Below are 57671 nucleotides of genomic sequence, written 5' to 3'. Positions count from 1 at the left end.
CGACAAGGGTGTGTTCACCCAGTCGACTGCTCGCCAGTACCTCAAGCAAAAACTCGGCGAGTGGGTCGGGAAGCGGCAGGAGTTGCGCATCCCGAGCGGTGAAGTACCGTCTCCGGACGCGACACTCAGCCGCTCGTAGACCGATTTGCGTCGAAGCAGATGGTGTTTTTCTGGGGCAGAAAGGACTGAGCCCTACCGTAGGCTCGTGATTGGATGCCCGAGAAACCAGACGACGACCCATTCCACGATTGCGAACTAGGTCCCGACGCAGTCCTCGGGACGCGCACCTTCCACGATGTCCTATTCACCGACGATACCGAGACACCGGTGAACGTGCTCACCGGCGAGACGCCCGCACATTCGCAGGCGACCGTCGAGGAAGCGAAGGCGTTCGCTGCGAGTATCGACACGGACACACCACAAATCGCTCTCCCGGCCTCTGTCGAGACGCAGGTCGAAACCCAGAGCAAGCCCTACACCTCAGCTGCGTTCTTCCACTTCAAGGCGACCGGATCGCTCGAACTGCACCGTGCCTACCACGCCGCCTACGACTCCGACGCGTTCAGCGTCGACTTCGAGGCCGACTACGAGTCGGGCGACCTGACGATCACCGTCGAGCGGACACGCGACTCCTGAACCCGGTCGCTCAAAGCGAGTTTTTTCGAGCGCCGGCGATGGGTGCCGGCGCACCGAGCAGACAAAGCCGAGCAGTGTCCGGTGAGTCGGCGCTCCGAGGTGAACAAAGATGCATATGGTCATCTACGCGTTAGTCGAGGCACCGACACGGCACGACGCCCTGGTCGAAGGGAAAGCAGTCTTCGACCGTCTCGTCGGGGCGAACCCCCACGGCTGCGCCGTGTTTGACTACTACTGTACCTTCGACGAAGAGGATACGACGGTCGCCGGGAAGGCTCGCTGGGGAGACCTACCGACGGCAGCACCCATCAATTCAGAGGAGGGGGGTGAACTGCTCGACCGGGCTTGGAAGGCCACGAAAGAGGAGTTTCAGCGGAATCTCGACCGCGCGAAGGAGGCACTCGACGAGCTCAGCGACGAGGCGATCATGCGCGACGAGGATCTCGCCCGACACGCCTTCCATCAGGTCGGCGCCTACGAGGGACCATCAATCCCGATGTACGACCAGCACGCGATAGGGATTCGCCACCGCGATCAGCTCGATCGTGTCCTCGAGGAAGAGGAAGACAGCCAGACACTCTGGATTGTCCCCGCAGACGTCCACTTCTGACTGACAATGCCCAGAATCACAAACTGGTCTCGGGAGAGTCGTACACCAACATTCGCGTATCGAAACACCGAGACTGGAGCGCGAGCTGTTCTACACCGGGCTCCGGACTCATACCGGTACAAGTGGCGCGGGGCGATCCTCGTCGACAGCTACCCGATCTGGTCGCGAGGCTTTGAGACGAAGGAGGCGACGCCGTTCCGAGATGCACTTCGGGAGCGGCCAGCGCCCGAACTGAGCTGTCCGGAGTATCCGAACGACGACGTCCTCGTCGGTGAGAAGACAGCTGATGGAGCAAAGGTACAGCGCTGGTACGACTGTCCGGACTGTGGGTACGAAGCCCCCTCGCGCATCGTCTACGGCCCTGAACGCTGAGAACGTACGCACACAGGGTGTTTTTCCGCCGGGGCGGAGAGAGTGACCCGGTCGAACCGGGTCGGCCCAACAATGAGTCTTGAAGTACTCGAGCGACACAGCGAGGCACTGTTCGAGTTCCTCTGGTGCCCCGTCTGCGGGCAGGAAGTGTTCACCCACATTCCCTTCGAGGGAGTGTTCTGCAAGAACTGTAACACGCAGGTCGTCCTCCGAGAGTCCCGAGAAAACCGTGGCTACGAGGAGGCTGTGCTCGCGTGCTTCGACACCGACTCGACGTGGAACCTTCACGTCGACGAGAAGCTCCGTCGCGACCTGCCTGACGGCTCGGCACGGGCAAAAATCCTCGGTGCACCGGGTGCCTATGAGATCGACTGGTGGAGTCCAGCACCTGGGGAGGATTGGGAGCCGGTCGAGCGTGGTGAATTCGACGACGTGGAGGAACCAGACGAGGTGTCACATCTCGCGTAGCGGATTGCAATCCCGCTACGACTGTGTGGTGTTGTTTCAGCGCCGGCGATGGGTGCCGGCGCACACGCGCCGGCGAGTACCGATGTCGACACGGAGCCAACTCCGATTCGTCCAACGAGTCGAACAGACCGGTGAGACAGATGGCAGCTCCGACCGCGTCGCGCAGGTGTACCGGCATTCGGACGGGTACCCCGGGAGCGTCCTCCGGGATCTCGCACAACTGAAAGAGCTGCTCGATGCGACCCGTGCCGAGCGCGGACCGGGTTACACGGCCGCGACGTTCGTGTTCCTCGACAAGCTCTCGACGGTCGACCTCTACCTGGATGGCGACCCAGAGCGAACGATCGACGCGGCTCAGCCAGCGGATCTCCTTGAGCCGTCCAATATGGAGCATCTCGACCAGCCGCTGTTCCTGCTGGGCCACGGCGTCGAGAATCCGGCCGATGGCATCCACGGCGACGAGGAATACCTCTACGTCGTGGAACTCCCGACGGAGAACCCGTTCGACGAGCCGACCGAGTGGACAGTCAAAGTGAGCGGTCACTCCGCGTTCCCCCGCTGGGACGGCCCGACCGACGAGGCCTTCGAGCAGGCGAGCTGGCAATTCCACGGGTCCCTCGAGGACGCGCTCGCAGAACTGGTCCGGGACGAAGCAGTCGTCAAGTAAAATCCCAAATCGTATTTATATAGTTAGGGTTTAGAAAGACCCAGATGATTTCGAAGGCCGGACTTGCCGTGCTTGACGCGCTGAGTACCGGCCGTGAAGCAGCACCGGCGGAACTCGCGACCGAAACCGGATATTCACGAGAACATCTGTACGACGTACTCGACGAATTGCTCGCAGCGGGATTGCTCACAGAAACCCGTGGGTCCAGCAATCAGCGTCGTGTCCGCATCGCGGAACATCCAGTTACCGAAGCGTATCGAACGCTGCAGTCGGAGTTCAGCCACGTAGATTGGACGGAACTGCTCTCCCCAGCCACACTCCGCGTGTGTTGGTATCTCGATAGACCACGACACATCGCTGATATCGCAGACCGGCTCGGAATCACTCGACAAGGTGTCCACAGCGCGTTATCACCGCTCAAGCACCGAGCACTACTCTCCAGATCCGATTCGAAGTACGCCCTTCATGACGAAGTCTCGCCGCTGTTGGCGTTCGCCCGGGCTACCGTAGAGCACGAACATCGAGCACGAGTCCGGGACATCGCTCCCAGTGCCACGATCGCGTGGTGCGATCCGAAGCGAGCACTCGTTCGCCTGCAGACCGACGAGGATACGGACGCACTCCAAGCAGCTCCGGACTGGGAGATGACCGGACTGGGTCGGTTTACAGCGTATGGTCTACAGTTTTTCCTCGCCGGCGAGCCACCGTTCTGGTATGCGCCGGACGAGGAGCTAACGCCTGCTGAAGTCGTGTGTCATACGCTCCTTCTGGATAGCGGATCCCGGCGCGTCAGTTATTCGATGCTGCTGATCGAGGCGGAGGACATCGATCAGGAGACACTCGTCGAGACCGCACGGTGGTACGACCTGGAACCCACTGTGAAAGCGTTGTATCGGCCACTTCAGGGTAACTTCGACAGAACAGATGATCAGCCAGTCATCCTCCCAAAGAAGGACGAATATATGACACTCAAAGAGCAGTACGGTGTCTCGTAACACCAACCCCGCAGTCTGGCGGAAAATTGCGACGGGTTAGATGATGCCGCCGATCACGAGTAGTCCGACGACGAGCAGCAGCGTCGCAACCACGCTCCCGCCAGCAAGCAGCTTGTTCTCCATCGCCTTCTCGTGGATCGGCATCTCGGCGTACTCCTTGCGGAACGCCTCGAGGTTCTCCTCGTCGTAGAAGTACTTCGTCTTCAGCGCGAACCGTTCGGTCACCGCACAGCCGGTACAGACCGGCTCCCCTTCGAGCCGTTCGGTCTTGATGTGGGTGTCGCAGGCGATCGCCCCGCAGTTCGGACAGTAGGTGTACGTCTCGTCGACGCCGCTCGTCTCGCAGTGGACGCAGCGATGGATGCCGTCCTCCAGAGTGACCCGTGAGGGGCCAGCAGCATAGTATTCGTACGGATACGAGTACTCCAGTATCTCTGTCGTCTGCCGAACCTCAGGTAGATACACCGGCTCAATCGATTGCACTGAGATGTCCGAGAGATTCGGCTCACACGTCTTGTTGTACGTAACGTTATTGTCGCCGGTGTAGGTCACCGTTGTCGTGTGGTAATCCTGGAGGCGGTCAACAGCCCACTCCTTGTACTCCGTTTGGGTCTGGCCGAACCGTCGTTCGTCGACGTCGGCGAATACCTCGGTAAACTGCCCGGTATCGAGGGGGACCGTCGCGTGGAAGTTCTCGGTGACCAGCGTCGCGACTTCGTCGTCGGCCACCTTCGGATGGCCGCGCTCAGCGTGGACAACGAACTGTGTGCGGTCGTTAATCTGATGGATGACACCGACTGAGGTTTCGAAGACAGCGTTCGTGTCGGCGGTGATCGCAACCACCGGTCGGAACGTCACTTGCGAGTGCGGCACCGGCAGATCCGCGGTCTCAATGTTCTCGATGTCGCGGAACGCCTCCTGGACAGGTGCGTCGACATCCGCCGCCGGATCGTACGGTCGGAGCGTCTCGTCACAGAGGATCTCGATGCGCCCGTTGTAGAGATCGAGACCGATTTCGTCGGCGATCTCCCGAAGGTCCTCGCCGTCGATCAGCTCGATGGGATAGGGATCGTCGTTCCGCTGGAGCCGGTCAGCGTACTCCTCGGCAGGGTTCGTAAATCGACCAGTGGTGGCGACCATCCCACGCTTTGGACCGTCGAAGTCGAACGTCGCGATGGCCGAGTGCAGCTTCTGGACGACCGGCCGGCCGACCGTCCCGGTGTGCTTACACTCGACGATGATCGCCCGTCGCGTGCCGTCGACGACCTCCTCCATGATGACGTCACGCCCCTCGTCGGCCGTCCGCTCTGCCTGGCGGACGTTTTCGTAGCCGAGGTTGCGGAAGACGTCCTCCATCAAGTCCTCGAACTCGAATCCCGAGAGGTCGTCCAGTACAGCCATCCGAATGTAATTGGATAGTATCTTGCTATAACTAAATACGTTGCCGACGGTGGCGACGAAGTCCCGACGATGTGAGCGCTGGTGTTGTTGTTCGTCCCGCAAGGGGTGCGGGACGACACATTCGTCCCGGATTACCGATGAGTTCTGAGAGCAACAGCGAGATCGCTCCCGACAACTGGTGGTTGCAACGCCGAACAGATGACGACCATTTCGTGTTCGCCTACGAGTTCTCGAAATCCGTCCTTTGCCACGTCCAGCAACCCTCGGACTGGCTGGTCCGGATCGATCGAGCCGATGGGACGATCCTCTTCAGTCAGCACGACCTCCGGTCGCGAGCAGCGGCGTTCGACCTCGCCAAGAGCGTCATGGAGCTCTGTACGATGCTCCATCGGGAGGTCGTCACGGAGCGAAGTCAAGCGCGAAAACCGATGTACGTCGGGCCCCGACCAACCGAGGCCGCGAGTGGGAGCAATCAGGGAGCCGGACGCGGTCCAGATACCGCCCGTCGACCATCGGATTCCCGACCCCGCCAGCGCCCGGAACGACAACGAGGTATGGGCCACTGGGAGGGTGAGTTCCGATGACCGCCGGCCGAGCGTACCGCGGTGAACGCTGTATGGGTGGACAGCTGGTGTACACGCCCGATGGCGACGTACTGGACAAGCACCTCCACGTCTTGCGCCGCGCCCCTGGTGGATTCGACTGGGGACCGGAGGCCGACGAGGCCCGCATTGATCAGCTCGCCATCGCGCTGCTGGCTGACTCCGCAACGAAAAACATCGCGCTCGACCACTACAAGGAATTCGCGCGGTACCTGCGTGAAGAGCTCGAGGGCGACGAGTGGCGACTCCCAACCAGCGACATTTCGGCCGATACCTGGTCGCGGGACATCGATGTCGCTGATGAGACGCCCTCACCGGAAGACATCGATATCACGGCGGTCGATTTCGACGAGATGACCTTCGCGGTCGAGCGAGCGCTCTGCGAGAAACACGACATCAGCGTCCACCAGAGCGCCGACGATCGCCGCGAGGAACTGGAGGAGACCCGCCGGACAGTCCAATCAGAAACTACCGACTCGGAGGAGTCACAGACCGACACCGGCGGCTTCGAGTTCCCCGCAGCTAGCCAGTAGGGACGGCGAGAGCGTTTCCGGATCTGTTTGTAGAACCCCCGAGAGGGGTGCGGGGGTTACCACTCCCGCGACGTACCGATGAACGGGAACACACGACGCCACACGTCGAACGTAGTCCAGACAGAAGCGCTCGCTCACCGTCGCGACGACTCCATCGAATACATCGGCTTTCGCGTCGACGGTCAAGCCGTCGTTCTGAATCTCTCCGAACACCAGCGTCTCACTCCCGATCGGAGTCTCGATCTGGTCAACCACAGTCCGACCGGCTTCGAGTGGGGATACGCTGGAAGCGGGCCCGCACAGCTCGCCTGCGGGCTCCTCCTCGACTACTACAATGATGCCCAGGTCGCGAGAGAACACTACATCGCGTTCCGGAATCGCGTGATCAGCCAGCTCGAGTGTGACGGCCCGGCGGCATGCTGGCACCTTACCGGCGAAGAGATCGACGCCGCGATGGCGACGATCACCGACGACGTCGTCGCCCTTCCCGACGGCGGGGGGCCGTCACCGACGCTCCCTGAGAACTGGCGAACGGTCGCCCGTCCCGACCGGCGGGTCTTCCAGCGCGCTGATCGCGACCACTACATCGTGCTCGGTGAGGGAGCCGACGGGTGGCTGGCCGTCCTCTGCAGTCAGGGCGATCGCGCCTATCCGGCACCCCTGGCAAGCCGGATGGTTTCGGACGATGCCGATGTCGAGGGGGCCATCCGTGCCCTCGTCGACGAGAGCAACGACCTCATCGAGCCACCGGAGGGGGAGTACTGATGGAGAGGCTTCGACTGTCGCGAGCCACCCACCAGCTGCTCGAACGCGGGGTCGAGGCACTCGAGAAAATCGGTCGCGAACTGGAACGGTACAACGATCGGCAAGAGCAGACTGACGGCACCGACTCGTGACTCAGACACATTCTCCCGGCCAGCTGCGGAGTACCGGGTTCCAGTACACGCGCACTCCCGAGGGGTGCTCGTGTCCCATTCATCGCGACGGCCAGCCGGTCACGGCGCCGCTCGGGTTGCGGTTCGCAGAGCGCGTCCATATCGAATCGATCCCGCGGCACGTCGCCGGCGCGATCTACGAAGCCCATCATTCCTATATGGACAGTGTTCCCCGGACGAACCTCGTTCATCACGGGCTCTGTTACCAGGACCAGCTACTGGGTGCGATTACGTGGCGCTATCCGCTGATTCGCTCGCTGGAGTACGACGGGACGCGATACGAGGGTGACGAGATCGTCGAGGCGGCACGGATCTGCATCGGCGTCGACTTCCCGAATCTCGCCTCCGCCGCGCTCGCTCGGTCGATGGAACGGTTCGTGCGTCGGCACGGCCGGCGGCGAGGCATTCGGCTTCTGCTGACGTTCGTGCGAGCTGACTTCGACGGCTCGATGATCAAAGCACTCAGAGACAAGGGCTGGGACTGTGCCGGGAAAACCGAGCCCGGACAGGCAGGTAACCGGCCCGACAAGCAAATCCGAGAGCGGCCGAAGTGGCGGTTTCTCTGTGAAGTCGCAGCTGAGTCGGAACGGGAACAGACCTCACTCGCCCGGTGGTTTGGTTAACCAACGAATTACCCCCACTCTTGGCTCAGTGTTGGTTAACGTGGTGTTGTTGTTGCGCCCGGGAGAGGGGCGCAGGGCGCGAGACGATGCAGGCGGCCGTCGATGAGCGTTCCTGCGTCGAGGTGACTGAGATGAAAGACCTAGAGTCGAGAACCATTTTCGCTGGCGTCGATGGACGTACCAACACCGAACTGCCCGAGTGGTACCGACAGCGTCACGGGGGCGACGACGCCGTGAGCTTCGCCGAGGCGATCCGTGACCTCCCGCAGGCCGTCGAGACGACCGTGGCGTACCAGAACCCCTTCACCGACGAGTGGGTTGAGACGGAGCGGTTCAACGCGCTCGTCGAGCCGAGTCGCGCTCGGAAGCAGGCCCGAGATGGGGACGCGGAGACGGACCCATTGTTCCACGTGCCCACCGACTCGTACGCGATCATCAATCCTGTCGACGTGTACGGCCCGCTGGAGGAGGTCCTCCGCGAGGAGACTATCGATGGGACGCCACTGGGTGACGTAATGTTCGGCGAGATCCGGCGCTACCGGGGCGGCGGCGAGATCCACATGGACATCATGTTCGACGGCCTCGAGGTGCGCCTCCCCGGCCGGTCGGACCCGATCACGATGGGCGTGACGTCGGGCTACGACTTCTTCGGCGAGCACGCCGTCTACGTGGAGGGATTCGCCCAGGACGGGTACTGTTCGAATACAATGCGCTCGCTCACCGACAAGGAGGTCATCAAGCACGTCGGCGACGTGCGGAATTTCCGAACCTGGTGGGAAGAGATTCTCGCACAGGTCGAACTCGTGGCTGACGACCTCTTCGAGTTCATCCGTGACGCCCAGGACATCGAACTCGACTTCTCCGAGCTCCCGTTCACCGTCACGGAGTTCTACAGTCTGCTGGGCTTCCCGGACTACCTGGCCGAGCGCGCTGCGAGCGATGCCGAGGCCAACGCGGCCTCACCCGTCGAGATCGATATGTGGACGCTGCATTCCGGCGCGACGTACGCGCTCACGCACTTCTTCCAGGGCAAGGAAGGCGCGTCGCTGGACGGCTACGTTCGCACGGCCAACGACATCCTGTTCAACCCCGAGGGTACCATCGAGCGGGTCGAGCGAGCCTACGAGGAGGAGCTGGAGGCGGACGGCGACGACGGGTCGCAGGCGTCGCTCGCCGGCGAGCGGGCGCTCGCGAGCATCGAGCGCGTCAGCGACGATCTACAGGAGAAGGTCGACCAGTTCGAGGAGCGTGAGGACGCGCTTCGTGAGCGGTTCCAGGACGCGATGGCCTGACGCCGCGACGGTGACGTAGTCGTCTGTTCTGTCTTTCTCGCCCTTCAGGGGTGGAGGGCGATAGAGATGGAGAAATCCGCGGACAACAGCGGCAATAACGATGAATTCCCACCCGAGAAGCGCCTCGAAGCACCGAACTACCGACTGATCAAGGCCGGGATCGCGACGATCCCCGATATGGAGACACTCCGTGAGTGTGTTGCCTACGAGAACGCCCACCAGAATCGGACGCAGATTCTGCGTCGGCTCCAGTGGAAGGCTGAAGAGTTGCGTGAGGATGAGGAGTAGCGATCAGTCTTAACCAACAATCGGAGTCAGCCAACACCTTGTGTTGGTTAACGTTGAGAGTGTCCCGTTTTTCCGGGCCCCTGAATGGGTGCGGGGCGACCAGCAGCCCCCTCGCGAGTTCAGTCATGTCCCTCGATTTGAGTCCAGACTCCAGCACGGCTAGCGACATCGCTGCCGCCAGACAAGCGGACCATGTGGCGTTCCTCCATCGAGTTCCATTCGTCGCTGATGCGTTGGCCCTCGGATTTCTTCCCGGGTTTCGAGAAGACTGTGGGTATCAGGCAGACCAGTACCTGAACCTCGAGATTCCTGTGGGGATGCTCGATAACGACTTCTGCAATCCCGACCTAGAACGCTTCGTCGATCGCTTCTTCGAGCACGAGCCACAGGTCGGTGTCATCGGCGACATCTACGAACCAGATGCCGTCGACGCCCACGTCGCTGCCGCTCGCGAGATCCAAGCGAGCTACCCCAACGCCGAGCTCATCGTCGTTCCGAAGTCGCGGGCGGTGATCGACGCGATCCCTGAGACCCTCGTCCTCGGATATTCACGGGGATACGCCGACCGTCTGGCCCACGAGTTCTCCGACCCAGCCGATTGGAGAGGGCGACGCGTCCACATCCTCGGCGGGAGTCCGCCCAAGCAGCTCGACGCCATTCGACAGTTGACCCGACCGACACTCACGGATGAGCCACCGGCTGACATTGTCGGCGTCGACTGGAACGGGCTGCACCGTGGCGCACAGTTCGGCGAGTTCTGGACGGCCGACGGCTGGGACGACAGCGGTCGCGACGCCGACCACGTCACCGTCCGAAAGACGGTGCGTCACAGCCTCGCTCGCGTCCGTGAGTTCTGGAGGGCGCACGGAATCTGGCCCGAAACGACACCGCAAGACGAGGGGCTCAACGTCGAGTACGAGGGACCGAGTCCTGCCGATCTCGAGGACGCCGTCTGTACCGAGTGCGGGACGAACGTCTGGCGAACTCGCCGCGGCCCGTACGTGGCCGAATACGATACCGGCGCAATCTGTGGATACTGCAGCTACGAGTGCTACTTCAGCCACCGTCACCGGAACAACTTGGAGGAGATCGCCGGCGAGCAGAGCGTCTACCTCCCGCCGGCGTGACTTTGCGACCTGTTTTTCGTGCCCCAGAGAGGGCGAGGGCTCCTTCGAAAGCCCTCAGAGGTGACTTCCAGTGAGTCAACAACAGCGTCCTAACAACGTCTCGATCGACGAGATCCCGGTCGATATCGACAACACACAATCAGCGGAGGTCGATTCCGCCGATGTCCCCGACGAAATCGAGTCCATCACCCGTGGGCTCGCCGGTGAGCAGCCGCCGACGAATCCGCTGGTCGTGCTGAAAGCGGCCCGGTGGTGGTACATTCACGGCAAGGGCGGCACGGATCCCGCCTTCCAGTGGGCCATCGAGTGGGCACGTCACCTTGCGACCGACACGCCCAGTGACGTCGAGCGGTTCGACGAGTTCCTCGAGTACCTCGTCACGGTCGGCTTCGCGGACGAACGCCACGAGCTCCGCTAACCGACAGACTCGGTTTTTTGGACGCCCCTGAGGGGTGCGGCGCGGTCTGAACAGACGCAGTCGCTGTGAACTTAATTCGGTGAACACAATGGCTACGACCAGAGACTCGTCGGTCTCCTTCGAGCAGACCGACACACGATCCGACGAGATGAACAGTACGATCGAACAGTGGATCGACGAGCTCGTCGCCGGCGTCGACGACGCGCAGGCCAGCGACGAGTTCCAGGAGTGGCTCGACGTACAGAGTCGCTTCCACGACTACTCGTATCGGAACACGCTCCTCATCAAGCGGCAGTGTCCCGAGGCGAGCCGGGTGGCGGGCTACCGGACGTGGCAGGAGGAGTTCGACCGCCACGTCAAGGAGGGTGAGTCGGCCATCTGGATCTGGGCGCCGATCATCACCAAGCAGTGCCCGGAGTGCGAGAATTCGCCGAGCTATCACGAGGATAGCGACTGTGACTACGACGAGACACCGCCTGAAAAGTGGTCGGAGGGCCTCGTCGGGTTCAAGCCTGCCCCGGTGTTCGACGTCTCCCAGACCGAAGGTGAGCCGCTTCCCGACCTGGACACGGAAGCGACCGGGGACCCCGACGACCTCGTCGAACAGTTGACTGCCGCCGCTGATGAACTCGGTGTGACGGTGCGAATCGTTCCAGCCGAGGAGTGGACCCACGGCGAGGCGAAGGGCATCTGCGAGCAGCTGAGTCTCGTCGATATGCAACCGCGGGTCGAGGTACGTGATCGGGAGAACGAGGCCGACCTTGCGCGGACGCTGATCCACGAGTACGCCCACGCCCTGCTCCACTTCGACGTCGACGACGACACCGAGCGGGCGAAACGCGAAGTCGAGGCCGAAGCCGTCGCGTACGTCGTCGGGCGGTACTGTGGGTTGGACACTAGCGGGTCGGCGTTCTACTTGGCCGCGTGGGAGTCGGACGATCCCGAGATCGTTCGCGACCGTCTCGACCGGATCAGTTCCACAGCAGAAGAGCTCATCGACGTGCTCGAAGACGGCGCTTGAATCCTTAACCAACACACGGTTCCACACCCCGATTTCGTTGGTTAAGTCTGCTCGTCTCCGTCGTCCGCGGCAGTCGCAAGGCTAAAGCAGGCCCGTGTTTATACTCTATGTAAGAAACGCAGGTATGACTACCATAGAACAATCGCAGAATATCCGCCAGGGTCTCTCGACTCGAGAAAGTCGACTCCTTGCACGACTCGCTGGCGCGGGTCACCAAATCATCTCCGTCGACGACATCGAGACGACGCTGGAGGTCCCCCCAAACACCGCCCGCGAGATCGCCTCCCGGCTCACCGAGAAGGGCTGGCTCGACCGGCTCTTCCCGGGCACGTATCTCATCATTCCACTCACTGCCGGCGAGGAGGCCGTGTACACCACCCACGAGTACCTCATCGCCGCCCACGTCGCCGAGCCGATGTACATCGGCTACTACAGCGCCCTCAGCCACCACGGGCTGACCGAACAGGTTCCCCGGACGGTGTACGTCGTCACGCCGACCCGAGCGCAAAGCAGGGAGATCCACGGCGTCCCGTACCGCGTCACGACAGTCACCGAGCAGAAATTCTTCGGCTTTGAGCCGACATCGGTCGAGGGTACGACCGTTCAGGTCAGCGACCTGGAGAAGACGCTGGTCGACTGTGCGGACCACCCCGAGTTCTGTGGTGGTCTTCGGGAACTTGCGACCGCGATGCGCACCGCCGACGAACGGGGTTGCGACTGGGACACGGTTGGCGAGTATCTCGAGCGCCTCGACAACGGCGCGGCGACCAAGCGGATCGTCTACCTCGCCGACCAGCTCGGCATCGACCTCCCCGCCCGCGAGGAACTCGTCGCGTCGTTCACGAGTGGCTACTCGTTGCTGGACCCGACGCGGCCCGACACCGGATCGACCGACAGTACGTATCGCCTCCGAATCAACGTCGAGCCAGCCACGCTGGAGCCGACGGAGTCCTGATCGCGATGATCAGTCAGGACCGGCTCCGGATTCTCGCTCGCGAACTGGGCGTTCGGCAAGGGTACGCTGAAAAGAACTACGTCAATTCGTGGCTCCTCTGGGGCATCTTCACGAGCGACTACGGCGACAACCTCCTGTTCAAAGGCGGGACCGCGCTGTCCAAGCTGTATTTTCCGCAGTCGTGGCGGTTCTCGGAAGACCTCGATTTTGGCGTCGAAGGGGAGTACCAGGGGTCCAAACAGGAGCTCCGAGCGGTCCTCGATACGATTGCAGACCGCTCTGGCATCGAATTCGAGATTCGCGAGCACCACGAATCCCAGCAGGACCACTACCCGACCCACTACGTCGACATCAGCATTCAGTACCGCGCCGTCCTCAACCACCCCAACACGACCAGCATCGACGTGATGGTCGACGAGCACGTCGCCTTCGACCCCGTTCAGCACACGCACGCGTACGAAGACGTGCCCGAATTCGACCTCCAAGCGTACAGCGTCGAGGAGATCTTCGCCGAAAAGCTCCGGGCGATCTACCAGCGCGGAGCCGCCCGTGACTACTACGACCTCTATCAGCTGCTCGAAACCGATTCGGTCACGATCAACTTTGCTGACGTGGGGCCCGCCTTCGACGCGAAATGCAAACACGATGGGCTCACCGTTGATCTGAACGACGGACTCCCCGCCGAGCAACAAGAGACGATCCGCCACCAGTGGGAGACCACGCTGCCGGACCTGACCGGTGATCCGCCGGCGTTCGAAATGGTCTGGGAGCAGTTGGACACGGCGATCTCCCAACAGGGATCGCCGTAGGGAACGGCCGATGTCGGTGTCGATAGTTGATGGGTGTCGCATCCGGAGCTCTGGGATTAACCAACAATTCGGGATATTTGGCCGGTGCGTTGGTTAATTTTTGAGCGCCCGCCGAGGGGCGGAGGCGCATTCCAGCCTCATCGAATCATGACAGAGCGACATCTCAGAGCCGTTCTGTCAGAAGCGGAGCGAGTCGCAGAGCAGTACAACCAGGTCGCCCAAGCCACGAACTCCCCTGCACACGAGTACCTCCGGTACGCTGTACTCCGACTCCTCGAAGGCGACGCCAACGCGATCCCCGAAGAAGTCCCGCAGGTCGATGGCGTGACGGTCGGATACGGCCGAGATCAAGCGATGTACGACAGTTGGGGGTCCGACGTCGAGTGGTGGGACACAGTACCGCCACAGGACGACTGTACGCGCTTTCGAGTGTTCTACCCTAAGGACCAAACACCGGTTCCTCGGGTCATCCTCACCGTGATGGCCGCGCTGGGAGCATGGCGAGTCTGGGAAGGGAATGCCGCTGCCTGTGGCTCCTACGATCATCGAGAGCGACGAGAAGTCCACTTTCTCTGGCCGGAGGGGAACCTTGCGGAAGCACTCTTGGAAAACCGGATTCAGGAGATTGGAAGCGCTGTCGCTCCAGACGGCGGACAGGCAGGAGACGTCCGCGACCGAATGCTCGTATCAGACGGCTCCACCTCAGCTGATGATCTCGAGCCCCGCACGAAGCGCGCTGTCGAGGAAGCGATGACCGTCTCCCTACTCGCCAAGGGTGGTCGCTACGAAGTCGAAGCGGCGTCCGGAAATCGATACGAAGTCGATATTATCGGGCAATCCTGTACCTGTCCTGATTGGCAGCAGCGCGCTCCAGACGGGGGCTGCAAACATATGCGTCGCGTCGATCACGAAATCAAACAGGGGCAGGTCCCACGTCCAGATGGTCAGATTCCACCACAGGCGTAAGATCCTGTCTTGCTTCCCAGTCGCTTCTGCGTGGTAGTTTACTCTGAAGTAAACTACTTTGGCGTACTCGATTGAACACACGAATATGGACGATGGCCTTGGGAACGGTGAGAACACGGCACCACGGGAACTCATCCATTTCGTCACTCAGCAGACGCGGTTTACCCTGATCAACAACATCCTCCAGCACCCCGAGCAGCTTCCTTCGATGTACGAACTCGAGGAGCTCAACCCCAGCGTGAGTGACGCCACTGTCTACAAGCACATCCAGAAGCTGATCGATGAGGGCATCGTGAAGGAGGTCGCCCTGGACGACGACCAGCGCCGACAGGGTTACCCCTGGAAGTTCTACGGGCTCACCAAAGAGGGTCGGGAGTTCCTGGAGGAACACAACCTGCTCGCCGCTGAAGAGACGCTTCAGCAGATCTACGAGACCATCTCCGACAAGCCCGAGAAGATGGTCAAGTACGAGAACGCGCCCCGTCCCGACGACATCTAATGGAAATTTCTATTCCGGAATAGTTTGCTATTCATACTCTTCAGCCCGTGACGGGACGAAATCTGATTAACCAACAAATCTATGCCGATGCGGTCTTTGTTGGTTAACACGAGGCGACCGCTGATGTCCTACGAGCCACCGACGCCGCCGGCGGAACTCCCGACAGACCTCGTCAATACGCTCAACGAGTCCTCTTCTGAGCAACTACAGCACGTTGCCCGCTACGCTGAAGAGCTAGCTGAGCACAAAGCTCGCGAGGCACGCCTCGAAGAGGACTCAGATGAGAACGAGATCGAAGAACGCCCTGACGATCTGCCGGACGACGTCCCGGCGAAGGCCACGATCACGATCAAGGAGATTAACGACAATCGCTACTACTACTGGCAGTGGCGGGAAGGCGAAAAAGTTCGTTCCCAGTATAAAGGCCCCGTCAGTCCCGACGAGTAGACGAGAGTGAACTGTGGCCGGGGTGTGTCGAGCGCAATTAGTAGCGTAGCAGAGGACACCCCCCAGAGTGTGAATGGGTTCGATCAGCCCAGACAGGTAAAACACGAAGGGAAGATACCCACCCCACGTTTCCGTCGTAACTGGAGGCCTATGGAGGGAATGCGGCCACAGTTGAGGGGATCACACCCCCCACGTTTCCGTCGTTTCGTCACCCGGTGTAGGTCGATGGTCAGAGGAGTAAATGGCGACCTCGGATCACCCACCCCGTGTTTCCGTCGTTTCTCGATAACGATCTCATTAGTAGTGATAATGGACTTTCAGTCGTAGCAAAAAATACAGTTTGACTGTACGCGTCAACACCCCGTGTGCGAAGTGAATTGGGAGAGGGCTTGGGCCCGATCGTAAAATTCGTGGTCAATTGAATGGTATTGAGAGGAAATACACACCCCTCGTCAAGAGTGAAAACCGCCAGAAAATGCGGGATTGAACAAGCAACAGGGGAGAAGGAATTCTTCGGATATATTGCATTCGCTCCGACCACACCACACCCCTCGTCACGAGTGTATTCGCTGATAAGTTCTAAATCTACATACCCCGTGTTCGAAGTGTAAATATGGTTTATTGTGGCGATTTTCCGCTCTTACGGCGGCTTTGGGGAACTGAAGCACTGCTCCGACAGCTGTGACTAATTATTGAGAGGAGTAAGCGGAAACAGATTGATATTCAATCAGAACAGCCACACAAGTTCATCTGAACTAAGCGGAAGTTCACCTCCGAAGTGAACTAGCAGACTGCGGTGGAATGCCACCCCCCGTGTGCGAAATGAATCCACTCGTCTCCTAAGGGGGACCCCGTGTGAGAGATGAATTGACTGATGAGTCCAAGGGGGGACACCCCGTGTGCGAAATGAAATCTTGCCTACTGTTGTCAGACATATCTAGTCATTCTAACAACACACTTCCCGGAACCACCCCCCGTGTGCGATATGAATTCGGTGGCGGCGTCGGGGACTCTTGGCGTCAGTTCCCTTCGAAGAAATCGTCTATCTGCGCGTTGACAACGGATTTGACGAGATCCTCTTCGTGTTCAGCATCCTCGAGACGGAAGTCAGTCTGGAGGGTCTCGGCGACCACTTCCGGATCGTCAACAAAGGTGTATTCCTTGTGGACACCACTACCGTACCCCCGCCCCCGTTTCTCCGACGTGACGAAATTGTAGGTCTCAGCTTCATTCATATATCGCAGATAGGAGTCGCGCGATTTTTCATCGGCATCCAGGAGATCGGTGAGGTACTGGTACACTCGGTAGGCAACCGTACTGGGGACAGCGTTCAGGTTGCGCTGCGAATAAACGGGGACGATCGCGGTTGCGTAGAGCGAGAGCTTCTTCTGCGTCGAGAGGCCCTGCATCTGGGTCAGCGTCCGGTCCCGTTCGGCTTCTTTCTGGGCGTCGCGTACGTGCTCTTCACGAACCGTATCTTTCCCACCTCGGTCGGCGATTTCACCCGCCTTCCGGAACAGATCGATCGCCTTCCGCGCATCGCCGTGATCTTGGGCAGCGAATGCTGCACTGAGCGGAATAATCCCATCCTCGAGAACGTCGTCTTGGTACGCGTCGCGACGGCGTTCGAGAATCGCCTGCAGTTGATTCGCGTCGTAGTCAGGGAAGACGACGTCCTGCGGATTGAACGAACTCTCCGCCCGGCCGTCGAGGTCTTCCATGAATCGGGGATCGTTCGTGAGCGCGGCGACGGACACGTGGCCCTCGATACGACCGAGCTGGGACGCTCGCGACAGCTGGTAGAGCAGTTTCGAATATGCCGGCTCGTCATTCGGATCGCGTTGCCGACCGACTAGGAGATCGACCTCGTCGAGGATGATGATGACCGAGTCGAAGTTGTTGCTCAAAATCTCGTAGAACCGATCGAGCTTTTGGTCGGTCGAGATCCCACTCTCAGGGACTCCGACGTCGACGCCGGCTTCTTCGGCCGCGTTCTTCACGAGGCGATAGACAGCCCGGTCGTGCGATTTGATCGTCTGGCAGTTGACTTTGATGACGCCAAACCGATCTCCCTGCGAGTTCGCAAGTTCGAGAACCTGCTGGCAGACCGCATTGATAATGAGTGACTTCCCAGTCCCCGACGGGCCGTAGAGGAGCATATTGGGTGGTCGATTTCCCTGTAGTGCCGGTCGTAGGTAGGTGATGATATCGTCCAGCTGGTCATCACGACCGACAATTCGATCCTCGTCGATGACGGCATCCGGGTCGAGAAGTCCCTTATCTCGAAAAACAGAGTTCTGAACGCCCTCCTGAAGACGGCCTTTGATAGATTGTGAGAGGGATTGTTGATCGTCGCCGTCAGCCATATTTGCGAAGTTAGGTCGAAACTATAAATAAATATGGGTACCGTGTGCGAGGTTAAATCAGACGAATTCAGTTGATAGAGAGGGTTTAGGAGGAGGTGGTCGGTGAAATTCCGTAACCGCGGGCGAAATCAATTGGCCGTAATAGCCCCCCGTGTGCGATATGAATTCCCGGGAAGCTCATCGAACAGCCGTCGATGCCGAAGCGGGTCAGAAAACCTCGGCGGAGGCACCCCCCGTGTGCAAGATGAAACATCAGACGTGGTCTCGATCCGGACAGTACCGGGAATATCTCTCGACAATCTCGCATGGAGACGAGATCTTGTCGGTATGTTACCCCCACACCCCGTGTGCGATATGAATTTGACGAGAGGGTAGGCGGGAACGAATCAATCAAGGAAAACGGAATTTGTCCAGAGAGCCTACGAGAAGACGTAAAACAGACGATAACGCCCAACTCACAAGGGAGCAACGCCACGGACGAGTTCAGATATATCACGAAACATACCGTTTCGTTTCGACCGACTCTAGTTCTAGTACGGTTTTAGTTGCCAGAGTAGCTATGTAAAGGTTTCCCTGAAACATAGATCATTCCGATATCGTTATCTCTGCGTTCTCTTCTCCGTGATATTGTGGATTTCAGGTGTCTCGGGCTCTCTCTTCTCGACCACCCCCTCCCGCCGTTTTCCTGATTTCATCTCGCACACGGGGTGTGGGGGTTAGACTTCGTGGGGGCGTGGTTAACCAACAAATCCACTCCAAACGGGTCTTGTGTTGGTTAATCGCTCTCCGTGTTCGCGAACGCCGTCAATTCCGACACCAATCTGTGAGTATTTCTTCAGCAGCTGAATCGGTAGGTAAGTTATCGAAATTGAGCTGAACTAGTCAACTCGGTAGACAGCAAGCGCTTTCAGGAAATTGTTGGCACAGTAGCGAATCCGGCACCGTACGCAGCAGCCTCGATGAAGCTTGTGCGGACCCGGATCGATGAACACGCGTGCATCTTGGACTGGATTACGCGAGTAGACTGCGACGGCTTCTTCTCCACCGTTTTCACTTGCTGGTGTCTGGATGTAAACTTCGATCATCTCTCCACGACTGAAGTACTCACGAAGATCTCGCTCTTGTGCCTCTCGGTGAGCCCGTTCCTTGGATCCTCGGCTGGTATCTGTGGACATAGTTGTGCTATTGGGCGTTAAGGTGACTCTGATAAGCCTGTTCTATGGCCTCGAGATCCTCTTCGAATAGCTCTTGAGCTGACTTTCGGCCAGCCTTGGCCGAGTAGACATCCCGGACTTTACCCTGAACCGCCGAGAGCTTCTTAGCGCTCTGCTCAGCGACTTTTTTCTGCGCGAACTTCCGACGTCGTGATTCCCATCCATCGATTTCGAACGCTAAGTACCACCGGGTAGTTTGCCGGATGTCGGTGAACTCAACTGATGCCTCAACCGGACGAAGGCCGTCAACCTGACTCACAAGTAGTGTTGTCAAGAGGTTCTCGTCTACCGCACGATAGTCTTCTTCGTCCGGTTCGTCCCACGGGTCGAAGTCTACGAGGTCGCCAAGTCCCATATATACCCATTTGACGGGGTGTATAAACAACCCCCATGAGCGGCTTTACGCTTACTAGAGCCATTTCGAATGAAGCTGAGCGAAGAATTTTAATATTATTGCTCTTGCGCCCGACCCCTCCAGCCAAGGTGCCAAAATCTCAAAGTATGAGTCCTTTAGAGAGGAGTCCAACCCGTGATATATTTTTTCGATTATCTACTTCGAATTTGTGTTCGTGTAGGCCGTCAACTCCCGGACCCGCGTCTCCGTGAGTTCTCGACGGATCTCCGTCTGATCCCAGCCAAGCGGTGCCAGCACACTCTCGACAGCTCTGACGAGTTGCGTCTCGTAGTACGACGCATCGTACGACTCTATCTCTTCGTGGGCTAACGCGACCCGCTCTCGCGAGCTCTTCTCGTCGTCGACAACTACGTACTCGATATCTTGTCCCGGGTGGATTGCGAGGTCCTGGTCCCGAGCCCGCTTCAGCGCCGCCACGTTCTGCGTGTTCTGCGTGTACCCTTCCAGCGGCTTGGAGACACGATTCCGTTCGACGAGCTGCTCGACCGGCACCGTCCCAGCGTGGAGGCGCTTGATTGCGTCCTGGAGACAGTCGAGGACGGCGTCCGGAGATCGAGTCGCGTCGAGCCGTTCGAGACAGTCCCGCTGGACGTCCTCGATGAACGGTGGGGTTGAGTGCTGCCGAGCTTCGATACCGCGTATCTTGAAATCGTCGTCGCCGGCGACCTTCCCGAAGTACTTCGTCAACGCGCCGGCGTCGCTCTCGCGCTGCGGCACGAACGCCACCCAGTCGTAGTGAGCTTCGTGTTCGAGCCGGATCTTGACCTCTTCCGTGATTGCCGTCGCGAGCGTCCCGAGGTCCTCGCGGTCCTCGTCGTCGACGTCGGGGTCCGGAGTCACCCAGATGGAGTCGACGATGCCGTGGACGACGCGCCAGCCGCCGGCTTCCAGCCGCTGTTTCGCCGTCAGCAGAATCTCGCGAGCGAACGCGTTGATTGCTTCGTGGCACTCGATGCGGCCGAATTTCGCGTTGCTGAACCCTTGATAGCCGAAGCAGGCGACGAGGATCCACTTCAGCGCTCCCGACCGCCCCTCGAGTTCCGCTAGGTGGTCCTCGTCGGGGTCGTCCCGTTCCTTCTCGCGACGGATGGCCGCCTTGATCTCGTCGCGAGCGTCGATGATCGGCTGTAGCACGTCGACGAGGTAGCCCCGGTCCTCGCAGATCGAGTACCCGAGGCCGGGGACGTCGTCGCGGTCGCTGTGGCAGCTACACCGGATGACGTCCGGCGAGACGTTCCGGGTACAGATGATGTTCGGGTACAACGAGGAGAAGTCGAGTTCGTGGACGTTCTCGTGGAGGCCGACCTCGGGCGCGAAGATGAAGCCGCCGCGGTCGGCGTCGTGGAGCGTCCCCATCGGCTTGTAGAACTCGTGGCGCCAGGAGTTCCACGGGACGAGGATGCCGCGGTCGTGGGCCTCACAGATCTGGATCGCCGTGAGGACGTTCCCGATCGACGCCCACGCGAGCTCCTGGACGGGCTTTTTCGAGCGCGACACGAGGTCGAGGACGCCGTCGAGGTTCGTCTCCCCGTAGAAGAACGTGTTCGACTCGTCGATAATCGCCCGCCCGGGGACGTTGTACCGCGCCGGGGAGTGACCGACGCGGCCGTAGCTCGAGTACGTCGACCGGCTCGCGAGCTGCTGGTAGTCGACGTCCGGCCACCGACTCAACGAGAAGTCGTCGACGCCGGCGTCCGTCGCCATCTCGTACAGGGTCGGGACGATCTCGCTGGTCGAGCAGACCAGGACGTCCGGATCGTGCGCTTCGAGTGCCCCTTGGACGGCGGTCAGGATATCCGTCGGCGAGCCGGTGACGGCGTCGCCTGCGACGGACAGTTTCTCGTAGACGTTGTTGCTCGTTTCGGTCACCGGAACACTAAGCCGGAGCGTCGACAGCTCGCTCGCCGGCGTCGGATCGGCGCCGGTCTCCAGACAGTACCGGAACTCTCGCGAAAAGTCCACGTTGAAACAGGCGAGATCCCCGACTGGATAGGCCGACAGCTGACGCGCTTGCCGGGCGAGTGGAGTGACGCGATCGATGTGGGCAACGTCGACTGCGAGAACGGCCTCCTCGTCTCGTCGAAAGCCCGGCCGTCGCGCAACCATCTCGGTCGCGACGACGTCCGGGTGCTGGTCGTACACCGACTGGAGTGTCGTGAGGTCGAGGTCGGTATCAGGGTCGCGAGCGGCGACGTAGAAGCGTGGGGTGTAGTCATCGCGCTCGGTCGCGACGGCGCCGTCAGCGGTTGCCTCCCACTCCAGAACGCGGCCGTCGTCCAGAAAATCGATACTGAACGGCATCGTCACGGGTTCGCGTCCGGTGGGGCACTCTCCTGGTCATCGCTCGTTGCGACCGCGGCTTCGAGCTCCTCAAGGCGCTCTTCGTGGTCGTCGAGGCGCCCCTCCTGTTCGAGATCGATGCTGAGAAGCGCCGGTAGCAGCGGGTTCTGGTGGTTCAATAGCCCGCTCGCGTCGGCGTGCTCGCGGGCGTACTCGAACAGCTGGTCAAATCGTGGCTGGTCGCGACGCCGCAGTGCCCGGCGGAACTCCGCCCACCGCTCTTCGATGGCCCGGAGCGCATCCCGGTACGTCGGGTTTGTGCGCCCCATCGCTATCGGCCTCCTGTCCCGGTCGCGGTCCACGCATCGAGCAAGGGGTCCGCAGTGGCCGCCACCGTCTCACCGTCAGCTGTGACGCCTGTCCCGACACCCTCCGGAGTCGGCGTCGACGGCGTCGACGTTGTCGGTTCCACGCCGACCTGCGTGGCGCGTGCCGCGAGCAGCTGCCGCCAGTACGCGAACGTCGTCTGGTAGTACGCGCCGTCGTCGACGGGATAGACGAGCGTCTCGAAGTCCTCGCCGACGACCCGTGGCCCCATTCGGGTCTGCTCGCACTCCAGGTGGTGGTCGGCGGCCGTCCCGACTGGCTCGGTGAATTCGTTTCGTTCGTTTCGCGTAACGAGCACCGGGATGTCGTACCCCTCGGCGTAGGTCGCCAACCGGGCGAAAGTTCGGGCTTGGAGGGTTTTTGCGTGGGTCTCGCCAAGGGTATCGTCGGCGCGGTACTGGGCGTCGACGGCCGGCGCGACGATGAGGGCAGGGGTGTGGGGCGACGTGTTCTCGTCACGACTTGGCGCCCCTCGACCGGCCGCCCCGGCATCGGCGGTGGACGTCTGGATCGACTTGTTCACTGCCGTCGGGAGATCACAGACGGCGCCGTAGTGCTGGTAGGCAGTGAATCCGCGTGCCACGTGGATTCGGTTGAGCAACCGTTGACTGGGCGCGATCTGAGCGAGTGTCGTCGTCGTCGCGTGTCCGTTTGCGTCGACCCAGAAGGCGGGCCCGTCGTGCAGGAGGAGATGGTCGAGCACGAGCGACTGCAGGATCGGGACGCCGCGCCCTCCTTCGACGTCGAGCAGGGTAATACCGTCGTCGAGTTGCGGCAGCAGCATTTCGTCCGCAGCCGGATCGGCCTGGTCAGCGAGGGACCGATTACGGTCAGCTCCCCGTGTCGGCTGGTCCACCGCCAATCGATTCGACGTTGAGTGTTCTCCCATACCCGATTAGTTGTCTACGTACCCGATAAGCCGCGGCGTGGCGCTTCCGCGTTTCAGGGAAGGGCTGGAAGGTATGTAGAACCGGACTCAGGCAACGGATTTCTGCCATCGTTCGACCGTTTCCGAGAACGTTTCCAGAGAGGAAGGTGGACAGCATCGTCGGATTAACCAACAGGCCGGGAGATCACAGCTCAATTGTTGGTTAGGCTCTATGAACCCACGATGATATCGCCCTCACGTAATTCTGCTGACGGCCCGTATCTCTCCCGAGCCTACGATCTGATGTGATCGACGATTGTTCTCAGCGCGGTTACATCGTCGTTATTGTACTGTTTGAGTCGATCCCAGTCTGGTTCTTCGCCGTCGAGGAGATATCGTGTGTACTTGCTCCCGACCACAAATCCATCGACGGTCGGGTCTTGATACTCAAAGCCGAGTGCGCTCGCTACGACATCCAATTTATGCTGATTGAAGGGACCGAAGAGTTCCTGTTGGGCAGTAATCCCGAGGTCGTGCGCTCGCTCCAGATGGTCGATCCCCTCAGTAATGCCGTGTTCGTCGAATCTGCGACTGAGACACTGTTCGTCGAAGTAGTTCCCTCCGTAGTAGATGATCGGCTCGGAGCCATGATCATCAAGGTACTCAGACAGCTCCTGAAGGAGAACTGACTCGTCGTCCGGCTCGAAGAATTGTCGGTACGCATCGTTCTGGTAACTGTAGGTGCCGACCAGCCAGATCCGATCCTGCTGAAGATCCGTTTCTATGTCCAAGAGGAGAGGCTCCGTATCGTGAAGGTCGTCGAAGGCGGACTTGTTTAGAATCACGACCTCATCGTTTTCGAAAGCCTGTCGATGAGCAATCCACCGGTCCACGTGCCATGACGAGGCTCCAGGGAGGGCTTCGAGTTCGGCACGCCGTTCTTCGGTAATTTCATCTGGGTTAGTGATCCCTAACTCACTGAACTGCTCCACGCGGTTTCTCCCGACCTGGACGAGATCAGTCAGTCGGCTCCCTAGCAGATGGCGAGTGTCGTAGAATTCGTAGTCAATTGACTCGTTCGAGGCGTCAATAGTAATGAGTGCGTATCTTCCTGGGTCGTCTACTCCGTCATGGGACGCAATATTGATCACCGTGCCGTACTCGAGCGTTTCGGCTCTGCCTCCAAATTGATGGCAATGACCGCAGACGGTGACTGGGGGCTGGATGTCGTCTATGAAGCTCCTGACGGCCTTCGACCCGATATGTTGTTGCCCGAATCGCTTCCCGATATCGAGAATGCCGAAGGGAGGAGTGTGTGTGACAAGAATCGGAGTTCTGTCTTCACAAGCGGTGCGATGTTCGGAAAGGTGCCGTTGGACGTCGTCCTCGGTATAGGTGATAAGACCAGGTCCTTGGGTTGATCCTTCCTGGCCGATGAACACGAGACCCTCGTAGGTGTATGGTGTCCTGTGGAGGTCGGTGGTAAATTCCGAATCGAACTGCGGACCGGTTGACGGGGGGAAGTCGTCGTTTCCTCGGACATAGAGTGATTGTTGGTGCTTCGTGAGGCGAGCAAGTTCTGCAAGATGATCTGTGTCTGTATCGGCGTTTTTGAAGCGTGAGAGGTCGTCGCCGGCATACAGTAGTAGATCTGGAGTTGGTTCAACAGTTTCGAGAATGGTGTAGAGATCGTCAATAGGTTGAGAGCGCCAGTCAGATACGGCGAGTATGTGGGTCATTTTGTATGAGCGTAGTTAGTGTGGCCTCTTCTATCGTTTGTTTAGGTGTACCGTTTGTCATTAGGAGATTCTCCTCCCCGTTGTCGTTAACCAACAACTCAGGCTCATCGGGACGATCTGTTGGTTAACGGTGAGATACCTGTGCGATTACGTTGAAGATGCTTCCCTCCGAACCCCTCGGTATGTGTGGCCGGAACTCGCTCTTCATCGACCAAGCAGACCTCGAGGCCCGCTTCGAAGCCGAGGTCGTCGCGGACGGCGGGTACACACCCCGATACAACATCGCGCCTGGCGACGACCTCCACATCATCACGAACGAGGCTTCCGACGAGATCGACGCCTACCACTGGGGGCTGATTCCGTTCTGGGCGGACGAACCCGAGGAGGGCATCATCAACGCTCGCTCCGAGACTGCCGACGAGAAACGCGTCTTCGAGCGGGCGTGGGAATCACGTCCTTGCCTCGTCCCCTCGTCAGGGTTCTACGAATGGAAATCGCCGAATGGCGGGTCGAAACAGCCCTACCGGATTCACCGCGAGGACGACCCCGCGTTCGCGATGGCCGGGCTCTGGGACGTCTGGGAGGGCGACGACCAGACGATCTCGTGCGTCACGATTCTCACGACGGAACCGAACGACCTGATGAACTCAATCCACGACCGGATGCCGGTCGTCCTCCCAAAGGACGCTGAGTCCGACTGGCTCGCCGCAGATCCGGACACCCGCAAGGAACTGTGCCAGCCGTACCCGAAGGACGATCTGGACGCCTACGAAATCTCGACGCGGGTCAACAACCCCGGCAACGACGATCCCCAGGTCATCGAGCCGCTGGACCACGAGCAATCGGGTCTCGGCGAGTTCAGTTCCTGATCGGTGGCGGCATCACGGTCACTGCATTGGCGACGCCGCTGCCGAATCGACGAGCGAGTATTCTCGGTCCCGACTCGTCCCTTCCGCTTCGAGGAGATTGTACTGCTCCATTTTCGAGAGGTACGTGCGGATAGTCCGCTTCGTCCGTGGGTCATCGACGTCATCTGAATAGCGTTCGTGAATTTCGCTCGGTCCGACTGGGCCGTGCTCGCGAACGATGTCGTAGACGACGCGCTGGTGCGGCGTGAGCGAGTCGAGGCTCTTCTGCTTGATTTGGGCCCGAGCATCCTCGGCAGCGTCCAGGAGAATGTCGTCGGTGATGCGCTCGTGGTTCTCGCGATCGGCCTTCCCGGCGGCCGTTCGAAGGATGCCGATTGCGAGGCGGGCGTCGCCGGCGGCCGCGTCGGCGATCCGGTAGAGCTGGTCGTCGGTGATGACGTCCTCGTCGAGCCCCCACTTCGCCCGCGCACTCAGGATGTCGTACAGCTGCTCGTTATGGTACTTGTCCATCCGGACGTGTTCGCTGGAGCGCAGCCGGCTTACGAGGCGGTCGTCGACGCGGCCGAACAGCTCTTCTTCCTTGTTCGCGATGCAGATAATCGCGAACTGGGGCAGGCTGTGGAGGTCGTAGATGAGGCTGGGGTCTTCGAGCTGGTCGACCTCGTCGAGGATGACGACGGTTCGCGGGCCGTCGTGTTGCTGGAGGCGGTCGACGAGTTCGTCGTGGGGCGTCGACTGCCGGTGGATGTCGATGGTCGCGCCGAGGTCGTCGAGGATCTGGTAGAGCGTCCGAAATCGAGTGTAGTTACGCCAGCAGTTGACGTAGGTGGCCTCGACGTCGAGGACCTCTTCCCGGAGTCGTTCGGTGACGAATTGCGAGATACACGTCTTGCCGGCGCCGCTGGGTCCGGTGACGATGGCCGTGTCTGCGGGTTCACCATTCGTAATAGGCTCGAGAACGCTGGAGAGGTGGTTGACCTCAGCGTCGCGATGCTCAACTTCCCGAGGAACGAACCCGGCCCGGAGAACGCGAGCATCGCGTATCATTTGTTTCTGACAGACTGATTTTGGGTCAGGTCATAAAAGCCTAACCGGGTCGTTTCCGGAAAGACTCCCCTTTGCCCTTATTCTATATTCAGACCCCGCGACGTGATGCGATCTGCTTTATGCGATCTGGGTGTTTCTGAGAAATTCCAGAAACCGATATCTGTAGATCGCCTAGGTGTGGTTCTAAAAACAAACCGATGTTTCGTTGGTGAGAGTCCTCCTAGTTTTTATGATGCGTACCCGATACGAGTAGGATATGGATGCTTCCGAGGGGCGAGCGGAGGTAATCGATAAATACGCTACTTGGTACGAGAAACTCACTTCTGAGGCAGCGACGATCACAACCGGGGCGGGTGATGATGTTGACAAATTAAAAAATAACGGCAATACAGAACGTCTCTTAGCTGAAAATCACACTGGACGTGAACTCCTCGAACTCATTCAAAATGCGCGTGACGAAATCGTCGCCGCCAAAGATCAAACCGATGATTCTCTCGCCGGTGAGATTTACATCGGTGTCCATGATGACGGACTCGTCGTCGCGAATACTGGGGACTCATTCGACCTTCTGGACGACGATGTCGAACGGGCCGTCCGTATGGTTGGCGAGTCGAATAAGACAGATGATGACGAAGAATTAGGACCGACAACGAACACTGTCGGCCACATAGGCGTCGGGCTCAAATCAATACTCTCTATCGGAGATACCTTCGAGGTCTGGTCGAACGTAGACAAGCTGACCGAACCGCTTCGCGTCAGATATAGTCGCTCCTACCTGTCAGCTGCTATCGCCCGCCACTGTGGCCGGTCGGTCGACACGCGAGAGCTAAAATCAAACTTTCACGACTCCTTCCGGGGTAATAGCGACACTGAACTTTTCCCTGCACAGACTACGGTTGAGGAACAGGACGTCCCAGGTGTTGTCGGTGGTATCCCGTTATTTTGGTATCCTGTTGCTCTCGATCCGAAAACAGCAGATAGTGAGCTCGCCAGGCGTTGTCGAAGCCTCGTCTCTAATGGTGAATCCAAGTTCGAGGTGTTCGATGACCCACCCGCAGAATCGTTTACCACGGCGCTGTTCATTGAGTTTCGAGATGACCAATGGCGTGATCTCCTCGATGATTTAGATATCGAGCCCGAGAAAGGCCTTGATGAGAAACCACGGGGAAACCGTCAATCGGTCTGGGAGACACTCTCAATCCACAGCGAAAGGTCGTCGTCACTCGATGTTGAGACGCTGATCCATTTCCAAGGAATCGACGACTTCTACATCGAAAATATCGGGGACGAGGGCGTGGAAGCGGCGGAACACTGGTCAATCCGCCGGGATTCGAGTGAATCTGTCCCTCACGATAAGCTAAGCTATGATCGAGTCTTCGTTGAAGCCCGGATCGAAGGCGAATCAACGACATACCGTTGCTTCGACGAATTTGAACACCAGAATGCCCCGGAAACCCACGTAAGTGTGCTCCTCGATCGGACACCGGAGTTGCCTGTCCTCGCCGACGCTGTGGAGACTCCGTTGTCGAGTGAACCCTCTCCAGATGACGAGCTTGAACGGCGAATTGAGTATCCACTGCATCTATACTATCCAATTGACGCCACTGGCGAAGGGCGGTTTCCGTTTTGTCTCCATGGCCGTTTCCGGGTGGCAACGAACAGGCAGGATTTCAGCGACGACAAAAAGAATCGCCGGGTACTCGAGAAGGGAAGCAATCTCATCCGGTATATTGGCGAGACAACGGCAGAACTGTCTCGGGATAGTCCCTGGTGGGAGGTGTACCCTTGGCTATTACTCCCACCGGACCCACCTGAATCGGAGCCGACATCGGATCCCATCGATGCGCCGGAACTCTTGGCGTATTGTAAGGCCCGGATCTATGACGGACTCTCAGATTCGGCGTGTATCTCCACTGGAGCGTCCCCTGCCTTACCGACGGATGTTTTCATCGGGACATCGGACACGATCAGGAAAGGGGTCGAAGCGGCTGCCGCCATTCGAGCGAATCTCGAATCGCGTCACCAGTCAAATAACCATACAGGCGTGGGGTTAGAGACGAAAGCTCTGCCAACGCGAACATCGTTACGGGCGCTGACGCAGGCACTCGATAGCGTCCCCGATTGGAACAAGCGTATTGGGGAACTGCTGGGCCATCCCGCACCGGAGTCAGAGTTCGAAGCGTGGGTAGACTGGCTCGCTGAGCATCTTGACTCAGAACGGTGGGGTGACGATGTCGTGACCGTCACTGCTTCGAACGCACAGCGGTTGTTCTATGGGACGATTCGTATCTTGGAGGACTATCGGGAGGAGACCGACAAGGATATCGAGGCAATTCTGCGCAATGACGAGAACGAACAGCGCCTCGACGGCGTATACCTCCTCCCGTGCCTGGCTGAAAGCGACGAAAATTCACAGCTCGTCGCCACAGAATCCCGTCGCAAGGGAGAGGGAGGTACCTGGGAGAGTGGCCGCCGATCCTCCCGGACGGTCATTTGGGATTACGAGACCGAATCTCGTGACTACAGTTTCCCGCCCGAGTACGGCGACTTCGACGTTTATTTCCTGAATCCGGAGTGCACCAACGGGGATACCCGTAACACGCTAGCAAACGCCGGTCAGGCTTGGGGCGTGCGGAAGGGTGATAGCCCCGCAGAACTGTACAAATCTCTTTTGGAACCACTACCCGATCGGGAGAATGCATGTGTCGGTGAAGCGGAACTAGCCGGCCTTTCCCATCTAGTGACTTGCTACAATGAGAACCGTGCGGAGACACTGAATACAGGCGAACTGGCCTTTCTCGATACTGACAATCTTTTTGAGAAAATCCGAAGCGGTGGACAAGACAGGCGTGACGAACGATTGCGAACGAACCTCCGTGGACTAGATCTCAAGATTGACGGCGAGAACGAATATGTGGCCGACATCGCCCTCTCGCCAGCTTGGGCTGCAATACGAGAACGAGCGCGTGTTACGGACGATGATGCTACTGATGCCCATCCTGTACCTGAGGACTATACAACCTCTTCGACGGACTACTGGCTTCCTGACCCCGATACGCTTGCGAATGGGGAGATAGACACTTTACTAGCCGATTCCGACGTGCCTGTCGGGAACGTCGCTAGAGTCCTTTCTTTACTTGGTTCAAGTCGCCTGCCTGGACTTCGGTACGGCTGGTTGTTGGATCGTCGCCTCCACCCGGATCCCGATATGGATTACGATACGACCGGTGATACCGGTGAGAATCCCCATTGGTGGCCCACCAAATGGGAGCGGGAGAAGATTCCGACAGACGTTGGCCGAGAGCTTCACGAGACACTAGCTACGGCTCTTGAAGGGCGTGATGAGTACAAGGATTGGATTACAAGCGCTCAATACCAGACAAGTGCCGTCATCGATCACAACAAGACCTGTAATGTCGATCCGGTCTCTACGGCAGGCACCAGCGGCTCGTACGTCGCCACATGGGTCTGGTTCACTGATAGTGGACTCAAATGGATGGCTTCCCATACGGACGCGGTACTCGACGCACTATTGAATCACCCCGAAGCATATCGGGCGGGGCTTCTGCGGACGTACTGGTACTGTCAGGGCGGAAAGGGATGCTCCCATCAAAAGGAACGCACGCTTCCGACACTTGCTAACTGGCAGCTCCGAACCCTGCCGATCTGGAGCGAGATCCTCCAGCTGTCAGACTCTGCGAACTCTGTGAATAGCGGCTGGGATAGTGATACTCTCAATAACGCCATTATCAAGGGGGCAGACCAAGCACTAGGCTGGCGGCTCTTCCCGTATATCGATCCCGACGGCGATCGTGTTCCCGACGAAGGATTATTGGAAGATCTTGGAGTGAAACGGCTGGGACAGCTGAATGCCGCTCAGGCGGCACAGAAGCTCCAGCAAGTACAGGAAGCATTCGCCGACGACCCGGCTGGACTTGGCGACGATTCGACCACACAATTGGACATCCCGAATCAGAGATACTGGGATAGTGCTCGGACAAAACTGTTTGAACCGATCCTCGAATATGTCGACGATCACTCCGACGCTGATTCCTGGGAGGATGTCGACCTCCCTATGCTCACTCATCTTCCACTCCGTCGGGGAACGACGTGGTTCAGTGCACCGATCAACTGGATCACGAGTGACGACCGCGATGACTTGGTCAAGTATCTCTCGTCGACTCCGACGCCTTGGGAAAAACGCGCTCTAACTGATCCAGACAGTGACGTGTACTCAAAGCGGGTATACGAACTCAGACGCCAGGAACACAGAGGCTTCGACAAGTTCACGACGATCCTCGGTGTCGAGTTAGTTGAGGCACCGGACCCCACTCTCAATGCCGACCAGTTCAAGACACGACAGTGCGACGCAGAGGGACTCAATACAAGTCTGCGGAATATCCGTCGTGAACTTCAGAACCGGCTGGATTTACTGATCGCGATTCAGGAACTCGAAACGCAGGATTCGATTGATGAGAGTCGAGCGGAACTCGAGATAGCGATCGAAAATCTTGCTGTCGTTGAGTCACTCCCGGATGAGACGACCAACCCCCTCTCGAAAACCGGCTCGGGAACGTACTACTTGCAGGAGGGAGGAGACAGCGAGGAGGCTAAAGGGCTCGTACTGAATCTGGGGGGCATCGACGAAGTCTCCTCTGCTGATGATCTGAGCGAACTATCGTGGCCTGAGTTGAGACGATGTGGTATCGTCCCTGAACTGGGAATGGGGTTCGCACTCGTGACCGAGAATTATCGCGCACGTAACGACTTCGAGTCTATTCTTGACCTCACGGAGGACAAAACGGACCTGATCAATCGGCTCAAGAAGGATACCTTCCCCATCGAAGAAGTCCGGAGTCACTTAGAGAGTGATTTCGAACACTCGGTCCGACAGCGGGTGCGAGCATCGAGTGACCTCGTCGAAAACATCGCGCCTGGAGATCTATCACCCCCAGATCTCGAGACTATCATTCAGGCACTAGAGGGCCGAGAGAGTGATGCACGAATCGTAGGTGGACTTGAAGCAGTGTTCAACATCAACGACTCCGGTAATAACCCCGAACCGATCGTTGAATACGTTCGGACTATCCAGAGCCTACCGGACCCCTATCGAAGACTGATTGAAGGGCTATACGTAGATACGTCGGACCGCGACTGGCGGACGCTTTTACAGCGATTTGAGCGAGACCGAGCCGGACGTGTCATCGAATGGTGGGTCACCAACGAACGATTCCTCCCGGCGGATCTCACTGCCGATGTCAATCGGACTACAGCTCGACGGTTGGTCGAAGTCTCAAATGTCAATGATTCCCTCTCTATTGCTTCTGCGGATCCGATCGACTGGAAGACGGAGCTAGATTCAGTCACTGCTAATGTTCGGTGGCAGGACGTGGTGCCGGCCGAACTCCAAACTGATTCCAGTACTGAAACCCGATGGCTAGAGCTCAGTTCGGCTAGCTTCGAAGATGGACTATCGTCATGGCTAGATCGAATCCAGAGTGAAGCCAATAATGATGATCTCCCCGCGTTTTTGGAGGAGTATATCCGAACGGGGTCACTCCAAACCAAAACCGATCGTGAGTTCCGAGCAGATTCGATGAGTCGTGCTGGCGACGTATCGAAAGACGCAGAGCGTGACTTCTCAATCCTTCAGACGTCGTCTTCGTCTGGCGGGTCCTCACGGAAGTCGTCGATTCAGGAGAAGGGCCAAAATGTGTCGGGGAGTGTGCATCAAGATAGCGGCGGCTATCCGACTAAGGGTCGTGGCGAAGACGCTGAAATTGCGACAGCGATAAAGATCCTCGACGATCTGACTGAGTGGATTAAACGTGACCCAGAAACGCATTACGACAGGTTCGTCGAGCATATGTACAGTCTTCACGACGAGCAAACCGAACGCAAATACGCTTGGCACAAGGTCGATGTCTGGGAGGAACAGATTCTCGATCTGTTAGAGTCTGGCTTGACCGCTGATGATATTGAAGCACGGTTCTTGAGTTGGCGTACCGACCTCAAACAGGGGTCTCTTGACGATTCTCCCCTTTTCCAAATGCTCGATGTGTCCCAGGAGGACGGACCCGGATTCGATATGATCGACCCACTGGGCCCAACGCTACAGGACGATACGGCCGGCCGCGAGCTCGCCTCCTCCCCGATTGAAGTCAAGGCTGTTGGACGTGATCCTCCCTACAGTATTCGGCTTACCACCAACGAGTACCAACAATGCCTGAAATTCGTCACGGCACCCGACCGGGATTATGTCCTCCGATTGGTCTACGTCCCTGATTCGGACAACCGTGTGGCTAATGCGACGCTACAGCAGGATATTGTTCTAGAGTCAAAAGCCGACCTTCGGGAGTTGATCCCCCTACACGAGTTCGAACGGAACGTTCGGCAGGGAACGATCAGCCTTGATATCGAATGACTTCACAGCCGTGAGTACCTGATAGCTGCCGGAATTAGCAGACACTTTGGATGCTAAGAGTCAGCCAAAACCGGTTTGCAAACCCCGAAAGAGTTGCTAAACGACATATCCATCGCTGTCTCCTGTAGTCCTCTGTGTGTTTTATAATTGGATCTCGGGGAGTCTTTTGAGGGCTTCGTTCAGAATGTATGTCTCAATAAGCTTGGTGGGCAATTTCATCACCCACTCTTTGGCCATCTCCGCTGAATCGAAGGCCAGATTAATTGTTCGCCAAAGGTATGGGTGATGAGTCCGAAGAAACCATCCCCAGATGACCGCTGTGAGAGCATCTTGATGTTCCTGGGTTAGCTCCAATTTGTCGACGTTGATGGTGGCCATCTAGTACGAAATCATACGCGCTAGGCGTGTAAATAACTTGACTCTGCGCACATTTAGCAGACGAGGTCTTCTTGTTCCTCTCGACTACACAATATCCGAATTTCAGTGAATCACTGATTCATTGATCATCGTCTTCGCTTGCCAGCTCACGAATCTTCTCTTTCGTTTCTTCTCGGTGTTCGCCGAACGCCACTTCGAAAATCCCTCGGTAGAAGTGCTTGTTCTTCTCGAGTGTGATGTCCTCCCGCTTCAACTGTTTTTTCAGCCGCGTGAATGTAACCTCGATATCCTCGCTCTGTTCCGGTTCAACGTATATCGTGGCCGAGTCCCAATCCTCCCGGATGTTCAACGGCTCATCATCCGTTTCCGTTGTCTCCTCAGTGGAGGATTTAGTATCCGCCGAGTCAGCACTCCTCTGCTGACCTGATTGCTCTCCTGTGGCGGCTGCAGATTCGCGGTCTTGTCTCTCTGTTTCCGTCGTCGCCTCTGCCGTCTCGTCGTCGTCTGCGACTTCTTCGTCTTCTGCTTCCTCTGATGGGTCCTCAAATCGCTCGTCCATTCCTCGGGGCATAGTTACACCTCCACCTGCGTTTTGTCGAACGCCCGTTCCATCGTCTCAGCAACCTCCAGGAAGAGGTCGCGCTCGACTTGCTGGTCGTTGGCGTCCTCCCATTCGAAAATATCGCAGCCGTTGTCCCACGCGCGCTGTATCGCTACTCGCATTGGAAGCTTGAAGATCGGCGCTAGTGACGCATATGACTCGTCAAATGCTTCCAGGAACTTCTGTGACTGACCATCGTCTCTGTACATGTTTGCCAGCAGTCCCACGATCGCAATCTCGATCTGTTGATTGTCCTCGATAGATTCCAGCTGGTCCCAGAGATCGTCTAGGGCATCTCGTGATGTGGCTTGTGTTTGTGCGGCCAGGAACACGTTCTGCGCCGCGATGAACGCTGCATCCGTCAGGACCGAGAGATCAGGGGGGCAGTCGATCAAAATAAAATCGTAGTCGTAGCCGTCGTCCACCAACTCTTCGAGAGCAACTTTCAACGAGAGACGAGCGCCTGCGTCGTCCATCCAATCCCGGGCAAGCCCCATGTCCTTGTGGCTCGGTACGAGATCGAAATTCAGGTGTTCGTAATCGTCGCTGTGGATCATAATTTCTGAAAGAGTCGTGTCGTCCGTGCGCGGATTGTCGACGAGGACGTCGAGAAGATTTGCATCATCCGTGGCGAGCGTATTTGGAAGGTCGTTCTTCGGGCTTGATGGATCGTTGTCGTCGCCCGGGCCGAGTCCCAGGCCTTTCGTCATATCGGCCTGTGGATCCATATCGATCGCGAGGACATCGTGTTCTCGCGAGGCTAGTGCCGCTGCACTGTTTATCGTCGCCGTTGTTTTGCCAGTCCCGCCCTTCTGATTGCCGAAGGCGATCGTGGGAATACCGGTCGATGGTGTGACGCCCCAGCCACGAGGTGACTCGGTCATAGTACGATCATTGATTCAATGACTCATAAATCCACGTCAGACATCTATTCCTGCTCTGGGAATGATAAAGTGCCGTATTCAGCGGTATAAACCGCTAACAGGCGCTTATGGCGTTGTACTTGGTGAAAATCAAAGAATCACTGATTCATTGAGTCAACGCATTCTGGAATCCTTGCTTGTTGATTCCTTGGGGATCGGAGCTTGCTACTGGCAGTTACTGAATCAGTGACTCTGTACTTCTCGTGGTAGGTGATTCATTGAATCTTTATCTCTTTGATTCACTGATTCATTGATTTAGTGCTTCAGATATTCTCAGCACCCCTCTATGATTCACTGAATCCTAAAATCAATCACTCAATAACTCTTTGATTCACTGGTTCACTGATTCTGTGACTCACTGAGATATGGAACTCAAGCATTCACCGATAACGGACACGGATGAGACCACTCTGGCGTACAGTCAATCCTCTTCGAAGGCGACAGCTAGCTGGTCCCGCATATACTCTCGACGAAGCTTTCGGGCCCGTGAATCTGAGAGATAATTCTGCAAGACGACGTCGGCACTCGCGCTTCCTTGTTCGGCCGCAATCTCGTCAAGGCTTCCGAGGACGACGTCGAGTGACGAGGAATAGGCGTCATACCAAAACCGTCGCCCCATCTTTGGCGAGGGTGATACACCACCAATCTCGTCAGGAAGGCTCGCTTGCTCAGCGAGCTGAGTGAAGCGGTTCCAGACTGTCCACCGGGAAATCGAGCCGCCTGAGGCGTGTGGCGACGGAAACAGATAGCCATCCCAATCCTCGGAATCAGCGAACATTGCGAGGCGGTCCTCGAGCACCTCTTTACCGTAGAGGAGTGACACCTCGCCAGGCCCGTTCTTCCGCTCCTCGAACGTAATATACGGAATTTCATCGGTAGAGACGTCAAGGACGAATTGACGCGCTCGTAGGCTAGCCACCTCATTCGGACGAAGACCCCATGCACATAGGGCGAGTACCAGAAGGCGGTCCTCCTGGTCGTCTGCCGCCTTGTAGAGTGCGCGAACGTGCTCGGTGGCGAGACATGGTGTATCCGTATCATCGTCATTGCCGTTCGACCAGTCAAACTCGTCGTCGAGGCCGTCAGCGGGGTTCACCGCGGCCCATTTCCGACGCACCAGATGTGCATACCAGTTCGAAACCGCGAGATGAATCCGGCGTTTGGTTTGCCCACCGTCGAGATCCGCGTGCAGGCGGTCGAACGCTGCCCAACACGCATCGACTGCTTTGTAGGCTGGGATATCACCATCCCGAGCAACGGGGGTCACGAGGTCATCGGTGTCATTTTCCTCGCAGTAGGCGACGACATAGCGGTTCAATCGGTAGCGGAGGGTATCAATTGACGAGTCTGCAAGGCCCTTGCGCTCTCGCCGTGACGTGAGAAAGGACTCGAGTGCCTCGATCGTCCGTTCGTGATTGGTTGCCCAGTCGTAGCCCGATTCTACGGCGTCGAGTTCGAGGTCCTCGCGCCAAAACTCCGCGAGGGTCCTGTCGTGATACTCCCGTAGGGCGTAAAGGAGCGGTCGGAAGCCATGGTCGCGGAGCCAGCTGTGTGTCGGTTTCTCTCGTTTTGGATCGAGCCCGTCTGTCTCCATCGCTGGAGCGACGACAGCCCAGTACGCGTCGACGAGCTCCGCGAGTTCGAGGAGGGTCCACGAGATGTCGTCGACGTCCTCCCAGTCCCGATCGATTTCTGGTGTCGTTGCGTCGCTCACTGTGTTGGCCTCCACGGTGTCCGCTGTTCGAGGCTATGACTCGGCGAGAGAACCCTCACTGAGTCAGTTCTCAATTCTAAGCCCGGCATTTTTGGTTGGTAGCGCGTTTCTCACAGATAGGATATAGGTTTTGGGGACAAACAGACTGTTGGAGTCTGTGTGAACACCGAAAATAGATGCTGTATTGTTTCAGTATTGGATATATCATATGTCGCTATACAAAGACAGATGGGGATTAGCGGCCTACAGTTCCGGAGGATTCTGGTGTTATTAGCTCTCCGCAGATCAACGTGACACTCACCGGCTGTTAGGATCGGTGTATAGTCCATATCGCGGTCTACGCCCGCCTTCAACAGAATGTCGGTTAGTCGCGGATATTATTCGATATCACAGCGAATACGAAGTAGAACAGCCGGACACTGTAATCATTTGAGGATTAAGGACGCCTTCGTCAGCAGGTCCCAACAGTAGCTTCATTACATATTCTCTTTATTGACAGTAATGAATGGGCTACTTCGCCGATCACGCTGACCAGATTGATTTTCAGCAGTTCGGCTCGGAAGGAATTGAGGGAATAAGATCCTGCCAAGCAGGTGGGTTCTGGGGCGTCAAGAGCCACTTCACGGCATACGAAGATGAGCCAGCACTGGTGTCAATGCCGACTGGTTCTGGGAAGACAGCGCTGATGATGTTATTGGCATTTGGACTGAGCGAGAAGCAAGTACTCGTCGTGACTGCATCTGACGTGCTTCGTACCCAAACCGCAGCGAAATTCAAACAGCTAGATGGCCTGAGACAAGCTGGCGTTGTTGATGACAAACTGGAGACCCCTTCTGTTGCAACAGTTACCTCAAGAGTCACCGACGAGGAGACCTGGGACGAATTGGATGAGGATGTTGTAGTTACTCTCCCTCACAATATCAGCAAGGTCTATGACTCGGACCAGTACTCAGATTCTATTGTCAGTCCTCCTGAAGAGAAATTTGATCTCGTCTTTTTCGATGAGGCACATCACATCAGAGCTCCCAGCTGGATGGAGCTACTCGAGACCGTAGACAGTGCTAAGCGGGTATTGTTGACTGCGACTCCATTCCGTCGTGACCGACAGACGCTACCGGGCCGGATGGTGTATCACTATCCTCTGAGCAACGCGATGGAAGAACGATTATATCAACCATTGTCTTTGACTGAAGTTTCGACGTATCGTGCTGACGATCCGGATAGCAAATTGGCAGTAGCAGCGGCTACCGAGCTGGCAGATATTAGAACGGACTACTCCAGTGCTAAGCTTCTAGTACGGTGTGATAAAATCTCTACTGCTCAAGGTTTGGAAGATGTCTACAGCAGCCATGGGCTTGATGTTGAGGCGATTCATTCGGACCGGACGTCCAAACAAAATGCAGAGACGATCAGCGCACTTCAAGATGGAGAACTTGACGGGGTCGTTGCTGTTGGGATGCTCGGTGAGGGGGTCGATATTGCGGATCTGAAGGTTGCAGTGCTTCATCAGCCCCCGAAGTCGTTTGCTTTCACACTCCAACTAATTGGCCGTGTCACTCGACCTGCGGAAGATTCGGATGTCGCTGCAACAGTTATCGCTGACCCAGACAAGTTGCGTGAGGCCGGGGTTGATGATGTCGTCAAGCGATTGTATCATGAGGATGCAGGCTGGCGTCAGCTCGTTCCAGAACTCGTCGACAAATATATTGAGACAAACGTAGCAGCGACTACTGCCGGACAAGATGCGCTTCGAGGCGTCAATGAGCAAGACCTCCAACCATACCGCAGCACTCGACTTTACGAGAGTACGGAGTCTGATGTCGACTTGGTAGCTGACGTTTCACTTGACGATGACACTATCGTCTACAAACTGCCCCGATCCGACGAGGTGTTTCTTGGGCTGATCACCGAGAAAATCGATAAACCGACCTGGGGGACTAGAACTCCGCTTGACTACCGTCAATATGACCTCCATCTCTACTACTATCACGACGAAACCGAGACTCTGTTTGAAGCTTCCTCATCCGATGAGCTATCTGACCGTATTCGTAGCCAGATAGTATCCGATGAAATTGAAATCTACGGCGGTGAATCACTCGTCCGAATGCTGCAGGCAGAGGTCGATATTGAGTACCAAGTTGCAGGACTAGCCAACGCACTGGGGCCGTCTGGGAGTCTCCCTTCCTATAAAATGTATCTTGGTGACCGGGTGGAGGGAGCTGTGAGGCAAACAGATGCACAGGCCTTCGCTCAAGGCCATGCAGTTGCAGAGGTTGATGAAGAGATCATTGGCATTAGCAATGATCAGGGGCGTGTTTGGTCCACTGGTAGGGAGGGAATTGGTGATTTCATTTCGTGGTGTCAGGGTCTCGCGGGCAAACTTGAGAAATATGAATCCGAATCTGTCGCACCTAAACTTGGGTTAGGGGAGGTTCGCCGAATCGACGAGTTCCCTGCAGATCCAGTATACGGGACTCTCAATCCTACGCTTCAACAACTCGATGTTGAGATTAATACAAGCGAAGTACACGAGGAGGGTGGATGGCAGCCCGTGAAGGAATCTGCTCTAAGAGACCTCACTTACCAGACCGATGAGCCCACTGCTGTCGAATTCTCCTATACTCCATATGAGACAGCGCAGTCGCTATCTGGCACGTACAATATCGCAGATAATGAACTGACCGGTCAACTCGCTAACTGTCAGTTCAGGATAGTCAGTAGGGACCAGACCAGCGAATTGACCGGTGAGATGTTTTTCAACCGTTATCCGCTGTACTTCTGTACAGGTGACGGGACCTTAGTGTATAACGGGCGCGGACACAAGGTCAAACAAGAACTTTCAGAGGTTCCGTCGACTTGTTTTGTTGAAGAATCGAAGATCGATTGGTCGGGATGTGCTACGTGGGGAGAATACTCATTTGATGATAATGACACAGATGCCGAGGGACTCATTCATGTTCACGCCTGGGTAGAGAACTTTATCGAGGCAAACGGTGAGAGTGAACAAATTCTGTTCCGTGATCATACGACCGGTGAGATAGCAGACTATGTTCAGTTCGAGCCGTCTCAAAAGCGCATTAGCCTCTACCACTGCAAGGCATGCAAAAAAAGCAAGAAAAGTGGAGCGCGTCTCGAAGACGTTCGTGATGTTGTTGATCAGGTATTCCGGAGTATAGCGTGGATTAGGAACAGTGGGCTTCCAAAGCGGATTCGCTATCGTCAAGAGAATACTGGTGTAGAGGGGTTCAAACTGAATGAAGAGGGATTCGATGAAATCGAGACAAGATTTCAGCCGAACGAGTGGGACTTCAGAGTGTATATCGTTCAACCTGGACTGGACCACGACAAGGCCCGAACACGGGCTAACATCAATACGCTACTCCTGACCTGTAAGGAGTGGTTAGAGGCGGTTGATACTGAACTACGCATTATTGGCGATCCTAACGATCAAGTCGTGGAAGTGTCCTAAGGGTACTAATTTAGCGGGGCTCAGCTCTTCTCAATCTCGAAGGCTCGGTCAAGAAGATCTGCGAGGTCGCGTAGATTTTCCGCAGCATACGATTCAACTTTCATCGCCACACGTTCCGTTTCCTTCTGCTTCTTCCACAGCGTCACCACGACATCGGAGTCTCCATTTGGGTCCGGTAGTGCAGCTGTTATCCATGCCGTCACGGTTGGCGATCCCTCCAACCATCTCTTACTGAGTTCATGCCACTCTGGATCACACTCTTCCGGTGACGGTCGGTCCTCCCCGAACGCCTTTCGCTCCAAATCATCGGCAAAGGACCTGAGTTTCACAACGTCATTAGGAACAACCTGTACGGAAAGCGACTCGCTTTCGCCCCAGCTCTTTGCCTTCCCAAGTGAGAACGTTAGATGCCCGTCTGGCGTTCTGGAAATTCGAGCGCTTCCTCGTCGCTTGATGTTTTTCTCCGCGATAGTAACCCACACTCCCGACTTGTCGAACGACATCCAGTAGTCTGCAGGAATCGGGACTTCAATCTCTACAGTTGGGTTCTTCTTCTGCCAGAGCCACCGCGTCACGTCGGGATACCCCTCCGTCCCGTATCGGTCCGGGAGGGCGTACGGCCACACCGAGAGAATGCCGGAGAGGTCAACATCGTGAGTCGTAAAGTCGTCTTCCTCGAGCCAGGCAACGCTGTACTCCCGATCAAGATAGTGCGCTACGACTGCTTCCTTGTCTTTTCCCTTATTCCGGTACTGGGCTTCAACTGCAATTCCCTTGCCGTATGGATCACACGGCTCGGGGAATTCCAATAGCACGTCAGGAATGCGTCCCTCGAGGTCGGACTCGAGTTCAATAGTCGCCTCCGGGTAGTCGTTTTCCAGGCGCGCGTATGCGATGGCCTTCATCTTGTGATGGATTTCGGACTCCCCTGGGCAGTCACCATCACCACTACCGGCTCCGCTGCCATCTCCTTTCCCGCCGCCCTTGTGACTGAAGTGCCGAGAGACGAACGTGCTCCCGCGGTTGTAGGACCGGACCACTGACATCTCCTCGCCGCAAACTGGACACGCAACTGTCGATCCGTCCGGGACCTGTGGAGGGAGTACCTCGTCACCGTCAGACAGTCCAAGATATGGCATATTTGTTGAGTTATTTACCTCCCTAACTCACTCCAGTCACGATTTCGCTTCTACCGGTGGCTCTGATCCACATTCGATCGCCGTAAGGTCTCTCGTGCTATCGAGTAGTCGGTGTACCTCGCCATCGCTCTCCCAGACTGTCCCTCTGGCCTCACGCAGGATATACCAGGTATCGACTTCCCACTCAATCTCGAGCCCGTGTTTTTGCCAGACTTTGAGCTCGAACTCTTTGCCGTTGAGATCGGCGACCAGATACCGGCCATCTACACGATCTGACCGGGTCCGTTTCTTCTCTTTCACCTGAACTGCGATCGAAGACGGAAGCCGACTGTTCCCGGGGATATCCTCCCAGGTGAGAACGGAATCTCTGTCACCATTCAATACGGGCGATGAATTTGATTCCTCTCTGGTATCGGGAGATAGATCGGACTCAGTCGTCTCGTTAGTCGACTCTTCGCTCGCATCAATCAGGGAGGTTGCTTCCGTCCACGATCCAAAGAAGTTGGAGTACATTCCCGCGGAGACTCGCCCGTGATGGTTCATCTCCGTCGTTTTCGGCATATGTCCGAGTTCGTCACGAACACGTCGGAGTTCCTCAAGGAGTCGCTCTCGCTTGTCGATCCCCGCAGCTTCCAGCGCTTCATCCCACGAGCCGAATTCTTGGAGACAGTCATACGATTTGTACGCGCCGTCAGAATCCATCTCCGACGCGTACGGCACGAGGTTCTCACCGTCATCAAGACGCTGAATCTCGTCGATGAGTGCCTGCCGGGATGGTCCAGAATCTGGGGTGGGCGACGTGGCGCTGTCGTCAGGCTGACCGTGGGGTTCATCGGTCGAATCGTGGGCTTGCGATGCCTGTTCGGAATCTTCACCGCTGGCGAAGTCAGCGGCTTCGCGTGCTGCAGTTATCGTCCCAAACTCGTCGGCATACATTCCGGAGCTGTATCGACTGTGTTCGTCGATCTGAGTGGTCGACGGAACCTCTCCGATTTCAGCAGCAACACGCTCCAGTTCAGTGAGAAGCGACTCCCTGCGATCGATACCGGCAGCGTCCAGTGCATCGTTCCACGATCCGAACTCCCGATAATACTCGTGAGTCGAGTACGATCCTTGATCGTCCATCTCGGGTGCCTTTGGGGCGCCACCGAGGTCCTCTGTCAAGGTCTGGAGCTCGTCGATGAGATCGTCCTGCGTGGGTTGGTGATTATCACTTCCCGTTGACTGCTCAGCGGTCGCTGTCTCGGTCTCAGGACTCGATTTCTCCTCTGTCCCACTGCTGTCGCGTTCCGCCGCAAGAGCCTCCTCAAGTTTCGCATGGAGTTGTTTGGCTTCCACCACCGAGGAATTCGGTTTCTCATCTGAGGCGGACAGTACCGCCTCAAGCTTCGACTTCGCCTCACGGTACTGCTGCTGTGCCCGATCTTCCTCGCCGTTTATCGAGGCTGTGCGCGCATCACTCACGAGTCGCTGAGCCTCTGTGAGCGATTCCTCGAATTCTACCTGCCGATCAGCTCTCTCGAGGCAGGTGTTGGTGAACTCCACACCGGCTTCCGCCCTCGCTGTATCGAGATCGTATCGCTCGCCCCATTCAACAGCGGATTGGAACTGTCTCTTGGCTGCGTCCAATACGCCCTCAACTGTAGTGAACCCGTTACTAGTCGCGACGACGTCGCAGCATTCGAGGAGCCGCTCGCCTGCGGCACACCGTTCCTCGTACGCAGCGATGCGAACGTATCTCGCAACAGCTTCGAGATCGGTATCGGTACCGTCGGGGATTGTGAGCGTCTGGTCGTCCGTCTGGATTCGGATTGTGCGATGCTTCCAGAAGAGTTGGCCGGCCTGCTGAACATCGACACTCGTGACGTCCTCGTGCCGTATCTGGATCGCTTGATTTTCAGGATCATTCCCGATGACGCAGAGCACCCGCGTGGGGGTGATTACAGTAATCGCCCGATACCCGTTTAGATCTGGCAGCTGCTGGCCGGTATAGTCCGGAGCTTGGCGCTTCGATGCCAGCAGGAAGATTACCTCTTCGCCATTCAGCAGGTAGGTTTGGAGCGATCGCTGGTGTAGATAGCCTGTCGAGAAGAGGCCACCGTCGCCCGTGCTCGTCAGGAGGGTTTCGTCGAGGGATGCGTCTGTGTCAGGGTCGACTTGCAGCCGTCTCGAAATAGCGCTGGGCGGCTCACCCACTCCCAGCACGTCAAACACGCTGGCACTCCCAACCGCCTCATCGCTGCCAGCCTCCTCCTCGATCTCAGGAACCTGTGGATCCGACTCGGTTTCTGTCGATTCAGAACTGGGTGGCTCCGGCGAATCAGGGCCTTGAGACGAAGTTGTCTCTTCATGTGATTCGTCGTCTTCTGACGTCGACGATGGTGACTTCTGCTCCGGTGTATCGCTCTCCCCACTTGTGCTCTCATCAGCTGACTCGCCGTCGGTCGGTGTTCCTTCTTGGTTGGCGGTTGCTCCTTCTTGTGACTGCTGACCCGACGACGCCTCCTCAGAGAGCGCGCTTAACGACGCTGTCAATAGCTCGTCCAACTCCGTCGGTCGCTCTCGATAGATGGGGAAAAGCCACCAGACGCGCTGGAGGCCTTCGACGGAGAGGGCTTCCGAGTCACGGAGTGTTTCCATCGCGGCTTCCCAGTCATCCTGCGCCACTCGTTCCCCCTCCAGCCATAACTCATCCAGCAGAATTTCTGTCGCTTCGACGGTCAGTTCATCAAGCAACTGTTCCAGATTGACGTTCCCCTGAACGGTCTCTACCTCGAGATCCTCAAGCAGATCTCGGGCCCAGAGTTCGTGTCCCCGCTGCTCGGCGCGTTCCAGCAACTCGGCGTCGACGCCGGCCTCCTCGATGATCGGCTGCACCCCAATCGTCTCCCCCAGCTCCCGAACCCAGTTGAGCTCCTGCACATACTCCTTCGAGTCCAGCCCCGCAATGTAGTTCTCGTCGGGCATGGCGATGAAATGGTGGAAGTGGGGCCGCTGATCGCCGTGTTTGCGGAGGACCCGTCCCATCCGCTGTACGAGCTGAAGCTTCGTTTTGGTCCCCGCGACGTTGATGCCGACTTCCGCATCCGGGACGTCAATCCCCTCGTCCAGCATCTTAGGAGAGACGAGTACGCCATTCTCGCATTTCCCGAACTTGTTGATGTTACGTTGGACCGTCTCGTTGTTCTTCTTGGAGGAGGTCTCAAGCTGGCTGTGTGCCCGATAGACGTGATCGGACACCTCCCCGAGTTGGTCTGCGATTTCGTCAGCCGTGTCGATGTCCATCGCGAAGATGACGAGCTTGACAGGCTGGTCTGGGTCTTCGAGATAGTCCTTCGCCAGTTCGATTGCCTCTTCGATCTTCGGCTGTGATCGGTGGCGGATCCAGGTTCGCGAATGAATCGTCGCCTGGAGGTTCGACCATTCATCGGGTATGTCCTCGTCGTCGAAGACCATCGACGCAGCCTCGTGTGCGCGAATGAAGTCCCCGAGGTCTTCGAGTTCGGTAAACGGGACAGGAATCTGTTTGAGAATCCGCTTGGTTGCTGTCGACCGCCGGATGTGCTTGAATTGGTCGGAGATCGACTCTGTTGCCTCATCCCATTCTTCCCGTTCGTAAGGGTCGAGCGGCGTTGGGTGTACAGTCCAGTCGAATTCGGGTATAATTCCGTCGCGACGAGCGTCCTCGACCCCATACGTGTGGACGACATCACCCAACAGCTCGGTAAGCTGCTCTCGTTTCAGCTCACCGTCGTCGCCGATCGTTGCTGAAAGGCCCATCGCAGCCCGATAGTTTGGTCTGTCGATGGCAGCCCCGTACCCATCTAAATTAGAGTAGTGGTGTACTTCGTCGTAGATGACGAGATCGTACTGGTCGGCGAGATCACGGTCGTATCGTGGCAGGAGGGACTGTGCAGTATAGAACTCCACTTCTCCACTACTAAACGATACGCGGTCTGCCTGTTCACCCGTCTGTCCGGCAGGCATCGGGAGGCCAAGCTTCTCCTGTATCTCCTGCTCCCACTGCTTGAGGATCGCATTCGAATGGGCGACGATCATGATTTTCGCGTCGTCAGTTCGTGGTTCGTGGTCGGGGTCCTCCGGAAGGACGCCGCAGCATTCGGCGATGGCGGCGATTCCAGCCACCGTTTTCCCTGTGGCCGTCGCCATCTCGAGAATTCCGTGTCGGCCGTTGTCCAGCCACTTGTTGAGGCCTTCTTCTTGGTTATCCCAGAGGGAGACCATCAGGACAGGCCGATGCAGGCGGGACATGGCCGCATCTTTACTCATGCTGCCCAGCGAATCGGCTTCGTCAAGGAGGGCTGTCAGGAGTTCTGAATCTGACAGTGCTTCTTGCTGGGCGGCGGTCACGAACAGCTCCAACAGATAGAGACCGCCACCACTCCCAATATGAGAGACGTCTAGCGCACTCGGATCGAAGCCAAGCTGTCGCAGTCGTTTGAGAAGGACCGTTTCTGCAGGCTTCGAAATCACACCTGTTTGCGCTGACCGCTGTGCGGGGAGGTTCTGATTTAACGATACAATGTCCTCTCGGAATCCGTGGAATCTGTCTCGATTCGTCTCGATGGGTTCCGTATCGACGATGCCTTGAATGCGGTCCGTAATGAAGTCTGCAAATAAGCTGCTGTAATATTTTTCTAAGAATTTCCATTCGATCGGATCAACAGGCCCCTCATATCGGGGCATCGTGACCTTATTTGCGACCTCATCATCTAATCGAATGAGTTGCTCTATGGACGGAAGATCAGCGAGGACGTCGGACTGGTATTCGTCGAAAAAGTCGTAGTCGTAATCAACCAGTCCACCCATTCGTCTCACCTATTCCCTATCAATCGTATGAATGTTTTCGTGAGGAACACGCTTTGTCGTCTCCCGGTACCTCGCCCCATCACGACTTCCATCAGGGGCGGCAACCGACAGGTCCCTCGTTCCGTTCTCACAACCGATTAGGTAGCGACCTAGCATAGGAGCAAGTACAACCAGTACGGAAGTTGGATGATTCCCTCTCCGAGATCCTCAATAGGTTGTCTGCCTCGAACCGTATCACCAGCGAGGATGAATCCAAGTGGCACGTCGTACGCTTCTTTGAATTCTCGAACGGCTTCGAGTGACTCCTCACGCTCGCGTGACTGATACGCTAGCCCGATCGGGACAGGGGTTCCGTCCACCTCGAAGACGAAGTCGACCTCACCCTCTCGCCCACGCCAGTACTGGACGGTGGGCGTCTCGTCATTGCCCTGGATGGCGTTGATCCCATAGGCGAACCGCATCGTGTGGTCGAACGCCGCGACGCGGGCTAGGTCGGCCTCGCGGTCAAAATCGTTGCGGACGGTCGAGGCGTCGCCGTCGGCGAGCGCGGTCACCAGCCCTGTGTCACGGAGGTAGAGTCGCACCGACCGGGGGCGGCTATTGTCGTACTCGGTAACGCCGGTCAACAGGTACAGCTCTGCCAGCGCGGGAAGATAGCTATCGGCGATCGTCCGCCGGTCGACGTCGAACAGTTCGACGAGATCCTGATACCGGAACGGTTCAGCCCCCCGGTTTCGGGCGGCGAGCGCGCAGAGGCGTTCAAGATCTGCGATCGTCTGAATCGATTCGAAGCCGGGAACCTCCTGGTAGAGGGCATCGCGAACGTCCTCGCGCAGCTGCGCGTAGTCATCCATCGTCAGGTCCGCTGCCGACTCGGCGGCGCCGTCAAGGTCGTAGCTGATGGTCCCGCCCATCGCGAGGTAGTCGACGACTTGTGACTGGATGCGTCGTTCGACGTCTGCAACCTTCTCGTACTTCTGTCGAAGCTCTGCGACGAGTGACTCGATCTCGCCACTCTGGAGAGCCGCTGGCAGGCTGTTCTCCCCGGTTCGCAGAGAGGTGGGGCTCACGCGAGTGTCTTCTTCTTCAAGATCTGGATACAGCGTGAAGAGGTAGTCCCGGAACTTCTCAGGGAGAATGGGCTGGATATCGTAGTCTTCGGCCGGCATCGCGACGCTTTCGAGTTCCCGTTCGACTTGAATGCCGGCGCTGGCGGTCAAGACGACGTGTCGTCCCGGGACGTCCTCGAGCAATTCTGCGACGGGGACGCCCCACCCGTCGATGGTCGGCTTGTTCGGATGCTCGATCTGGTGAACATCGTCGATTAGGATGAAGTGTGGGTGGTCTGCTTCGATGCGGCCGAGAACCCTGCTCTCGTAGTACCGAACTGCGCGTCGCAGCTGTTCGTCCGATTGGAGTTGGTAGAGCGGATCGGCGTCGAATGGAAGATAGAGGAATCGTTCCGGATCGTCGCCAGTCTCGATGCGATGGTGAATGAACTGGTGGAGGAGCGTGGTTTTCCCGACGCCCCGTCGTCCAACGAGGCCGAGAAGCGGTTGGTCCTCGAACTGGCTGCCGGACTCGTCGGGACGGGCGAGATGATAGAAATCGCTCTTTTGCCGTGCCGGGAGTGAGAATGCTTCTGTCCCGTGTTCCCACCACGGATTATGGTCGTGAAGCGCCCGAACGAGAGCGTCACCAGCGTCGATAGGCATGGGTTTGTTGACTAACTCATGACCTCCTTCGCAATGATTGTTTCGACTCAATACCCAACAGTGTAGCGGTGGTTACATACTCATAATCCATCTTCTAGAGTATGATACTCCACCAGGGACGATATAAGGAACACTACGATGAGTCTTTGTTCTCTAATATCTGCTCCATCTTGCTCATTGGCGAAGCATTTATCACATCTTAGCGCACACTAATGAGTGTGAAGGTGGATAAAGACGCATCGTAATGATGGTTTCTCCCCCTTCGTTTCCGGGGCGAGCGCACACACTGTCGTCAACCACCCGTTGGCTGTCCGGGGAATGGCACGCCACACAGACACCATGGATACGATGTACGCGGACATAGAGGACGGGAAGCGTCACGATATCGCAGTCGAATTCATCACCCGGCGAGCCATCGACTGCGACGGAGAACACGTCCACCGCTTACTGGTCGTCGATCAATCGGGGAAGCAGTTCACGGTACTCGCCACGCCTGACAGCGAGGCGCTCCTGGGCCTGAAAACCGGGGCAACCCACCGCATCTCGGGGTTGTTGGGCGCTGCCCCTGTCACCTCAGCAGACGACATCAGGGCTGAGTGTCCTGATTGCGAGGGACGGCTTCGACCAGGACAGGTCGTCGATGCAGCTGGAGCAGCCGTCACGCAAGCCGCGTCACAGCTCTCTCTCGACGAACCGTTCGGGATCATCGATGCCAGAGCGACCGTCCGTCGTGTTCGGGAGGACCGCTCGCTCGTCGACGACTGGACGCCGATGGATGACGACAGGTCGGTCACCCCACCCGATTACGTCTGTGAGTCCTGTGGGCGTCACGTCGACGCGTACGAACTTCGGGAGACCGCCGAGGCCGATCAGATGCTCGAAAACCAGGTGATGGAGAGTGCATCACCGGCGCCAGCAAGTGCGGACATGGCGAGCACGGAGACAGTCGGACTCGCCGCTGGCGGGGCGAAAGACGTGGCCAACTTTCGGGAAAACGTCGCGAACGGGTATACGCCACAGCCGGAGGCGATCAGCGACGAGGGGCTGTTCTACGACTATCACTTCGAGACGGGGACGCGGACCGAATCGGACGCCCTGTTCGCGCCGCGCTACGCGGCTGCCGCGAGCGACCACCCGATCAGTGGGGAGACCGAGCGCTACCTGTCGGTGGGGCTGGACTCGACGCTCTCGGTCGACGAGTTCGAACGGCCGCGGCTGGATCTCGTCGCCGTCCTCGACGTCTCCGGGTCGATGGACAGCTCCTTCGACGCGTACTACTACGACGAACACGGGCGCAAGCGCGAGGCCGAGGATGATGCGGCGACGAAACTCGAAGCGGCGACCCAGTCGCTGTGCGCGCTTACCGAGCAGCTCCACGATGAGGACCGCCTGGGCGTCGTCCTCTACAACCACCGCGCCCACGTCGCGAAACCTCTCCGTGATGTCGGAACGACGGATATGCCTGCGATCCGTCGCCACATCCGCGAGATCGCTGCTGGCGGCAGTACGAACCTCGCGGACGGGTTCGAGGCGGCCGTCGACATGTTGGTCGGCGGGACGCCCAGTCCTGACGTCGAGCGCCGTGTCGTCTTCATGACCGATATGATGCCAAACACGGGGACGACGGGGGACAGCGAACTCACGCAACTGTTCGCGGACGCGGCCGCCGAGGGTGTCCACACGACGTTCATTGGCATGGGGCTGGACGCGAATGCGGAGCTGGCGGACACCTTGTCGAGCATCCGTGGGGCGAACCACTACTTCATCCACTCGGCCGCAGAGTTCGAGCGTCGTCTGGGGGAGGAGTTCGACTACATGGTCACCCCGCTGGTGTACGACCTGAACCTCGACCTCGACTCAGATGGCTACGAGATCGAGGCGGTTCACGGATCGCCGTCCGCGGACGCCGCGACCGACCGCCTGATGCATGTCGGGACGCTGTTTCCCTCCGCAAAGCAGGATGGCGAAGCTCGGGGCGGCGTCATCCTCGTCCGCCTCGAGCAGACGAGCTCGGACGCCGATCTCGATCTGGTCGCCTCGTGGACGGAACGGGACGGTGGTGAGTACACCGAGCGCGTCACCGTCGACGTTCCCGACGAGTCCGGTACATACGCCCATGAGGGCGTCCGGAAGGCCGTCGCGCTGGCCAGGTACGCTCGCGAACTCCGGACGTGGGCAGCTGACCTCCACGACCGCGCTGACGCCGCGACTGGCGTCGACGACTGGTTGCTCCCCGACCAGCGCGGCCAGCACGAGCGCGAGTCCGTGCCGTTGGTCGTTCCTGATCGATATACTGAGCGGTTCGACCAGCTTCGCAGCTACCTCGCAGATGAGATGGCGGCTGTGGATGATGAGTCGATGCAGCAGGAGGTGGAACTCCTGGAAACACTGTGTCAGCAGGCGCCCGCGACGCCGCGCGAGGTGAGTGACTAATGCTCGTGTTCGCGTTCGACCGTGACTGGACTGTCGACGTGAATCCACATCCCCGCCACGACGCCGTCCCACTGGAGTGGGTGCGTCATCTCGCGCACGATACGCCGCACGCGGTCTACGCTATCGGGAATCAGACGCTGGCCGAGGAGGCCGCAATTCCGGGTGTCGTCGACATCGTCGGCCGCCACCCCGACGACTGGGACGAGTGGCTCGGCGAGAAACAGCCCGATGGTCGGTACGAGCAGTTCCCACTCCGGCGCGAGCGGCTATCACTCATCGCCGACCTGCACCCGGACGCGGACGGCTACGTCGTTGTCGACGACCTCGATCTGAGTGATGCCGACGGGTGGGAGCACTACCACGCTTGGGAGTTCGTTCCCGCGGTCGAACGGGGAGACATCCATCCCGACCTCCCATGGGTTCGTGACCTAATGACCGACGGTGGACTCCCGACGTCTGCCGGAATCATGCCTGCGAACGCGTCGATGCTGTCGTCGTTTCTCGACGACCACACCGATGCGCCCGGATTCGAACTCACGTACATCGATGATGGGGCCGAACGAACGCAGCTGTGCCACGACGTCTCCCTTCACGCGGTGACACTCGAACGGCCTTCGGCAGCGCCAGCGCTCCAATGCACGCCGCTCGCCCCCGATAGTGACCAATTCACCGTTCCCGTCGACGCAATCGAGTTGCTCTCCGTGGTCGATCCCCCACCGAATCTCTACACGGCGAACGCAGAGACGCCTGCCGAGGAGGCAACTGGGCTCCGCCGACTCGCGGATGTGAATCCAGAGGCGGTCCGTATCTCATCGATCCTCGCTCTTCTGGATCGCGAAGACGTTGATTTGTTCCGGGAAAAGGACGCAGTCCAGGCACTCCGTCGGGTGGCGGTGGTGCGCCCAGAGGACTGTACGCCGGCGATTCCAATCCTTCGGTCACTATTGGCACGTGACGAGCTACCCGCTCGGGCCGACGTGCTGGCCACTCTCCGCGCCATTGGTGATGCCGATCCGAGAGCGATCGCTCCGCTCACCGACGAACTCGTACCGTATCTGCAGTCGAACATTGTCTCCGTTAGGCGTGAAGCGACCAGATGTATCGCCGCGATTGCTGAGAAAGACCCCGAGGATGCTGTGGACGCCGTACCGTCGCTTGCAACGATCATTGAGGACGACGCCGACGGACTCCAGTACGCGGTGTACGCACTCTCGCGGATCACGCGCGAGTATCCGGAGGAAGTCAAACCGGTCGCCGAGACACTTGGAGAAGTCACCCTCCGTGACTCGTTGTCCGACAGCGTTCGGTTGAACGCGACCGCTGGGCTTGGACGGATCGTGGGCGAGTACCCGAGCATCGCCGTCGATATCGTTGACGATGTTGCAACTCTGTTCGACGCCGATAACCCCAAGCTCCGGAACAACGCAATCGGACTAATCGGCGACGTGGCGATCGTTCACACCGACGTGGTCGAGCCGTACACCGAGGAGATCACCGCATTACTGACGGTTGAGGACACCTACACGCGAATCAATGCGAGCGGTGCTCTCAGCCGCGTAGCCGAGGACTTCCCGGAGTCGGTCGAACACGTCACGCCGACGTTCGTGGAGCTGCTGTCGGACGAGAATCCGCTCGTCCGTGAGAACGCTTGCTGGGCGCTCGGGTACCTCTGTGCTCGAGACGCGACCTCGGCCCTGAAAGACCGAGCACGCGATGATGACAACGCCGATGTCCGCACGAGGGCATCGTGGGCGCTCGCCCAGATCAACGAATGAGACTGGTCTCGGCGTTTCGCTTGCTGACTCGGTTCGGAGAGTTCGCGAGTGCAGAATTATACGAGAGGGAGGACATCGTAATTCCATGACAATTGAACGTAACGCAGAGGGGTGTCTCCTCGGGCTGGCCTGTGGTGACGCACTAGGTCGACCGGTCGAATTCAAGAGCGCCGAGGAGATCGCATCCCAGCACGGCGAAGTAACGGAGATGCTCGGCGACGGCACGCACGGCCAGCCACCGGGGACAATCACTGACGACACTGAGATGGCACTCTGTATCGCGGAGAGTCTCGTCGATCGCCGCGGGTTCGATCCGGCCGATGTGGCGGATCGGTTCGTCGACTGGCTCGATTCTGACCCGTTCGATATTGGACTGATGACGCGCGATTCCCTGTCCCAGATCAGACAGGGAACGTCGTGGGACGACGCTGGCGCGGACGTCTGGGAATCGCGGCCTGAGGGATCCAACGCCGGCAACGGGAGCGTGATGCGGTGTGCGCCATATGCGATTGCGTTTCGGCACTTCGATGCGGAACTCACCCAGGTCAGTCAGCTTTCGTCGGCGATCACACATGCCGACCCGCGCTGCAGGTGGGGCTGTGTGATTCTCAACCGAACGCTCGCAAACCTGATTCGCGACGAACGCGACCCGCTCAGGACCGCGCTCAAGGATACCTATTCAGCTCCGGACGAACTTCGAACGGCACTCACGCAGGTGCAGGAAGTCGTCACTGGCGACCGCGACTCGACAGCGTTCGAAGCCCAGCTTACGACCTCTGGATACGTCGTCGACTCGCTCCAGGCTGGGCTCTACTATGGTTTGACGGCTGAGTCCGCCGAAACGGCCATTGTTCAGGCTGTGAACAGCGGTGGCGACACGGACACTGTCGGTGCGATCGCCGGCGCTGTCGCTGGCGCTCGATTCGGATCGACCGATATACCGAATCGATGGACGGAAGAGATCGAGGAATCTGACCGCCTCAAGCGATTAGCGCAGCGATTGCTGACGATTCGGATACAGATTCCTGGTAAGAGATACACCACTATGGATGACGGGACGCTTGTCTTCAAGGAACGGACCATCGAGGGACCTGCGTACATTTCCGCTCGCGAATTTCAGGAGGCGACCATCGGACATCGTCCTCATCCCGCGCCACATCGCACTATCAGAACGGCGTACCATGAGCTGACGCCGGCGACGGCTGCGATGCTCGACTGGGAACGGCGAGCGTACGCGGTCGACAGTGGTCGATGTTCCACCTACGCTGGCCCACAGATCGACCTCGATGAGGAACCGGGCTTCTCGCAGCCGACGCTCGTTCCTGTGCCACAGTATCCGTTCGTCGACGCCTTCGATGAACTCCCCGAACAAGACCAGCAACGAATCAAGCGTGACGGGCAGGCAGCAGCGGGTGCGTTCGTTCGGGCGTACGCGGCGTTCGCAGGAATTCGCCACCCGATAACCGAAACCGAGACCGACACGGTCGGCATCGAACGTATGGATCCGATTGCGGGGGCGACGCGAGTGCTAGTCGGCACGTTCGCCGACGCCGGCGAAGCACTGTTGCGAAGCAACGAGAGCGGTGGCTACGACTCGCCAGCGGAGATCGAAGCAGCCTTCGATATCTCGGTCGCTGAGGGGGTCATTGCTGACCACCCACGCGCCGTCTACGATGTTGCCGAAATCTTCCCGCAATTAGCAAGCGGTACGGGTGCTATTCTGGATTACCTCACGCAGCTTCGCCCCCCGCAGCAGCAACAGACGTTGACGGACACCAGTCCAGAGGATCAACTTACGGACCTCCGCGATACGGCCCACACGATGGTCGGAGAACTCCACGTCATGTACGAATCGCTTCGACGAGTAGCAGTCCGGCATCCGGAGATCGAGCACGAGCAATGGCAAGCTAGTACCGCTCAGTCGGGGGGTCGCTGAGCAATGGTTGATGCGTGGCTCACAACCATGAGCACGAACCTGGAGGCGGTCATTAATCCCCTGATCGCAGCCTGTGAAGAGGGATTCCTCCCTGACGAACTGTACGTGCTGGATAATCCTGGCGTCGGTGACCAGTTCGACGACATCACGTCTATGATGGAGCGTGTGGTCGTCGAATACGGCGGTGAGGACCCGGACCTTTCCGTGACGCATCTTGAAACGGAGACTGATTTTCAGGGTATCGTCGAGCACTTCCGTGAACCGATTGCTCAGATACAGGATGAGGGGGGTACGGCGGCGGTTGACGTCACTCCCGGTCGAAAGTTTATGTCGGCGATCGCGTTTCAGGCGGGGATTCAGTTTGAGGCCGACCACGTCTTCTATCTCTACGTCTCGAACAACCGCTTCTACGGTCGTTTGTACCCCGATGTCCCCAGACCTGTTGTCGAACTCGTCGACTTCCAGGAGGTCTTCTAATGCAGCTTGCTCGCCACCACATCACGCATCTCCTCAACGCACTGTACACGGAGGGCATTACGTCGGTTAGTGTTCGGCACCCGTGTGAGGAGATCGGAGAACTCCTCGAAATCGACCTTTCCGATCCCGTTGCAACCACGGTCCGATTCACGCAGGGCGCGCTCACGTACCAGGATTCCCGCGAGGAACTCCACACGACGTACGGCGAACAGGCATACGACGACCTGCCTGACAAGGATACCTACATCCGAGCGCTCGTTGCTGGCGGCCTTGTCGACATCGAAAACCGCGAGGACGTGGAGACGTTCTTCCGCCGACAGGGGCATCCTGACCTTGACGCCGGCCATCAGCCTGTGGCCTTGGGCATCGATACGAACCTCCTCGCCTGGCGGATGCCGGATGTACTCCGACTGGATCCGGAGCGATACAGTGACGACAAGGGACGAAGCCCAGTCAATGGCTTTGCCCTCGCGACGGGTATCTACGAGGAACTCAACTGGCATTACAATCACTACGAGACGCGAGCCCTCGAGGATGCGTTCGGCTCCGAGTTCGCACGTCTGGACAATCAGCCGGCTGGGGCGAATCGTGAAGGATTCCTCGGGCTCTACGAGTACCGCCGTCTCCGCGACCATCGGTATGCGGATACGATCGAGAGTGAGACGGGCGACGAAGCCATCGTAGACGCCTACGCGGAGTACGACCAAGATAGTCGAAAGCGAGTTATTCTCCTCAGCAACGACCACGGGTTCGTTGAGCTGGCCCGTGAGGAAGGAGTACTCGCGCAACATGTGAGCTTCCCAGTTGATATTCCACGGAAGGTGACCGTTACATGGGACGAACTGCAGGATGCGCTTTACACGCTCTCAGTGCTGTTCGGCGTTTTGCGACTCCCAAAGGTAACACTATACGGGGTGTGGAACGGCAAATCTGGGGAGGATTGGCAACGCCGGCGTCTGGATGTCGATTGTCGAAGCGAGAACGTTCGTGAGAAACTGCGACGTGATCGTGCAGTCACAGCTGAATACGAGGCGACGAAATGAGCTGTCAGTCGCAGAATTGTCGGCGGTCACTGTGATTTCCGGCGACGACCGCAGCGAGGAATACACTGGCTAGTAGCGTCTGGATGAGGAGCACTCTCGAAAGCACTCTTTCCTCGGGATATCTCGGGGCCTTCTCGTACACTTGATCGCCTTCAATGGCGACTGCCTTGAGATATTGTCTACACTATAGTGACCTATATGTTGGATACGTCTCACCCTCTCATAGTGCAAGAATGGGTGGAATTTATCTATCCGTGACTTGTGCCTCTATATTACTGTCTAGCCGTACTCATGAACGACGCTCTGGAACTACTGTACACGGGGGATCTCCACCTCGGCCGTCACCCGAGTCGAATTCCGGATGATTTGGATGGTCCGAAGCTGTCGCCGAAAGCTGTCTGGCTGTCGACGGTCCAGGAAGCAATCGACCGGGACGTCGACGCGGTCGTGATTGCTGGTGACGTCGTCGATCAGGAAAATCGATATTTCGAGGCGTATGGCGCGTTCGAAGACGGAGTTGCACAACTCGACGAAGCGGGGATTCCAATCGTCGTGGTAGCCGGGAACCACGACTTCGATGCGCTCCCTGATATGGTCGATAACCTCGACGCTGACACGCTCCAGTTCCTCGGGAGAGACGGGCAGTGGGAACGCTGGACGCTCGAACGGGACGGCGAGCCCATCGCCCACTTCGAAGGCTGGTCGTTTTCGGCCGAACACGTCTACGATTCCCCGCTCGATGAGTACGACCTCCCGGCGACCGATGACGCTCCTCAGATTGGAGTACTTCACGCCGACCTCGATTCCCGAGGAAGCCGGTACGCACCAGTTCTGTCGAGCGAACTCCGCGACTCCGCCGTAGATGCCTGGTTGCTCGGTCATATTCACAGTCCAGGTATCCAAATCGCCTCGCGTCCACTGGTTTTGTACTCCGGCTCGCCACAACCCCTTGACCCAGGAGAACAGCGGGCCCACGGCCCGTGGACGATTACGATACCCGAAAACAGAGACGTACAAGCTGAACAGGTTCCCCTGGCATCCGTTCGCTACGACCGGATTTCGGTCGATGTCTCCGGGGCAGACGACCCACAGGAAGCAACCGCCGTCATTTCGGACGAAATCAAGGAACACGTTCGCTCCGAACTCGATACGAGGTCGCTGAAACTCAGCCTCGTTCGCGTTCATCTAACTGGACGGACGGATGCGCATTCGGCGCTCGTCGATCAGCATCGGTCGATGGAGCGTGACCTCGGATTCCGGGAGGGGTCGGTTTCCGTCCGGATCGAATCGATTGGCGTCGATACCCGGCCGGCAATCGATCTCGAAGACCTTGCGGAGGGAGACAATGCAGCTGCGTTCCTCGCGGGTCTCCTGCTCGAAATCGAGGATGGTGATCCTCGCGAAGCCTACGGTGACGTGGTCGATGACTCGCTAGGCGCTGTACGGCAGGCCCACAGTGCGAATGCGTACAACCCGCTTCGACGCGAGACTGAACTCGAGGACCCGGACGACGATGACGCAATCGAACATCTCGAACAGCAAGCACGGGTACTCCTCGATACCCTACTCAGCCAAAAGGAGGGTAAAGCGTGACCAGGGACCCGATTTGCTTCGAGGAAATCGGCTCTATTGAATCGCCAGATGGCGTTGGAATCAGCGAGTCACATACTGTTTGATGTTGTAGACGAGACACATAAGAACGACTTCACGGAACTCACGGTACCATTCACGCGCTCGGACGGCGGAGCCGTACGAGCGCTTGACCGAGGAGTTCACAGTCTCCGTCATTGAGCGCTGATTGTAGAGATCGTCCTCGATTCGTGCGTTGTGCGCGTGGTCGTACGGAGCGAAGATGCGGTGTTTCACAAGTGGACGTATTCCCATGTCTCGGAGGGTCTCACGCAGTGGCTGACTGTCGTAGCCCCTATCCGCGGCAAGGGTCTGCAACTCGCCCGCGTACCGGCG

The 57671-nt window shown here is 58.1% G+C and carries 47 protein-coding genes and 1 pseudogene (1 of these 48 running past the window's edge); 32 read left to right on the top strand and 16 right to left on the bottom strand.

The window, feature by feature from the left end; all coding sequences use genetic code 11:
• The 7 genes from BMX17_RS19330 to BMX17_RS27565 all read left to right on the top strand — a co-directional run.
• Positions 1-139 carry the final stretch of a DUF6735 family protein gene (locus BMX17_RS19330; RefSeq protein WP_092663173.1) on the top strand. It extends 524 nt beyond the left edge of the window, so only the last 139 of its 663 coding nucleotides appear in the window; the start codon falls outside the window, past its left edge; it ends in the stop codon at positions 137-139.
• A gap of 74 nt (positions 140-213) precedes the next feature.
• Complete coding sequence (locus BMX17_RS19325) at positions 214-636, top strand: DUF8025 family protein (protein ID WP_092663171.1); 423 nt, start codon at positions 214-216, stop codon at positions 634-636.
• 109 nt (positions 637-745) lie between these two features.
• On the top strand, positions 746-1246 hold the full coding sequence (locus tag BMX17_RS19320) for a DUF7995 family protein (RefSeq protein ID WP_092663169.1): 501 nt from the start codon (positions 746-748) through the stop codon (positions 1244-1246).
• 6 nt (positions 1247-1252) lie between these two features.
• Entirely contained in the window at positions 1253-1618 is a 366-nt protein-coding gene (locus BMX17_RS19315) for a DUF7568 family protein (RefSeq protein WP_092663167.1), read from the top strand.
• A gap of 72 nt (positions 1619-1690) precedes the next feature.
• Positions 1691-2086: a DUF7567 family protein gene (locus BMX17_RS19310; RefSeq protein ID WP_092663165.1), complete on the top strand. Its 396-nt coding sequence runs from the start codon at positions 1691-1693 to the stop codon at positions 2084-2086.
• A gap of 82 nt (positions 2087-2168) precedes the next feature.
• Entirely contained in the window at positions 2169-2753 is a 585-nt protein-coding gene (locus BMX17_RS19305) for a hypothetical protein (RefSeq protein WP_092663163.1), read from the top strand.
• A gap of 44 nt (positions 2754-2797) precedes the next feature.
• Entirely contained in the window at positions 2798-3748 is a 951-nt protein-coding gene (locus tag BMX17_RS27565) for a MarR family transcriptional regulator (RefSeq protein ID WP_092663161.1), read from the top strand.
• Between the two features lie 36 nt (positions 3749-3784).
• On the opposite strand, the gene BMX17_RS19295 is transcribed toward BMX17_RS27565, so the two are convergent.
• On the bottom strand, positions 3785-5149 hold the full coding sequence (locus tag BMX17_RS19295; RefSeq protein WP_092663159.1) for a restriction endonuclease: 1365 nt from the start codon (positions 5147-5149) through the stop codon (positions 3785-3787).
• 137 nt (positions 5150-5286) lie between these two features.
• Here BMX17_RS19295 and BMX17_RS19290 point away from each other — a divergent pair, with 137 nt between their 5' ends.
• The 15 genes from BMX17_RS19290 to BMX17_RS19225 all read left to right on the top strand — a co-directional run bounded on the left by BMX17_RS19290 (position 5287) and on the right by BMX17_RS19225 (position 15664).
• Positions 5287-5733: a hypothetical protein gene (locus tag BMX17_RS19290; protein ID WP_092663157.1), complete on the top strand. Its 447-nt coding sequence runs from the start codon at positions 5287-5289 to the stop codon at positions 5731-5733.
• On the top strand, positions 5730-6284 hold the full coding sequence (locus BMX17_RS19285) for a DUF6166 domain-containing protein (protein ID WP_092663155.1): 555 nt from the start codon (positions 5730-5732) through the stop codon (positions 6282-6284). Before BMX17_RS19290 ends, BMX17_RS19285 begins: the two co-directional genes overlap by 4 nt.
• A gap of 78 nt (positions 6285-6362) precedes the next feature.
• Positions 6363-7049 carry a DUF6166 domain-containing protein gene (locus BMX17_RS19280; protein ID WP_092663153.1) on the top strand — a complete coding sequence of 229 codons (687 nt, stop codon included), beginning with the start codon at positions 6363-6365 and terminating at the stop codon, positions 7047-7049.
• Positions 7049-7180 carry a hypothetical protein gene (locus tag BMX17_RS27370; protein WP_280141423.1) on the top strand — a complete coding sequence of 44 codons (132 nt, stop codon included), beginning with the start codon at positions 7049-7051 and terminating at the stop codon, positions 7178-7180. Before BMX17_RS19280 ends, BMX17_RS27370 begins: the two co-directional genes overlap by 1 nt.
• Positions 7177-7842 (top strand): hypothetical protein, encoded by a 666-nt coding sequence (locus tag BMX17_RS19275; protein WP_092663151.1) that lies wholly within the window; start codon positions 7177-7179, stop codon positions 7840-7842. The genes BMX17_RS27370 and BMX17_RS19275 overlap by 4 nt, the downstream gene beginning before the upstream one ends.
• Positions 7843-7973: 131 nt before the next feature.
• Entirely contained in the window at positions 7974-9134 is a 1161-nt protein-coding gene (locus BMX17_RS19270; RefSeq protein ID WP_092663198.1) for a hypothetical protein, read from the top strand.
• Positions 9135-9200: 66 nt separating this feature from the next.
• Positions 9201-9422: a DUF8129 domain-containing protein gene (locus BMX17_RS19265; RefSeq protein ID WP_092663149.1), complete on the top strand. Its 222-nt coding sequence runs from the start codon at positions 9201-9203 to the stop codon at positions 9420-9422.
• A gap of 125 nt (positions 9423-9547) precedes the next feature.
• Positions 9548-10549 carry a DUF6610 family protein gene (locus tag BMX17_RS19260; RefSeq protein WP_092663147.1) on the top strand — a complete coding sequence of 334 codons (1002 nt, stop codon included), beginning with the start codon at positions 9548-9550 and terminating at the stop codon, positions 10547-10549.
• Positions 10550-10619: 70 nt separating this feature from the next.
• Positions 10620-10967 carry a DUF8013 domain-containing protein gene (locus tag BMX17_RS19255; RefSeq protein WP_092663145.1) on the top strand — a complete coding sequence of 116 codons (348 nt, stop codon included), beginning with the start codon at positions 10620-10622 and terminating at the stop codon, positions 10965-10967.
• 88 nt (positions 10968-11055) lie between these two features.
• Entirely contained in the window at positions 11056-11988 is a 933-nt protein-coding gene (locus tag BMX17_RS19250) for an ArdC-like ssDNA-binding domain-containing protein (protein ID WP_092663143.1), read from the top strand.
• A gap of 124 nt (positions 11989-12112) precedes the next feature.
• Positions 12113-12943, top strand: a complete 831-nt coding sequence (locus BMX17_RS19245) for a type IV toxin-antitoxin system AbiEi family antitoxin domain-containing protein (RefSeq protein ID WP_092663141.1) — start codon at positions 12113-12115, stop codon at positions 12941-12943.
• A 5-nt stretch (positions 12944-12948) separates the two neighbouring features.
• Entirely contained in the window at positions 12949-13752 is an 804-nt protein-coding gene (locus BMX17_RS19240; protein WP_092663139.1) for a nucleotidyl transferase AbiEii/AbiGii toxin family protein, read from the top strand.
• 147 nt (positions 13753-13899) lie between these two features.
• Positions 13900-14718 carry a hypothetical protein gene (locus BMX17_RS19235; protein ID WP_092663137.1) on the top strand — a complete coding sequence of 273 codons (819 nt, stop codon included), beginning with the start codon at positions 13900-13902 and terminating at the stop codon, positions 14716-14718.
• 85 nt (positions 14719-14803) lie between these two features.
• Positions 14804-15217 (top strand): helix-turn-helix domain-containing protein, encoded by a 414-nt coding sequence (locus BMX17_RS19230; protein WP_092663135.1) that lies wholly within the window; start codon positions 14804-14806, stop codon positions 15215-15217.
• A gap of 123 nt (positions 15218-15340) precedes the next feature.
• Positions 15341-15664 carry a DUF6788 family protein gene (locus BMX17_RS19225; protein ID WP_092663133.1) on the top strand — a complete coding sequence of 108 codons (324 nt, stop codon included), beginning with the start codon at positions 15341-15343 and terminating at the stop codon, positions 15662-15664.
• A gap of 1019 nt (positions 15665-16683) precedes the next feature.
• Here BMX17_RS19225 and BMX17_RS19220 read toward each other — a convergent pair.
• From BMX17_RS19220 to BMX17_RS26750, 6 genes are all read right to left on the bottom strand, one after another.
• Entirely contained in the window at positions 16684-18030 is a 1347-nt protein-coding gene (locus tag BMX17_RS19220; protein ID WP_092663131.1) for an orc1/cdc6 family replication initiation protein, read from the bottom strand.
• Between the two features lie 1182 nt (positions 18031-19212).
• Positions 19213-19599, bottom strand: a complete 387-nt coding sequence (locus tag BMX17_RS19215) for a hypothetical protein (RefSeq protein WP_092663129.1) — start codon at positions 19597-19599, stop codon at positions 19213-19215.
• A 195-nt stretch (positions 19600-19794) separates the two neighbouring features.
• The gene (locus tag BMX17_RS19210) at positions 19795-21960 is read right to left on the bottom strand and encodes a type B DNA-directed DNA polymerase (protein WP_170845483.1); all 2166 of its coding nucleotides are present in this window, start codon (positions 21958-21960) and stop codon (positions 19795-19797) included.
• Positions 21961-21962: 2 nt separating this feature from the next.
• Positions 21963-22268 carry a DUF8156 family protein gene (locus tag BMX17_RS19205; protein WP_092663125.1) on the bottom strand — a complete coding sequence of 102 codons (306 nt, stop codon included), beginning with the start codon at positions 22266-22268 and terminating at the stop codon, positions 21963-21965.
• A gap of 2 nt (positions 22269-22270) precedes the next feature.
• Entirely contained in the window at positions 22271-23110 is an 840-nt protein-coding gene (locus BMX17_RS19200) for a hypothetical protein (RefSeq protein WP_092663196.1), read from the bottom strand.
• Positions 23111-23487: 377 nt separating this feature from the next.
• Complete coding sequence (locus BMX17_RS26750) at positions 23488-24933, bottom strand: ribonuclease H-like domain-containing protein (RefSeq protein ID WP_211611399.1); 1446 nt, start codon at positions 24931-24933, stop codon at positions 23488-23490.
• A gap of 182 nt (positions 24934-25115) precedes the next feature.
• Here BMX17_RS26750 and BMX17_RS19185 point away from each other — a divergent pair, with 182 nt between their 5' ends.
• Positions 25116-25802, top strand: a complete 687-nt coding sequence (locus BMX17_RS19185; protein WP_092663123.1) for an SOS response-associated peptidase — start codon at positions 25116-25118, stop codon at positions 25800-25802.
• Positions 25803-25820: 18 nt separating this feature from the next.
• On the opposite strand, the gene BMX17_RS19180 is transcribed toward BMX17_RS19185, so the two are convergent.
• Positions 25821-26849, bottom strand: a complete 1029-nt coding sequence (locus tag BMX17_RS19180; protein ID WP_092663121.1) for a Cdc6/Cdc18 family protein — start codon at positions 26847-26849, stop codon at positions 25821-25823.
• 256 nt (positions 26850-27105) lie between these two features.
• Between BMX17_RS19180 and BMX17_RS19175 the strand changes: the two genes are divergently transcribed.
• The gene (locus BMX17_RS19175) at positions 27106-33273 is read left to right on the top strand and encodes a hypothetical protein (RefSeq protein ID WP_092663119.1); all 6168 of its coding nucleotides are present in this window, start codon (positions 27106-27108) and stop codon (positions 33271-33273) included.
• A 141-nt stretch (positions 33274-33414) separates the two neighbouring features.
• On the opposite strand, the gene BMX17_RS19170 is transcribed toward BMX17_RS19175, so the two are convergent.
• The 4 genes from BMX17_RS19170 to BMX17_RS19155 all read right to left on the bottom strand — a co-directional run bounded on the left by BMX17_RS19170 (position 33415) and on the right by BMX17_RS19155 (position 36889).
• Positions 33415-33651: a hypothetical protein gene (locus BMX17_RS19170; protein ID WP_092663117.1), complete on the bottom strand. Its 237-nt coding sequence runs from the start codon at positions 33649-33651 to the stop codon at positions 33415-33417.
• A gap of 118 nt (positions 33652-33769) precedes the next feature.
• On the bottom strand, positions 33770-34210 hold the full coding sequence (locus tag BMX17_RS19165; protein ID WP_170845485.1) for a DUF8160 family protein: 441 nt from the start codon (positions 34208-34210) through the stop codon (positions 33770-33772).
• Between the two features lie 14 nt (positions 34211-34224).
• Positions 34225-35136 carry a ParA family protein gene (locus tag BMX17_RS19160; protein WP_092663113.1) on the bottom strand — a complete coding sequence of 304 codons (912 nt, stop codon included), beginning with the start codon at positions 35134-35136 and terminating at the stop codon, positions 34225-34227.
• 460 nt (positions 35137-35596) lie between these two features.
• Entirely contained in the window at positions 35597-36889 is a 1293-nt protein-coding gene (locus tag BMX17_RS19155; RefSeq protein ID WP_092663192.1) for a tyrosine-type recombinase/integrase, read from the bottom strand.
• A gap of 505 nt (positions 36890-37394) precedes the next feature.
• Here BMX17_RS19155 and BMX17_RS19145 point away from each other — a divergent pair.
• A complete protein-coding gene (locus BMX17_RS19145) occupies positions 37395-40358 on the top strand; it encodes a DEAD/DEAH box helicase (protein WP_092663111.1) in 2964 nt (987 codons plus the stop codon).
• Positions 40359-40378: 20 nt separating this feature from the next.
• Here the strand turns inward: BMX17_RS19145 and BMX17_RS19140 are convergent, their stop codons facing one another.
• The 3 genes from BMX17_RS19140 to BMX17_RS19130 form a co-directional block, all read right to left on the bottom strand.
• Positions 40379-41404, bottom strand: a complete 1026-nt coding sequence (locus BMX17_RS19140) for a competence protein CoiA family protein (protein WP_394327919.1) — start codon at positions 41402-41404, stop codon at positions 40379-40381.
• Positions 41405-41533: 129 nt separating this feature from the next.
• Positions 41534-46327, bottom strand: a complete 4794-nt coding sequence (locus BMX17_RS27070; protein ID WP_244515060.1) for a homing endonuclease associated repeat-containing protein — start codon at positions 46325-46327, stop codon at positions 41534-41536.
• A gap of 149 nt (positions 46328-46476) precedes the next feature.
• Complete coding sequence (locus tag BMX17_RS19130) at positions 46477-48042, bottom strand: ATP-binding protein (RefSeq protein WP_092663109.1); 1566 nt, start codon at positions 48040-48042, stop codon at positions 46477-46479.
• A gap of 318 nt (positions 48043-48360) precedes the next feature.
• Here BMX17_RS19130 and BMX17_RS19125 point away from each other — a divergent pair, with 318 nt between their 5' ends.
• From BMX17_RS19125 to BMX17_RS27055, 7 genes and pseudogenes are all read left to right on the top strand, one after another.
• Positions 48361-50475, top strand: a complete 2115-nt coding sequence (locus tag BMX17_RS19125; protein WP_092663107.1) for a vWA domain-containing protein — start codon at positions 48361-48363, stop codon at positions 50473-50475.
• On the top strand, positions 50475-52250 hold the full coding sequence (locus BMX17_RS19120; protein WP_092663105.1) for a HEAT repeat domain-containing protein: 1776 nt from the start codon (positions 50475-50477) through the stop codon (positions 52248-52250). Before BMX17_RS19125 ends, BMX17_RS19120 begins: the two co-directional genes overlap by 1 nt.
• 85 nt (positions 52251-52335) lie before the next feature.
• The gene (locus tag BMX17_RS27455; protein WP_092663103.1) at positions 52336-54186 is read left to right on the top strand and encodes an ADP-ribosylglycohydrolase family protein; all 1851 of its coding nucleotides are present in this window, start codon (positions 52336-52338) and stop codon (positions 54184-54186) included.
• Positions 54187-54213: 27 nt separating this feature from the next.
• Positions 54214-54663, top strand: a complete 450-nt coding sequence (locus BMX17_RS19110; RefSeq protein ID WP_092663188.1) for a CRISPR-associated ring nuclease — start codon at positions 54214-54216, stop codon at positions 54661-54663.
• Positions 54663-55706, top strand: a complete 1044-nt coding sequence (locus BMX17_RS19105; protein WP_092663101.1) for a PIN domain-containing protein — start codon at positions 54663-54665, stop codon at positions 55704-55706. Before BMX17_RS19110 ends, BMX17_RS19105 begins: the two co-directional genes overlap by 1 nt.
• 291 nt (positions 55707-55997) lie before the next feature.
• A pseudogene (locus BMX17_RS27555) lies at positions 55998-56540 on the top strand (metallophosphoesterase); the annotation flags it as partial.
• A 402-nt stretch (positions 56541-56942) separates the two neighbouring features.
• Positions 56943-57299 (top strand): hypothetical protein, encoded by a 357-nt coding sequence (locus BMX17_RS27055; protein ID WP_244515058.1) that lies wholly within the window; start codon positions 56943-56945, stop codon positions 57297-57299.
• 60 nt (positions 57300-57359) lie between these two features.
• Here BMX17_RS27055 and BMX17_RS19095 read toward each other — a convergent pair.
• A partial coding sequence (locus BMX17_RS19095) for a transposase (protein WP_139203584.1) occupies positions 57360-57671 on the bottom strand: 312 nt, incomplete at its 5' end.

Source organism: Halorientalis persicus, assembly GCF_900110215.1.
GTDB classification, from domain to species: domain Archaea; phylum Halobacteriota; class Halobacteria; order Halobacteriales; family Haloarculaceae; genus Halorientalis; species Halorientalis persica.
Note: the sequence above shows the minus strand (reverse complement) of the source record. Positions and strands in the feature narration are given on the sequence as shown.

Coding starts and splice junctions, on each gene's coding strand:
- BMX17_RS19215 (WP_092663129.1), bottom strand. CDS start 19,599: ATGGGACTTGGCGACCTCGTAGACTTCGACCCGTGGGACGAACCGGAC.
- BMX17_RS19185 (WP_092663123.1), top strand. CDS start 25,116: ATGTGTGGCCGGAACTCGCTCTTCATCGACCAAGCAGACCTCGAGGCC.
- BMX17_RS19105 (WP_092663101.1), top strand. CDS start 54,663: ATGCAGCTTGCTCGCCACCACATCACGCATCTCCTCAACGCACTGTAC.
- BMX17_RS19230 (WP_092663135.1), top strand. CDS start 14,804: ATGGACGATGGCCTTGGGAACGGTGAGAACACGGCACCACGGGAACTC.
- BMX17_RS19120 (WP_092663105.1), top strand. CDS start 50,475: ATGCTCGTGTTCGCGTTCGACCGTGACTGGACTGTCGACGTGAATCCA.
- BMX17_RS19260 (WP_092663147.1), top strand. CDS start 9,548: ATGTCCCTCGATTTGAGTCCAGACTCCAGCACGGCTAGCGACATCGCT.
- BMX17_RS19130 (WP_092663109.1), bottom strand. CDS start 48,042: ATGCCTATCGACGCTGGTGACGCTCTCGTTCGGGCGCTTCACGACCAT.
- BMX17_RS19295 (WP_092663159.1), bottom strand. CDS start 5,149: ATGGCTGTACTGGACGACCTCTCGGGATTCGAGTTCGAGGACTTGATG.
- BMX17_RS19310 (WP_092663165.1), top strand. CDS start 1,691: ATGAGTCTTGAAGTACTCGAGCGACACAGCGAGGCACTGTTCGAGTTC.
- BMX17_RS19165 (WP_170845485.1), bottom strand. CDS start 34,210: ATGGACGAGCGATTTGAGGACCCATCAGAGGAAGCAGAAGACGAAGAA.
- BMX17_RS27565 (WP_092663161.1), top strand. CDS start 2,798: ATGATTTCGAAGGCCGGACTTGCCGTGCTTGACGCGCTGAGTACCGGC.
- BMX17_RS19220 (WP_092663131.1), bottom strand. CDS start 18,030: ATGGCTGACGGCGACGATCAACAATCCCTCTCACAATCTATCAAAGGC.
- BMX17_RS19270 (WP_092663198.1), top strand. CDS start 7,974: ATGAAAGACCTAGAGTCGAGAACCATTTTCGCTGGCGTCGATGGACGT.
- BMX17_RS27370 (WP_280141423.1), top strand. CDS start 7,049: ATGGAGAGGCTTCGACTGTCGCGAGCCACCCACCAGCTGCTCGAACGC.
- BMX17_RS19140 (WP_394327919.1), bottom strand. CDS start 41,404: ATGTCAGTGGTCCGGTCCTACAACCGCGGGAGCACGTTCGTCTCTCGG.
- BMX17_RS19110 (WP_092663188.1), top strand. CDS start 54,214: ATGAGCACGAACCTGGAGGCGGTCATTAATCCCCTGATCGCAGCCTGT.
- BMX17_RS27455 (WP_092663103.1), top strand. CDS start 52,336: ATGACAATTGAACGTAACGCAGAGGGGTGTCTCCTCGGGCTGGCCTGT.
- BMX17_RS19290 (WP_092663157.1), top strand. CDS start 5,287: ATGAGTTCTGAGAGCAACAGCGAGATCGCTCCCGACAACTGGTGGTTG.
- BMX17_RS19170 (WP_092663117.1), bottom strand. CDS start 33,651: ATGGCCACCATCAACGTCGACAAATTGGAGCTAACCCAGGAACATCAA.
- BMX17_RS19240 (WP_092663139.1), top strand. CDS start 12,949: ATGATCAGTCAGGACCGGCTCCGGATTCTCGCTCGCGAACTGGGCGTT.
- BMX17_RS19285 (WP_092663155.1), top strand. CDS start 5,730: ATGACCGCCGGCCGAGCGTACCGCGGTGAACGCTGTATGGGTGGACAG.
- BMX17_RS19160 (WP_092663113.1), bottom strand. CDS start 35,136: ATGACCGAGTCACCTCGTGGCTGGGGCGTCACACCATCGACCGGTATT.
- BMX17_RS26750 (WP_211611399.1), bottom strand. CDS start 24,933: ATGACCCACATACTCGCCGTATCTGACTGGCGCTCTCAACCTATTGAC.
- BMX17_RS19205 (WP_092663125.1), bottom strand. CDS start 22,268: ATGGGGCGCACAAACCCGACGTACCGGGATGCGCTCCGGGCCATCGAA.
- BMX17_RS19320 (WP_092663169.1), top strand. CDS start 746: ATGCATATGGTCATCTACGCGTTAGTCGAGGCACCGACACGGCACGAC.
- BMX17_RS19125 (WP_092663107.1), top strand. CDS start 48,361: ATGGCACGCCACACAGACACCATGGATACGATGTACGCGGACATAGAG.
- BMX17_RS19235 (WP_092663137.1), top strand. CDS start 13,900: ATGACAGAGCGACATCTCAGAGCCGTTCTGTCAGAAGCGGAGCGAGTC.
- BMX17_RS19175 (WP_092663119.1), top strand. CDS start 27,106: ATGGATGCTTCCGAGGGGCGAGCGGAGGTAATCGATAAATACGCTACT.
- BMX17_RS19265 (WP_092663149.1), top strand. CDS start 9,201: ATGGAGAAATCCGCGGACAACAGCGGCAATAACGATGAATTCCCACCC.
- BMX17_RS19250 (WP_092663143.1), top strand. CDS start 11,056: ATGGCTACGACCAGAGACTCGTCGGTCTCCTTCGAGCAGACCGACACA.
- BMX17_RS27055 (WP_244515058.1), top strand. CDS start 56,943: ATGGAGCGTGACCTCGGATTCCGGGAGGGGTCGGTTTCCGTCCGGATC.
- BMX17_RS19280 (WP_092663153.1), top strand. CDS start 6,363: ATGAACGGGAACACACGACGCCACACGTCGAACGTAGTCCAGACAGAA.
- BMX17_RS19210 (WP_170845483.1), bottom strand. CDS start 21,960: ATGCCGTTCAGTATCGATTTTCTGGACGACGGCCGCGTTCTGGAGTGG.
- BMX17_RS19225 (WP_092663133.1), top strand. CDS start 15,341: ATGTCCTACGAGCCACCGACGCCGCCGGCGGAACTCCCGACAGACCTC.
- BMX17_RS19325 (WP_092663171.1), top strand. CDS start 214: ATGCCCGAGAAACCAGACGACGACCCATTCCACGATTGCGAACTAGGT.
- BMX17_RS19315 (WP_092663167.1), top strand. CDS start 1,253: ATGCCCAGAATCACAAACTGGTCTCGGGAGAGTCGTACACCAACATTC.
- BMX17_RS19200 (WP_092663196.1), bottom strand. CDS start 23,110: ATGCTGCTGCCGCAACTCGACGACGGTATTACCCTGCTCGACGTCGAA.
- BMX17_RS19180 (WP_092663121.1), bottom strand. CDS start 26,849: ATGATACGCGATGCTCGCGTTCTCCGGGCCGGGTTCGTTCCTCGGGAA.
- BMX17_RS27070 (WP_244515060.1), bottom strand. CDS start 46,327: ATGGGTGGACTGGTTGATTACGACTACGACTTTTTCGACGAATACCAG.
- BMX17_RS19245 (WP_092663141.1), top strand. CDS start 12,113: ATGACTACCATAGAACAATCGCAGAATATCCGCCAGGGTCTCTCGACT.
- BMX17_RS19305 (WP_092663163.1), top strand. CDS start 2,169: ATGTCGACACGGAGCCAACTCCGATTCGTCCAACGAGTCGAACAGACC.
- BMX17_RS19145 (WP_092663111.1), top strand. CDS start 37,395: ATGGGCTACTTCGCCGATCACGCTGACCAGATTGATTTTCAGCAGTTC.